This window comes from Janthinobacterium sp. 78 (assembly GCF_003096775.1).
GTDB classification, from domain to species: domain Bacteria; phylum Pseudomonadota; class Gammaproteobacteria; order Burkholderiales; family Burkholderiaceae_D; genus Janthinobacterium; species Janthinobacterium tructae.
This window is the reverse complement of record NZ_QENT01000001.1, coordinates 3,675,364-3,733,034: the sequence shown is the minus strand read 5'-3', so window position 1 is coordinate 3,733,034 and position 57,671 is coordinate 3,675,364. Positions and strand designations below refer to the sequence as shown.

The 57,671-nt window shown below is 64.5% G+C and carries 40 protein-coding genes (2 of these 40 only partly in view); 24 read left to right on the top strand and 16 right to left on the bottom strand.

Going from position 1 to position 57,671, the window contains the following annotated elements:
• Positions 1–12,481 carry the 5' portion of a YDG domain-containing protein gene (locus C8C92_RS16390; protein WP_116744605.1) on the bottom strand. 239 nt of this gene lie to the left of the window's left edge, so 12,481 of the gene's 12,720 nt are visible here — the first part of the coding sequence; the start codon lies at positions 12,479–12,481; its stop codon lies beyond the left edge, outside the window.
• 37 nt (positions 12,482–12,518) lie between these two features.
• Entirely contained in the window at positions 12,519–14,213 is a 1,695-nt protein-coding gene (locus C8C92_RS16385) for a ShlB/FhaC/HecB family hemolysin secretion/activation protein (RefSeq protein ID WP_116744604.1), read from the bottom strand.
• 313 nt (positions 14,214–14,526) lie between these two features.
• Between C8C92_RS16385 and hpaR the strand changes: the two genes are divergently transcribed.
• From hpaR to C8C92_RS16360, 5 genes are all read left to right on the top strand, one after another.
• Entirely contained in the window at positions 14,527–14,982 is a 456-nt protein-coding gene (gene hpaR / locus C8C92_RS16380) for a homoprotocatechuate degradation operon regulator HpaR (RefSeq protein ID WP_243420247.1), read from the top strand.
• 331 nt (positions 14,983–15,313) lie between these two features.
• The gene (locus C8C92_RS16375; protein WP_347708472.1) at positions 15,314–16,480 is read left to right on the top strand and encodes a porin; all 1,167 of its coding nucleotides are present in this window, start codon (positions 15,314–15,316) and stop codon (positions 16,478–16,480) included.
• A gap of 28 nt (positions 16,481–16,508) precedes the next feature.
• Positions 16,509–17,033 carry a sorbitol dehydrogenase family protein gene (locus C8C92_RS16370; protein WP_243420246.1) on the top strand — a complete coding sequence of 175 codons (525 nt, stop codon included), beginning with the start codon at positions 16,509–16,511 and terminating at the stop codon, positions 17,031–17,033.
• Positions 17,034–17,042: 9 nt separating this feature from the next.
• The gene (locus C8C92_RS16365) at positions 17,043–18,653 is read left to right on the top strand and encodes a GMC family oxidoreductase (RefSeq protein WP_099763564.1); all 1,611 of its coding nucleotides are present in this window, start codon (positions 17,043–17,045) and stop codon (positions 18,651–18,653) included.
• Positions 18,650–20,053: a cytochrome c gene (locus C8C92_RS16360; protein ID WP_116744601.1), complete on the top strand. Its 1,404-nt coding sequence runs from the start codon at positions 18,650–18,652 to the stop codon at positions 20,051–20,053. Before C8C92_RS16365 ends, C8C92_RS16360 begins: the two co-directional genes overlap by 4 nt.
• Positions 20,054–20,104: 51 nt before the next feature.
• On the opposite strand, the gene C8C92_RS16355 is transcribed toward C8C92_RS16360, so the two are convergent.
• On the bottom strand, positions 20,105–20,872 hold the full coding sequence (locus C8C92_RS16355) for an SDR family oxidoreductase (protein ID WP_116744600.1): 768 nt from the start codon (positions 20,870–20,872) through the stop codon (positions 20,105–20,107).
• A 123-nt stretch (positions 20,873–20,995) separates the two neighbouring features.
• On the opposite strand from C8C92_RS16355, the gene C8C92_RS16350 reads away from it, so the two are divergent.
• Both C8C92_RS16350 and C8C92_RS16345 read left to right on the top strand, forming a co-directional pair.
• Positions 20,996–21,919, top strand: a complete 924-nt coding sequence (locus C8C92_RS16350; RefSeq protein WP_116744599.1) for a LysR family transcriptional regulator — start codon at positions 20,996–20,998, stop codon at positions 21,917–21,919.
• A gap of 92 nt (positions 21,920–22,011) precedes the next feature.
• Complete coding sequence (locus C8C92_RS16345; protein WP_116744598.1) at positions 22,012–22,686, top strand: DUF4303 domain-containing protein; 675 nt, start codon at positions 22,012–22,014, stop codon at positions 22,684–22,686.
• Between the two features lie 3 nt (positions 22,687–22,689).
• On the opposite strand, the gene C8C92_RS16340 is transcribed toward C8C92_RS16345, so the two are convergent.
• From C8C92_RS16340 to C8C92_RS16305, 8 genes are all read right to left on the bottom strand, one after another.
• On the bottom strand, positions 22,690–23,811 hold the full coding sequence (locus C8C92_RS16340) for a metallophosphoesterase (protein ID WP_116744597.1): 1,122 nt from the start codon (positions 23,809–23,811) through the stop codon (positions 22,690–22,692).
• Between the two features lies 1 nt (position 23,812).
• Positions 23,813–24,631 (bottom strand): transporter substrate-binding domain-containing protein, encoded by an 819-nt coding sequence (locus C8C92_RS16335; protein WP_133250772.1) that lies wholly within the window; start codon positions 24,629–24,631, stop codon positions 23,813–23,815.
• 128 nt (positions 24,632–24,759) lie between these two features.
• A complete protein-coding gene (locus C8C92_RS16330) occupies positions 24,760–26,274 on the bottom strand; it encodes a response regulator (RefSeq protein ID WP_116745991.1) in 1,515 nt (504 codons plus the stop codon).
• A complete protein-coding gene (locus tag C8C92_RS16325; RefSeq protein WP_116744596.1) occupies positions 26,261–28,084 on the bottom strand; it encodes an ATP-binding protein in 1,824 nt (607 codons plus the stop codon). The genes C8C92_RS16330 and C8C92_RS16325 overlap by 14 nt, the downstream gene beginning before the upstream one ends.
• A complete protein-coding gene (locus tag C8C92_RS16320; RefSeq protein ID WP_243420245.1) occupies positions 28,081–29,166 on the bottom strand; it encodes an ATP-binding SpoIIE family protein phosphatase in 1,086 nt (361 codons plus the stop codon). Before C8C92_RS16320 ends, C8C92_RS16325 begins: the two co-directional genes overlap by 4 nt.
• Positions 29,163–29,612 (bottom strand): ATP-binding protein, encoded by a 450-nt coding sequence (locus tag C8C92_RS16315; RefSeq protein ID WP_116745990.1) that lies wholly within the window; start codon positions 29,610–29,612, stop codon positions 29,163–29,165. Before C8C92_RS16315 ends, C8C92_RS16320 begins: the two co-directional genes overlap by 4 nt.
• A complete protein-coding gene (locus C8C92_RS16310) occupies positions 29,609–29,971 on the bottom strand; it encodes an STAS domain-containing protein (protein ID WP_116744594.1) in 363 nt (120 codons plus the stop codon). The genes C8C92_RS16315 and C8C92_RS16310 overlap by 4 nt, the downstream gene beginning before the upstream one ends.
• 7 nt (positions 29,972–29,978) lie before the next feature.
• On the bottom strand, positions 29,979–30,872 hold the full coding sequence (locus C8C92_RS16305) for an STAS domain-containing protein (protein ID WP_243420244.1): 894 nt from the start codon (positions 30,870–30,872) through the stop codon (positions 29,979–29,981).
• A gap of 225 nt (positions 30,873–31,097) precedes the next feature.
• Between C8C92_RS16305 and C8C92_RS16300 the strand changes: the two genes are divergently transcribed.
• The 4 genes from C8C92_RS16300 (at position 31,098) to C8C92_RS16285 (ending at position 34,874) form a co-directional block, all read left to right on the top strand.
• Positions 31,098–31,511 (top strand): hemerythrin domain-containing protein, encoded by a 414-nt coding sequence (locus C8C92_RS16300; RefSeq protein WP_116744592.1) that lies wholly within the window; start codon positions 31,098–31,100, stop codon positions 31,509–31,511.
• A gap of 41 nt (positions 31,512–31,552) precedes the next feature.
• Positions 31,553–32,734, top strand: a complete 1,182-nt coding sequence (gene hmpA, locus C8C92_RS16295) for an NO-inducible flavohemoprotein (RefSeq protein WP_116744591.1) — start codon at positions 31,553–31,555, stop codon at positions 32,732–32,734.
• 149 nt (positions 32,735–32,883) lie between these two features.
• Positions 32,884–33,192, top strand: a complete 309-nt coding sequence (locus C8C92_RS16290) for a DUF485 domain-containing protein (protein WP_099763579.1) — start codon at positions 32,884–32,886, stop codon at positions 33,190–33,192.
• Positions 33,189–34,874 carry a cation acetate symporter gene (locus C8C92_RS16285; RefSeq protein ID WP_243420243.1) on the top strand — a complete coding sequence of 562 codons (1,686 nt, stop codon included), beginning with the start codon at positions 33,189–33,191 and terminating at the stop codon, positions 34,872–34,874. Before C8C92_RS16290 ends, C8C92_RS16285 begins: the two co-directional genes overlap by 4 nt.
• A gap of 64 nt (positions 34,875–34,938) precedes the next feature.
• Here C8C92_RS16285 and C8C92_RS16280 read toward each other — a convergent pair whose 3' ends face one another.
• Complete coding sequence (locus C8C92_RS16280; RefSeq protein ID WP_116744590.1) at positions 34,939–35,394, bottom strand: Rrf2 family transcriptional regulator; 456 nt, start codon at positions 35,392–35,394, stop codon at positions 34,939–34,941.
• Between the two features lie 356 nt (positions 35,395–35,750).
• Here C8C92_RS16280 and ppc point away from each other — a divergent pair, with 356 nt between their 5' ends.
• From ppc to C8C92_RS16225, 11 genes are all read left to right on the top strand, one after another.
• Positions 35,751–38,504 (top strand): phosphoenolpyruvate carboxylase, encoded by a 2,754-nt coding sequence (gene ppc, locus C8C92_RS16275; protein WP_207781014.1) that lies wholly within the window; start codon positions 35,751–35,753, stop codon positions 38,502–38,504.
• Positions 38,505–38,603: 99 nt separating this feature from the next.
• A complete protein-coding gene (gene gap / locus C8C92_RS16270) occupies positions 38,604–39,614 on the top strand; it encodes a type I glyceraldehyde-3-phosphate dehydrogenase (protein ID WP_116744589.1) in 1,011 nt (336 codons plus the stop codon).
• Between the two features lie 86 nt (positions 39,615–39,700).
• Positions 39,701–41,161 (top strand): pyruvate kinase, encoded by a 1,461-nt coding sequence (pyk, locus tag C8C92_RS16265; protein ID WP_180287922.1) that lies wholly within the window; start codon positions 39,701–39,703, stop codon positions 41,159–41,161.
• A 195-nt stretch (positions 41,162–41,356) separates the two neighbouring features.
• Positions 41,357–41,527, top strand: a complete 171-nt coding sequence (locus C8C92_RS27500; RefSeq protein WP_165829463.1) for a hypothetical protein — start codon at positions 41,357–41,359, stop codon at positions 41,525–41,527.
• A 62-nt stretch (positions 41,528–41,589) separates the two neighbouring features.
• Entirely contained in the window at positions 41,590–42,072 is a 483-nt protein-coding gene (locus C8C92_RS16255) for a DUF3617 family protein (protein WP_116745988.1), read from the top strand.
• Positions 42,073–42,207: 135 nt separating this feature from the next.
• Positions 42,208–42,714 carry a sigma-70 family RNA polymerase sigma factor gene (locus C8C92_RS16250; protein ID WP_116744587.1) on the top strand — a complete coding sequence of 169 codons (507 nt, stop codon included), beginning with the start codon at positions 42,208–42,210 and terminating at the stop codon, positions 42,712–42,714.
• On the top strand, positions 42,711–43,676 hold the full coding sequence (locus C8C92_RS16245) for a FecR domain-containing protein (RefSeq protein WP_116744586.1): 966 nt from the start codon (positions 42,711–42,713) through the stop codon (positions 43,674–43,676). Before C8C92_RS16250 ends, C8C92_RS16245 begins: the two co-directional genes overlap by 4 nt.
• 135 nt (positions 43,677–43,811) lie before the next feature.
• Complete coding sequence (locus C8C92_RS16240; RefSeq protein ID WP_243420242.1) at positions 43,812–46,271, top strand: TonB-dependent receptor; 2,460 nt, start codon at positions 43,812–43,814, stop codon at positions 46,269–46,271.
• A 75-nt stretch (positions 46,272–46,346) separates the two neighbouring features.
• Positions 46,347–46,715 (top strand): hypothetical protein, encoded by a 369-nt coding sequence (locus C8C92_RS16235; RefSeq protein WP_116744584.1) that lies wholly within the window; start codon positions 46,347–46,349, stop codon positions 46,713–46,715.
• A gap of 356 nt (positions 46,716–47,071) precedes the next feature.
• Complete coding sequence (locus C8C92_RS16230) at positions 47,072–50,776, top strand: PAS domain S-box protein (RefSeq protein ID WP_116744583.1); 3,705 nt, start codon at positions 47,072–47,074, stop codon at positions 50,774–50,776.
• 13 nt (positions 50,777–50,789) lie between these two features.
• Positions 50,790–51,785, top strand: a complete 996-nt coding sequence (locus tag C8C92_RS16225) for an HD domain-containing phosphohydrolase (RefSeq protein WP_116744582.1) — start codon at positions 50,790–50,792, stop codon at positions 51,783–51,785.
• Positions 51,786–51,797: 12 nt separating this feature from the next.
• Here C8C92_RS16225 and C8C92_RS16220 read toward each other — a convergent pair whose 3' ends face one another.
• The 4 genes from C8C92_RS16220 to C8C92_RS16205 all read right to left on the bottom strand — a co-directional run bounded on the left by C8C92_RS16220 (position 51,798) and on the right by C8C92_RS16205 (position 55,910).
• Positions 51,798–52,439 carry an RES family NAD+ phosphorylase gene (locus tag C8C92_RS16220; RefSeq protein ID WP_116744581.1) on the bottom strand — a complete coding sequence of 214 codons (642 nt, stop codon included), beginning with the start codon at positions 52,437–52,439 and terminating at the stop codon, positions 51,798–51,800.
• A gap of 40 nt (positions 52,440–52,479) precedes the next feature.
• Positions 52,480–53,124: a hypothetical protein gene (locus C8C92_RS27775; protein ID WP_243420241.1), complete on the bottom strand. Its 645-nt coding sequence runs from the start codon at positions 53,122–53,124 to the stop codon at positions 52,480–52,482.
• Positions 53,125–53,248: 124 nt separating this feature from the next.
• Positions 53,249–55,117 (bottom strand): alpha/beta fold hydrolase, encoded by a 1,869-nt coding sequence (locus C8C92_RS16210; RefSeq protein ID WP_165829462.1) that lies wholly within the window; start codon positions 55,115–55,117, stop codon positions 53,249–53,251.
• Positions 55,118–55,133: 16 nt separating this feature from the next.
• Positions 55,134–55,910: a DUF481 domain-containing protein gene (locus tag C8C92_RS16205; protein ID WP_116744579.1), complete on the bottom strand. Its 777-nt coding sequence runs from the start codon at positions 55,908–55,910 to the stop codon at positions 55,134–55,136.
• 255 nt (positions 55,911–56,165) lie between these two features.
• On the opposite strand from C8C92_RS16205, the gene C8C92_RS16200 reads away from it, so the two are divergent.
• Both C8C92_RS16200 and C8C92_RS16195 read left to right on the top strand, forming a co-directional pair.
• The gene (locus tag C8C92_RS16200; protein WP_099763594.1) at positions 56,166–56,852 is read left to right on the top strand and encodes a winged helix-turn-helix domain-containing protein; all 687 of its coding nucleotides are present in this window, start codon (positions 56,166–56,168) and stop codon (positions 56,850–56,852) included.
• Positions 56,842–57,671: the 5' portion of a HAMP domain-containing sensor histidine kinase gene (locus tag C8C92_RS16195; RefSeq protein ID WP_099763595.1), read on the top strand. The gene runs 526 nt beyond the window's last position; only the first 830 of its 1,356 coding nucleotides appear in the window; its start codon is at positions 56,842–56,844; its stop codon lies beyond the right edge, outside the window. The genes C8C92_RS16200 and C8C92_RS16195 overlap by 11 nt, the downstream gene beginning before the upstream one ends.

Here is a 57,671-nt window from a genome sequence, read left to right as displayed (position 1 = left end):
CGATCTGCTTGGGCACCGAGACCGCAATCGCGCCGCTTTGCTGCTGTGACGCCGGACGCACCAGCGCTACCGTGATGCCTGCCGTATCGGCTTTTGCCGGCGGCGTTGCGCTGTTCGCGGCCGGCGTGGCTGCTGGCGCCGTGCTGCTCAAACCGGCTCCCGTTCCCGTTCCCGCTCCGGTGCCTGGCAAGTCGCCGAGCGGCGGCATGCTCAGGCCCGGCGCCACGCGCTGTTCGGCCAGAGGCAGGGCCGGCAGCGGTGGTGGCGTCACCACCACCGGCGGCGGCACTTGCACGGCCGCGTCGGCGATATCGGCGCTCAGGCCCTGCGGCTGGCTCAGGACGTAGTTGCCGGCGTCGCCGCCGGCCAGCGCATAACCGCTGACGCTCACCGGCTTGGCCGTGCCGGCCGTGGCGTCGGCAAAGCTGGCACTGGCCGTGCCGGTCAATGCCACCTCGTCTGCGCCAATCACATTGATGGCGGCCGTGCCATTCAAGGTGGCCGTGGCGTTGCCGTCGAAGGTCTTGTTGTCGGCGCGCACGCCCGTCACGGTGATCGCGGCGGGCGTGATGCTGCCCACCAGTCCCGGCTGCTGGCCGATGACGTAGTTGCTGTCGCTGGCGGCATAGCCGGCCAGGGTAATCGCCTTGCCCGTGCCGACATTTTTGTCGGCGAACTGGCCGGTACCCACACCGCCGACCGTCACCACTTCGCCATCGAAACCCGTGACGGTCGGCGTGCCCGACAAGGCCACGTTGCGCGTGCCGTCATAGGTCTTGGCCGCCGCCAGGCTCAAGCCGCGGACCTGCAGCACGGCCGGTGTGACGCTGGCGCTCAAACCGGTCGGCTGCAGCAGCACATAGTTGCTGTCGCTGGAGGCATAGCCGCTGACCGTGATCGCCTTGCCTGTGCCGGCATTTTTGTCGGCGAACTGGCCGATACCGGTGCCGGTGACATTGACGATGTCGTTGCCCAGGGCCGTGACCACGGCCGTGCCGGTGAGGGCTGCATTGAGCGAGGTGTCATAGCTGCGGTTTTGCGCCGACACGCCCGTCACCTGCAAGGTGGCCTGCGCGATGCTGGCCTTCGTCGTGGCCGTCGTGGCGGCCAGCGTGTAGTTGCCCGCATCGGCGCCACCGGCTGCGATGCCGTTGACGGTGACGACCTTGTTGCTGCCCGCGTTTTTGTCGGCAAAGCTGGCCGAGGTGTTCGACAAGGTCAGCACGTCACCGGCGATACGGTCGTCCTGCAAGGTGACGCCGGCATTGGCCGAGGTGTCGTACACGCGGTCGACGCCGGTGGCGCTGGCGTTCAGCACGCGTGGCGTGATGCTGCTGTTGCTGTTGCCGGCCAGGGTGACGCTGTAGTTGGCGCCGCCATTGCCATCGTTCAAGGCGACCTGGTTCAGGTTGACCGCCTTGTTGCCGTTGCCGGCATTCTTGTCGGCATAGCTGAAGCTGGCGCCGGTGACGGTATCGCCTTCCACCAGCGCCGCCGACAGCGAGGACAAATCGCCGGCGCTGGCGGTATAGGTCAGGGTGCCGTCGTAGACCTTGCTGATCGCGGGAGCATTCAAGGTGATGGTTTTTGGCGTGATCACGCCGCTGCCCGTCGCCAGTGTCGGCAGCAAGTAGTTCGACAGGGCGGTATTGGCGCCAGCCGTATAGTCGGCGCCGGTCAGGCCGAGGCTGACCGTACGGTTACCCGCATTGCGGCTGTCGAAACTGCCCGTCGTCTTGTTGACAAGGACCGACTCGCCGCTGACCAGGCCCGTGAGGGCATAGCTGGCGGCGTCGATTTGCGCGGCGGTACTGCCGTCATAGCTGCGCGTGGTCGCCGTGACGGGGCCGAGCGTCAACTGGGCCGGCGTAATGCTGCCGGTCAGGCCGGCTTGCTGGCCGATCGTGTAGTTGCTGTCGCTGGAGCTGAAGCCGGAGACGCTGATTGCCTTGCCATTGCCCGCGTTTTTATCGGCGAACTGGCCGGTGCCCGCGCCGATCACGGTCACGGTTTCCTTGCCGAAGCCGCTGACCGTTGGCGCACCGGTGACATTGACGCTGGTGCTGCCGTCATAGGTTTTCGACACGCCCAGATCCAGACCGGACAAGGCCAGCACGGCCGGCGTGACGGTGGCGCTCAAACCGGTCGGCTGCAGCAGCACATAGTTGCTGTCGCTGGAGGCATAGCCGCTGACCGTGATCGCCTTGCCTGTGCCGGCATTTTTGTCGGCGAACTGGCCGATACCGGTGCCGGTGATATTGACGATGTCGCTGCCCAGTGCCGTGACCACGGCCGTGCCGGTGAGGGCTGCATTGCGCGAGGTGTCGTAGCTGCGGTTTTGCGCCGACACGCCCGTCACCTGCAAGGTGGCCTGCGCGATGCTGGCCTTCGTCGTGGCCGTCGTGGCGGCCAGCGTGTAGTTGCCCGCATCGGCGCCGCCGGCGGCGATGCCGTTGACGGTGACGACCTTGTTGCTGCCCGCGTTTTTGTCGGCAAAGCTGGCCGAGGTGTTCGACAAGGTCAGCACGTCACCGGCGATACGGTCATCCTGCAAGGTGACGCCGGCATTGGTCGAGGTGTCGTACACGCGGTCGACGCCGGTAGCGCTGGCGTTCAGCACGCGTGGCGTGATGCTGCTGTTGCTGTTGCCGGCCAGGGTGACGCTGTAGTTGGCGCCGCCATTGCCATCGTTCAAAGCGACCTGGTTCAGATTGACCGCCTTGTTGCCGTTGCCGGCGTTCTTGTCGGCATAGCTGAAGCTGGCGCCGGTGACGGTATCGCCTTCCACCAGCGCCGCCGACAGCGAGGACAAGTCGCCGGCGCTGGCGGTATAGGCCAGGGTGCCGTCATACACCTTGCTGATCGTGGGCGCATTCAATGTGATGGCTTTCGGCGTGATCGCGCCGCTGCCCGTCGCCAGGGTCGGCAGCAAGTAGTTCGACAGGAGCGTGTTGGCGCCAGCCGTATAGTCGGCGCCGGCCAGGCCGATGCTGACAGTACGGTTGCCCGCATTGCGGCTGTCGAAACTGCCCGCCGTCTTGTTGACAAGGACCGACTCGCCGCTGGCCAAGCCCGTGAGGGCATAGCTGGCGGCGTCGATTTGCGCGGCGGTACTGCCGTCATAGCTGCGCGTGGTCGCGGTGACGGGGCCGAGCGTCAACTGGGCCGGCGTAATGCTGCCGGTCAGGCCGGCCTGCTGGCCGATCGTGTAGTTGCTGTCGCTGGAGCTGAAGCCGGAGACGCTGATTGCCTTGCCATTGCCCGCGTTTTTATCGGCGAACTGGCCGGTGCCCGCGCCGATCACGGTCACGGTTTCCTTGCCGAAGCCGCTGACCGTTGGCGCACCGGTGACATTGACGCTGGTGCTGCCGTCATAGGTTTTCGACACGCCCAGATCCAGACCGGACAAGGCCAGCACGGCCGGCGTGACGGTGGCGCTCAAACCGGTCGGCTGCAGCAGCACATAGTTGCTGTCGCTGGAGGCATAGCCGCTGACCGTGATCGCCTTGCCTGTTCCGGCATTTTTGTCGGCGAACTGGCCGATGCCGGTGCCGGTGACATTGACGATATCGCTGCCCAGTGCCGTGACCACGGCCGTGCCGGTGAGGGCTGCATTCAGAGAGGTGTCATAGCTGCGGTTTTGCGCCGACACGCCCGTCACCTGCAAGGTGGCCTGCGCGATGCTGGCCGTCGTCGTGGCCGTCGTGGCGGCCAGCGTGTAGTTGCCCGCATCGGCGCCACCGGCGGCGATGCCGTTGACGGTGACGACCTTGTTGCTGCCCGCGTTTTTGTCGGCAAAGCTGGCCGAGGTGTTCGACAAGGTCAGCACGTCACCGGCGATACGGTCGTCCTGCAAGGTGACGCCGGCATTGGTCGAGGTGTCGTACACGCGGTCGACGCCGGTGGCGCTGGCGTTCAGCACGCGTGGCGTGATGCTGCTGTTGCTGTTGCCGGCCAGGGTGACGCTGTAGTTGGCGCCGCCATTGCCATCGCTGAGCGTGGCGGCGCCAAAATTGACGGTCTTGTTGCCATTGCCTGCGTTCTTGTCGGCATAGCTGAAGCTGGCGCCGGTGACGGTATCGCCTTCTACCAGCGCCGCCGACAGCGAGGACAAATCGCCGGCGCTGGCGGTATAGGCCAGGGTACCGTCGTAGACCTTGCTGATCGCGGGAGCATTCAAGGTGATGGCTTTTGGCGTGATCACGCCGCTGCCCGTCGCCAGGGTCGGCAGCAAGTAGTTCGACAGGGCGGTATTGGCGCCAGCCGTATAGTCGGCGCCGGTCAGGCCGAGGCTGACAGTACGGTTACCCGCATTGCGGTTGTCGAAACTGCCCGCCGTCTTGTTGACAAGGACCGACTCGCCGCTGGCCAAGCCCGTGAGGGCATAGCTGGCGGCGTCGATTTGCGCAGCGGTGCTGCCGTCATAGCTGCGCGTGGTCGCGGTGACGGGGCCGAGCGTCAGCTGGGCAGGCGTAATGCTGCCGGTCAGGCCGGCCTGCTGGCCGATCGTGTAGTTGCTGTCGCTGGAGGTGAAGCCGGAGACGCTGATTGCCTTGCCATTGCCCGCGTTTTTATCGGCGAACTGGCCGGTGCCCGCGCCGATCACGGTCACGCTTTCCTTGCCAAAACCGCTGACCGTTGGCGCACCGGTGACATTGACGCTGCTGCTGCCGTCATAGGTTTTCGACACGCCCAGATCCAGGCCGGACAAGGCCAGCACGGCCGGTGTGACGCTGGCGCTCAAGCCGGCCGGCTGCAGCAGCACATAGTTGCTGTCGCTGGAGGCATAGCCGCTGACCGTGATCGCCTTGCCTGTGCCGGCATTTTTGTCGGCGAACTGGCCGATGCCGGTGCCGGTGACATTGACGATGTCGCTGCCCAGGGCCGTGACCACGGCCGTGCCGGTGAGGGCTGCATTGCGCGAGGTGTCATAGCTGCGGTTTTGCGCCGACACGCCCGTCACCTGCAAGGTGGCCTGCGCGATGCTGGCCTTCGTCGTGGCCGTCGTGGCGGCCAGCGTGTAGTTGCCCGCATCGGCGCCGCCGGCGGCGATGCCGTTGACGGTGACGACCTTGTTGCTGCCCGCGTTTTTGTCGGCAAAGCTGGCTGAGGTGTTCGACAAGGTCAGCACGTCACCGGCGATACGGTCGTCCTGCAAGGTGACGCCGGCATTGGTCGAGGTGTCGTACACGCGGTCGACGCCGGTGGCGCTGGCGTTCAGCACGCGTGGCGTGATGCTGCTGTTGCTGTTGCCGGCCAGGGTGACGCTGTAGTTGGCGCCGCCATTGCCGTCGCTGAGCGTGGCGGCGCCAAAATTGACGGCTTTGTTGCCGTTGCCTGCGTTCTTGTCGGCATAGCTGAAGCTGGCGCCGGTGACGGTATCGCCTTCCACCAGCGCCGCCGACAGCGAGGACAAATCGCCGGCGCTGGCGGTATAGGCCAGGGTGCGGTCATACACCTTGCTGATCGCGGGAGCATTCAAGGTGATGGCTTTCGGCGCGATGACGGCGGTTCCCGCAGCGCTGGTCGGCAGCACGTAGTTGCCCAGCAGTGTGCTGGAACCGGCCGTGAAGTCGCCCCCGGGCAGGGTGGCGCTGACCGTGCGCGTGCCCGCGTTGCGGCTGTCGTAGCTGCCATTGAGCGTGCCGACATTGATGGTTTCACCGGCGACCACGCCGTCCAGTGCAACATTGCCGCCCGTCAGGCTGGCGCTGGTCGTGCCATCGTAGCTGCGGCCCAGCGCGCCCGTCAGGCTGGCACTGAGCGACTTGGCGGAAATGCTGGCGCCGCCGCTGGCCGAAACCGGCAGGCTGTAGTTCGACAGCGTGGTGCCCGAGCCGGCGGTGAAATCGCCGGCCGACAGGCTGGCCGTCACGCTGTTGGCGGTGGCCACATTGACGCTGTTGTAGACGCCGGCCGTTTGCGTGACACTGGCCGACTGCGCGCCGACAAAGCCCGACAGGCTGAAGTTGCCGGCACCCAGCAGGGCGCCGCTGCCGCCGTCATAGGTCTTGCCGATGGTTCCCGTCAAGCTGGCGCTCAGGGCTTTCGGCGTGATGCTGGCGCTGCCGGTGGCCATCGTCGGCAGGATATAGTTGGCCAGCGAGGTGCCGCCGCCAGCCGAGAAATCGGCGCCGGACAAGCTGGCGCTGACGCTGTTCGCGCCCAGCACATCGGCCGAGTTGTACAGGCCCGCCGCCTGGCTGATGCTGGCCGACTGGCCGCCGACCAGGCCCACCAGCTGATAATTGGCGCCGTTCAGCACGGCCGCCGTATCGCCATCGTAGGCCTTGCTCACACCGGTGAGGGTGGCGGTCAGCGCCTTGGCCGTGATGCTGCCAGTGCCGGTGGCCGATACCGGCAAGATATAGTTGCTGGCAAAGGTAGCCGCGCCGGCGCTGAAGTCGCCGGCGGCCAGGGTGGCGCTGACGCTGCTGGCGCTGATGTCGCTCGCGTTGAACAGGCCGCTGGTATTGGTAATGCTGAACGATTCCGAACCGACCAGGCCGCTCAATACATAGTTGCCGCTTGCCAAAGTGGCGGCATTGCTGGCGTCATACACCTTGCTCACGCCAGTCAGGCTGGCCGTCAGGGCCTTGGCCGCCACCGTGATGGTGCGTGGCGTGTTGCTGTCCACCGCCACCGCATAGCCGTTGTTGCCGGTCGCGCCCGACAGGTCGACCGTGATGGCGTACGGGCCGCCCGCGACGCCGGCATTGGCCGCCGCGCCGGCGGACGTTGCGGTGATGATGCCCGACAGCGCGGTGGCCACCGTGTCGCCCAGATAGGCGCCAGCCACCGCCGCTTGCGCGCCGGTCAGGCTGACCACGCGGTCGGCCAGGGTGGTGCCGGTACTCAGGTCTTCGCCATACGTCTTGCTGACGTTTTGCGTGCCGACGGTGATGGTGGGCTGGTAGGCGAACACATAGCGGTTGCCTGTTTGCGTGACCGGAGTGCCGGTATAGCTGGCGTTCCAGATGGCCGTATTCTGGCTGTCCAGGCCCCCATACGTGCTGCCGCCCGGCGCATTGGCGTACACCAGCCAGCGCGCAGCGGGGTCGCTCATGGCGATACTGCCGGCGCCATTGCCGGAATTGTTGTTGAAATTGCCCTTGGCGGCCAGGGTCACCGCCGTACCGGCGCCGCTGGCGCTCAGGACCGCGCCCGCGTTCAGCGTGACGTCGGCGCCGATGCCGCGATAACCGAGGTCGAAGCCGCAGCAATTGGCTGCCAGGTTCGGCAGGTCGCCCACCGTGCCGGCGCCATTGCCCTGATTGATCAGTTTGATGGTGGCGCCGGTGATGCTGTTGACGCTGATGGAGCCGGCCATATGGTTGGTCTTGTCGCTGCCATCGGCCATCAGCAGCGACACGTTGCCGGTGCCGGCGTCGATCTTCGCCGCCACGCCCTGCTTGTCGATGCCCATGCTGACGGTGGCGATGCCGGCGTCGCGGTAGGCGTCCTTGACGCCGTTGGCCAGGCTGTCGTTGGCGGTCAGGTTCAGATCGCGGTTGCCCGTGATGATGTCGCCCAGTACCGTAATGCTGCGCCCGGCCTGCATGGTCAGCGCGCCGCCGGCCACGCCGCCGCTGGCGTCGATGCCGCTTTTCACAAAGATGTCGTTATTCGCCTGCAAGGTCACGCTGGTGCCCGTTTTCAGCACGCCAGCGATATAGTCGGGGGTCATGGCCTGGGTTGCACCCTGTGCATCGCCGAACTGGGTCTCGCCCGGCAGCGTCATGGCGCCCGGTGTGGGCATGGTCGGCGTGAGCAGCACCACATGGCCATTGTCGCCGGTGAAAGTCACCGCCGCGCCGCCGCCGGACGTGAGCGAAATATTTGGACTATAGCCCAGGCCACCCCAGAAACGGCCATTCGGATTGCCCACCGCGGCGTTGTTGCTGCCGACCACGCCGATCAGGGGCACGCTGCCATCGCTGATGTAATTGACCGCGCCGCCGCCGCAATTCCAGTCCGGCGAGATGATGAAATAGCCGTTATTGGCGTAATCGGCGCTGTTGAGCGCATAGTAATTGGCTGGCGCCAGCCCGGTGCCGACGTAGTCGTTGGCATGGCTGCCGACCAGCGCATTGGCGGCAGACATGATGTTCTGATTGCCTTGCGCGGCATAGTCGTTCAGGCGGCCGGTGTTGCCGTCAACCCAGCTGACGGCACCGGCGTTGGCCACGCCATTCACGTCGAGGGTCGGGTTGGCCAGCAGGTAATTGCCGTTCGATAGCGCAACGTAATAACTGCCTAGGTAGTCGCTGGCCTTTTCGCCGACCAGGCTGTTGGCGCGGGTGATGTCGCCCTTGACGCCGGTGGCGCCATTGCCCCATGTCACGGCCCCGGCGTATTGCTTGGTGTCATTGGTCCAGTTGTAAGTGAGCGCGACGTAGTTGCCGGTAAACCGTTGCCTGCCGTTGACGGCGTCGTAGTTGTACAGGAAGTCGACGGTGCCTCCGACGTTGTCGCCGGCATGGCTGCCGACCAGGCTGTTGGCGCCGGAGACGATATTGTGGTTGCCTTGCGCCGCATAGTCCGACAGGCGCCCGCTGCTGCCGTCGATCCAGGTCAGGGCGCCGGCGCCGGTGGCGGCGCCATTGTCCCAGTACTGGTTCTGGATCAGGTAGTTACCGTTGACGGGCAGGGCGGTCAGCCCCCAGTTTTTCACGTCATCGGTTTTCAGGCCCAGCACGCTGTTGCTGTCCGCGATGGCGCCGGTCAGCGCGGCCGTGCCGCTGCCCCAGGTGACCGCGCCGGCATCGACGATGCTGCCATTGTTCCACTTCGCGCTGGTGACGACATAATTACCCGAATACGTGGGATTGCTCACGCTGTCGTAACCGTTCTCGAGCAGCTTGATGCCGTAGGCATTGTTGGCGGCCAGGCCCACCATATCGTCCTGTACGCTGCCGACCAGGCTGTTGCTGGCAGAAACCATGCCCACCGTGGGCGTACCAGCGCCGTCGCTCCAGCTGACCGCACCAGCGCGCAGGGCGGCGCCGTTGCGCCAGTAGTTGCTGATTGTGACATAGTTGCCGTTGGACAGGGCCGTGACGCCGTTCGAGATCGAATCGTAATGCGTGACGGTCTGGTTGCCGGCATTGGTGATCACATCGTTCGGGCCCATGAAGCCGCCGATGAAGTCCGCAGTGTTGCTGCCCAGCAGGCTATTGGTGGCGGTAATGGTATGGCCGGCATCGACGGTGGCGCCGGTGCTGCCGTTGTTCCAGGTGACGGCGCCGCGTGTGCCGTTGAACATCGGGCTGGCCACCACGTAATTGCCGTTGCTCAGCAAAGTGATGCTGCTCGATTCGTTCAGGAAGGCATTGCTGTTGTTTGCTTGATAGTAATTATACTGATAACTGCCGATGCGGTCGTTGGCATAGGTGCCGACCAGGCTGTTGCCGGTGCCCACCGCGCCCACGGTCGGCGTGCTGCCGCTCGACCACGTCACGGCGCCGGCCTTGGTGTTGCTGCCATTGGCCCAGTAGGGGCTCAGCACGACAAAGTTGCCATTGCCTTTCAATTCCATGATGCCGCTGGAACCGACCAGGTCGTTCGCTTGCGTGCCGACCAGGCTGGTGCTCGCCGAGACGTCGCCGCTCTGGTCGGCCTTGGCCTTGCCGGTGGTGCCATCGACCAGCGTGGCGGCGCCCTTGCCGCTGCTCCAGTTCGGACTGATGACGACATAGTCATTATTGGCCAGCAGGGCGATGGCTTTGCTGCCGACGCTGTCGCCGGCGTTGGCGCCCACCACGCCGTTGGTGGCCACGGTGATGGTCTTGACATCGGTGCTGAACGGCACCCAGGTGGCCGCACCGCGCCCGCCATTCCAGCTGGGACTGCTGATCACGAATGCACTGTTCGACGGCAACAGGGTCAGGCCGCCGCTGGACAGGTTGTCGCCGGCACTGCCGACCAGGCTGTTGCTGGACGCTACCAGGCCGGTGATGGGGGTGACGCCGTCGAACGAGGTCAGCGCGCCCGAGGAATTTTTCCAGTCCGAGCCGTAGACCACGAATTGCGAACCGGTCAGCACCGTCAGGTATTTGCCGACCTTGTCGGTGCCGGTGCCGGCGCCGGTGGAATCGAAGCGGGTGCTGTCGCCGATCAGGCTGTTGGCAGAACCGACCACGCCCTTGATGCCGGTGGTGCCGGAGGCGAACGTGACGGCGCCCACGCCCTTGTTCCAGTTGGTATTGGCCAGGACGTAATTATTATTGGCGAGCACCGTCACGCTGGAACCGACCAGGTCGCCGCTTTTGTAGGGCTTGTAACCGTCGGCCGGCACCACGGTCATGCCGGTGCTGCCGACCAGGCTGTTGGCAGAGCTGACAATGCCGGAGACACCGGTGCTGCCATCGCCGAAGGTGAGCGCACCGCGGTTGTTGTTCCAGCTGGCCGTGCCGACCAGGTAGTTGCCATTGTTCAGTACCGTGATCGCGTAACCACCGACGTTGTCGGAAGTGTCCAGGTTCATGGTGCTTTTATGGGTGCCGTTGTTGCCGACCAGGCTGTTGCTCGATGAGACCGCCACGGCGCCCGCGCCCCAGCCCGTGGTGCCGTTACCCCAGGTGACAGCGCCCTTGCCGCCGTTCCACAAGTTGCTGGAAACGACATAATTGCCGTTGGTCAGGGACGTCACGCCCATGCTGCCGACCTTGTCGCCGGCGTGGGTGCCATACAGGGTCGAGATCAGCGCCTGGTCGCTCTGGCGGAACAGGTAGGCCGCACCCGAGTCGGTCGCGCCGAGGTTGTCGTTGGGATTGGTGACGACGATGTAGCCGGTGCGCGTGACGGTGCTGCCCGAGGTGGTGGTCAGCGCTTTCGTGACAGCGCCGAAGCTGCCGCCGGCGGTCGGATGCGGATCGAGCAGCTCCAGCTGGCCCGACAGGTCGTTGCTGATGTAGATGTCTTTCGGATCGAGCAGCAGGGTGCCCGACTTGCCCTTCGGTGCGTGGGCATTGGCCGTGCCGCCGAAATACAGGGTTTGCTTGCCCGATACTTCCAGAATGCCGCCATCGCCCCCAGCTGCGCCGGCGCGTGCGCTGACATTGCCAGCGAACACGGTTTTTTCATCGGACCAGACCACCACCTTGCCGCCGTCGCCGTTGCCGGTGGCGTTGGCGTTCAGCGTGACGCCGGCACCGACCGAGGTTTTTGCCGCATTGCGTACGCTGGCATTGCCGCCCTGGTAGTCGCCGCCGACCAGAATCGTGCCCCCCTTGCTGGCGCCCGTGGCGCTGACTTTCGCGCCCATCAGCGACACATCGTGAGCCGTGATGACGACCTTGCCGCCTTGCTCGCCGTCGGCGCTGTAGCTGCCCGAGGTGTACACCTTGCCGGCGCCGCCATCGATGCTGATGCTGCCGCCGCCCTGGGCCGAAATCACGGCGCTGGTGGTTTCCACCAGGCCATTGGCCAGCTTGCTGACGATGGCGCCGCCGCCATCGGCGCGCACGGTGCCGCTGCTGGCCATGCGGTCGCCGCTGATGGCCACCTTGCCGCCTGCGCCCGAGGCATCGAGGCTGCCGCTGTTGTCGACCAGGCCCGAACTGTCGAGCACGATCTTGCCACCGCGCGAGGCCAAGCCTGTCGCCACCACGCTGCCCGTATTGCGCACCACGCCGCCCTGCAATTCATTGGCGGCCTGGGCCGACATGATGATCATGCCGCCCGGCGCCTGCACCGCCGAGCCGTTCTCCACCAGCGCGGCAATCGCCGAGGGCGACACCAGCACGCCGGCCAGGGTGCGGCTGTCGCTGAACTGCAGGGAAATCTGCTCGCCGGCGGCCAGCGCCACCGTGCCCGCCTGGGCGATGACGATGCCGTTGTTGCGCACCTGCGGCGCCAGCAGGGCGATATAGCCACCCAGGGCGGCATTCAGGCTGCCATCGTTGACGACGCTGCCGGTGGCGCCATTGCGCGCGAAGGCATTGCTGCCGGCCATGAAGTCGGCCGTGGCGATGGTGTGCGTGGTGGCCACCAGGCCGCCCACATTGACGGACGAGGTAGGGCTGAAATACACGCCATTCGGGTTGCTCAGGAATACCTGGCCATTGGCCGTGATGCGGCCAAAGATCTGGCTGGCCTGGCTGTCCTGCACCCGGTTCAGCGTCACCGAACCACTGTTCGGCTGCTGGAAATTGACCTGTGCCTGCGACCCCACATTGAAGGTCTGCCAGTCGATCGCGCCGCGCTGGGTGGCCTGGTTGATCGTCATCTGGCTGCCGCCCTGGGTGATCGTTGCCGCGCCACCGACCACCTGGCCGCCGGTCGGCAATTGGCTGGCGCCCGGCGGCCCGGCCCAGGCGAAGGGCGCCAGGCCCAGCCCCGCAAACAGCGCGGCCATGAAGGCGCCACGCCCGCTGCTCTTGCCGCGTCCGCGCGCGTTTTCCGCGACGGCGACCCAGGCGCCCTGTTTTTCACTCCAGATCAGGCGATAGAAGCGGTTGATGGTGGCGTGTCCGTTCATGTGGATTCTCTCTAATTATTGTAATAGGGCGACAGGGTCAGAAAGGCAGCGAAGCTTGCAGCCAGAAGCGGCTCTTGCGCAGCGTGCCGTCCTGGTCGCTGCCGTTGATGTTTGGATTCGGATTGTTGCCGATGCGGCGTGCCCAGGCGGCCCGCAGGTTCAGGCGGAAGTCGCTGACCCAGTTCACGGCCAGGCCCGCGCCTTTCAGGTTGTAGCTGTTGACGCTGGCCGCGCCATTGATGGCGTTGTCGTGGTTGACTTTGACGTGGCCCCAGTCATAGAAACCGGTCAGGCCGAAGCCGGCCGGCAGGCGCCAGCGCAGTTCCAGGTTGAGCAACTGGCCATCGCTGCCGCCCGCTTCGCTGGCTGGATAGGCGCGCACGCCGTAGTTGCCGCCAAGGTAAAACTTTTCAGAGGAATCGAGGTTCCGGTTCGCTTGCTGGCCGGACAGCGCAGCAAACAGCGACCAGCTCTCAGTCAGCGACTGCTGGCGGCTCAGGTAGTAACGCAGCTTGGTGAAATTGCCGGCCGCGCGCGTCGTGGCGGCGTCCGCCAGCTGATTGGGCGAACCGTCCAGGTCCAGCTTGCCGTGCAGCAGGCTGAGACTGGCCGCATTCGCGCCGCCGCCGCCCAGGCTGTCGAACAGATTGCCCGACAGGCCGGCCGAGAAGCCGCGGATCGTGTAATTGCTGCTGGTGGCGCCGTTTGCCTCGTTGTCGAAACGCTTGTCGTCATAATTGAGTTGCAGATACAGATTGCGCAGGCGCGAGCGCAGCAGCGGGTAGCTGGCGTCGACGCCCACAGTGTTCGAGCTGCCCTTGGCGTGCAAGGCGGCAAATTCGTCGGCCGTCAGGCGGTACGACAGATGCGAGCCGCTCACGCCCGCACGCCAGCCGGCGCTGCCCAGCGGCAGGCTGTAAGCGAGGCGCACATAGTCGCTGCCTTCGGTATGGATCAGGTTGCTGATCAACTGGTCGCCGATGCGCAAGGGGCTGTTGAGGGCCAGGTTGAGGCTGGCGCGGGTGGTGCCGGTGGAGCGGTTGCCCGTGTTATCGACGGCGGCGTCGCCTGCCAGCCACGCTTCGTCGGCCAGCTTGACCACCAGCTCGGTTTCGCTTTCCTGCTGGCCGGCGGCCAGATTGCCGCTGGCGCTGATGCCAGGCAAGTCGTCAATGATCAGCAAGGCGCGGTCGAGCGCATCGGCGTTGAGTGGCGCGCCGACAGGCTGGGCGCTGGTAACATACGGCGTGATGCGCGCCAGCGGCATGCGGGTGGTGGCCTGGTCGCCCGGGTTGACGCGCACGCCGCCAAACACGGCTTCCACGATCTGGATGGTGACGGTGCCACCATCGATTTCCTGGCGCGGCAGGTAGGCGCGCACGATCCAGCCGGCCTGGCGATAGGCCGCCGCCACGGCCAGCGCTGCGTTTTGCAGGTCCTGAAACGATAGTGGCCGCTCCAGGTAGGGCGCCACCGCCTGGGCCAGTACGGCTTCGCTCAGCAAGGTATTGCCCTGGAAACGGAATTGCCTGACGGTGACGGACAGGCCCTGCACATCCTGCATCGGTGGCGGCGCCGGCATGAGTTCCTGCGGCGACTTTTTCGGCAGGACAGGGGCGCGGCCCCTTTCCATCTGCTGTAACAGCGAGCCGGCGTCGGGCGTATTTTGTGCATAGGCCAGGTTAATTGAAGCAAGCAATAAACTGAGCAATAGCGGTTTAGGTGTGGGCATGTTTTTCACAGTCAGGATGCAGCCCTTTTCCGGGCCTGGGATTAGTTTTCCAGATGAAATAATTTTAATGCGAGGCAATTTAAATTACTATTTGTTGCATCAAATAATGTGCACCAGAGCAACATTAAATTGCATTAAAAATAATAATATATTTGTAAAATGCAATATAGATATATTATATTTAATGATAATATAATTTTAAGTTTTCTTTTTTTGCAGGATTCAAACTGGCCGGAAATATCGATTTGCTATCGCATGGGGGACGGCGCACCGTATAATCGGCGGGCATTCATCTATCCTCATGGAGTTCCATTTGCACTTGCCGATCCGCTATCCGAATATGCCGCAGTTGCTGCTCAAGGCCCGCGACAGCCTGCTCCAGCATTTCCGCCCCATCCTGAATCACTTCGGCGTGACGGAGCAGCAGTGGCGCATCATGCGCGCGCTCAACGAAAGCCCCACGCTGGAACCGCGCGAGCTGTGTAATATCTGCCAGATTTCCAGTCCCAGCATGAGCGGCATCCTGGCGCGCATGGAAGAAATCGGCTTGATCGGGCGCAGCAAGTTCGAAGGCGACCAGCGCCGCCGCAAGGTGCACCTGTCGGAAGCGGGCGCCAGTTTGCTGCTGCAGATGGGTAAACTCATCGACCTGCAGTATGCCCACCTGGAAACGGCCTACGGCAAGCAAGTGTTCGAAGACATGCGCCGCACCCTGGAAGCTTTTATTGCTCTCGAAACCCTGCCGGTGGCGCCCGCCATCCTGCGCTGAACCCCAAACCTCTCCTTGCCTGAGCATTCATCGGGCGCGTGTTTTTCAACACGCGCCGCCGCTGCTTTTCTCATGCCTGTTTCGCATTTCCCCGCATCCTGCCGGGCTTGCGTCCGCGCGCCTGCCAGTTTTGCTATAAGACTACGCCCTACAGTCAATTACTTACATGTGAGTAAATAAGCGTATAATTTGCCCTACTTGATCCAGATCAAGAACAACAGCGGATTCCCGTTCGCTGGATGGGGCGGCAACGCGGCGCCACAGCCGGTATTGCGCCATCGCGGCGGCAATGCTTGTCTGGCGTACAACAAAACAGGAAAGTCAGGAAAAAATGAACACACCATGCATGCGCGCTGCGGCGCTGGCCGTCTCCACGCTCATCGGCGCAAACGTTTGCGCCCAAAGCAATGTCACCATTTACGGCGTGGTCGATGCGGCGACCGCCTACGCGAGCAACCAGGGCGGCAAGTCGAACACTTACATGCGCAGCGGCAACTTGTCCGCCAGCAAGATCGGTTTCCAGGGCGTGGAAGACCTGGGCGGTGACCTGAAGGCGCTGTTCTTGCTGGAAAACGGCTTTGAAAGCGATACGGGCGCGCAAAGTTCGGCCAGCTCCCTGTTCAACCGCCAGGCCTACGTGGGCCTGCAATCGAACGCCTACGGCACCCTGACGGCCGGCCGGCAGTACACGCCGTACTACCTGCTGGTGGGTTCGCTGGCGTCGAGCAACGTCTTGACGGGCGCTACCGGCGCTCACCCGGGCGATATCGACGGCCTCGATACGACCGTGCGCATCAGCAATTCCGTCACCTACAGCATGCCCGCATGGCGCGGCCTGCAGGCGAGCGCGCAATACGGTTTTGGTGAAGCGGCCGACGGAAATGCCGCGGGCAGCAGCTTCAGCGCCGCCGTCAAGTACAGCACCTCGCCGGCCGAATTCGCGCTCGGCTATCTGAAACTGAAAAATGGACAGCATGGCGCCGGCTGGAGCGACAACGCATCTGGCAGCTTCGGCATCTCGGCCATCAACCAGGGCTACGCCTCGGCCGAAAGCATCGCATTCATCGCCGCCAGCGCGCGCTACACCATGGGCAAGTGGATGGTGGGCGCCAATGCCAGCAATGTGCAATACCAGGCTGGCAGCCGCTCGGCCTTCCGCGACACGGCCATCTTCAACACGGCCGGCCTGATATCGCGCTACCAGCTGACGCCGCAGTGGTTCCTGTCCGCCGGCTACAGCGATACTTTCGCCAGCCGTGCCAACGGCGTGTCGGACCGCGCGCGCTACCGCCAGCTGTCGTTCGAACAGAATTATGCGCTGTCCAAGCGCACGGCCATCTACCTGATCGAAGCGCGCCAGCTGGCGCGCGGCCAGACCCTGGGCCAGGGCGGCGCCATCATCGATGCCGTCGCCTCGGTCGGCGATTCGCAAAACGGCACGCCATCGTCGAACGGCGGGCAGACGGTGGTGATGGCCGGTCTCAAGCATTCTTTCTGAACGGTTGCTGAACTCACGGGAGCTTCAATTGGACGCTACACACAATAAGGAGGGCCGCGGCCCTCTCAATCCCGGCCGCCGCATGGTGCTGGCCGGCTTGCTGTCGGCTTCGGCCGCGGCGCTGATTCCCTGGGCGCTGGCCGAACCGGTCGCCAGTGCCGAGCAGGGCGCCTTCCTCGGCGTGTCGGCCATGCTGGTCGGGCGCCAGGTGCTCGACCCCGTGCTGGCCAGGCGCCTGTATGACGCGCTGGTGGCGCAGGACGCCGCCTTTCCCGCCAAGGTGCGCGCGCTGCTGAAGCTGATCAATGCGCAGGGTCTGCAGGCGGCCGGCTTGCAGGAAGCGCTCGACGCGCTCGACCAGGCGCAGTCGCCGCTGGCGGCCTTGCCGCGTCAGATCGCCAGCGCCTGGTACCTGGGCATCGTCGGCACGGGCGAGGCGGCCGTCTGCGTCGCCTACGAGCAGGCGCTGAACGCGGCCGTCGTGGCCGACGTGCTCAAGCCCCCCACGTATTCCTACGGCGCCTACGGCAGCTGGGCCAGAAAACCAATTTAAGGAGCCATCATGGCTGAAGAACTCTCCGCCGATTACCTCGTCATCGGCTCCGGCATCATCGGCTCCCTGGCCGCGCGCAAGCTGGCGCTGGCGGGCGCCTCGGTGCTGATCCTGGAAGCGGGCCCGCGCGTGTCGCGCGGCGAAATCGTCGCCCGTTTCCGCAACACGACGCGCCGCAGCGACTGGATGTCGCCGTATCCGTCGGTGGCCACGGCGCCGCACCCGATCTACCAGCCGAAGGATAACGGCCATCTGGTGCAGGCCGGCCCGTATCCGTATCCGGCCGAATACATCCGCCAGTTCGGCGGCACCTCGTGGCACTGGGCCGCGCAGGCGTGGCGTAATGTGCCGAACGACTTCCGCATCCATACCCTGTATGGCGTGGGCGTCGACTGGCCGATCAGCTATGAAGACCTGGAACCGTTTTACCAGGAAGCGGAAGACATCATGGGCGTCTCGGGTGCCGACAATACGGGTTCGCCGCGCAAGCAGGCCTTCCCGATGGATCCGGTGACGGAGCCGTACGCCATGCGCCGCATCCGCGAGCGCCTCGACCCCGCGTACAAAGTGGTGGGCAATACGGTGGCGCGCAACAGCGTCAGCTACGATGGCCGTCCGGCCTGCTGCGGCAACAACAGCTGCCAGCCGATCTGCCCCATCGACGCGCAATATCACGGCGGCATCGCCGCGCAGCAGGCGGAAGACGCGGGCGTCAAGATCGTCTGCAATGCCAACGTCTACAAGCTGGAACACGACGCGCAGGGCCGCATCACGGCCGCGCTGTATTACGACGTCGACAAGAACAGCCACCGGGTCACGGCCAGGACCTTCATCCTGGCGGCGAACGGCATCGAAAGCCCCCGTTTGCTGCTCGTTTCCGCCTCGGACAAATACCCGAATGGCCTGGCCAACAGCAGCGACATGGTGGGCCGCAACCTGATGGACCACCCGAGCACCTCGATCACCTTCGACGCCGATGAAGACCTGTGGCTGGGCCGGGGCCCGCAAAGCCCCAACTCCATCAACACTATGCGCGACGGCGACTTCCGCAGCCAGCATTCGCCATACCGTCTGGACTTCACGAACATTTCGAGAGTCGACGGGGCCTCGAAGGAATTGATCGGCAAGGGCGTCTTTGGCGCCGAATTCGAACAGCAGCTGCGTTTCCGCTCGGCGCGCGAAATGAGCCTGAAAAACGTGCTGGAAGTGCTGCCGAACCCGGAAAACCGCATTGCCCTCAGCAGCGAAAAGGATGCCATGGGCATCCCCAAGCCGCAGGCGCATTATGCGATCGACGAGTACACCAAGCGCGGCCACGAGCGCTCGAAGCAGGATTTCGAGCACATCGCCAAGCTGATGGGCGGCACCAATCTGCGCCACAGCAAGGAAGGCGTGTTCGCCAACAACCAGCACATCTGCGGCACCTTGTCGATGGGTTCCGATCCGGCCAAGGCCGTGTGCGACCAGTGGGGCCGCACCTTCGACCACGCCAACCTGTTCTTGTGCAGCACCGGCGTGCTGCCTACGTCCGGCACCTGCAATTCGACGGAAAACGGTCTGGCGGTGGCTTTGCGCACCGTCAAGCATATCCTTGACGAACAACAGGGAGGAACAGCATGATGGCGACCTTCCGGCTGGCGGCCGGCGCCGCTTTGTTATCCCTCATGGCCTTGCCGGTGCTGGCGGCGCAAGCTCCTGGCGCAGACGTGCAGGCGATCGAACGTGGCCGCTACCTGGCCACGGCGGGAGACTGCATCGCCTGCCATAGCGTGCCGGGCGGCAAACCGATGGCGGGCGGGCTGGCCCTGGCCACGCCATTGGGCGCCATCGTTGCCACCAACATCACGCCATCGACAACGCATGGCATCGGCAACTACACGCTGGCGCAGTTCTCCGACGCCGTGCGCCACGGCGTGCGGGCCGACGGCGCGCACCTGTACCCGGCCATGCCCTACACGGCCTACGCCAAGGTGACGGATGACGACACGGCCTCCCTGTACGCCTACTTCATGCATGGCGTGGCGGCGGTCGATACGGCGCCGGCGCAAAAGACGGACTTGCCGTTCCCGTTCAACATCCGCATGTCGATGGCGCTCTGGAATTGGCTCTTCCTCGACAAAAAGCCATTCGTGGCCGATGCGGCCAAGAGCATGGAGTGGAACCGCGGCGCCTATCTGGCGCAAGGCCTGGCCCACTGCACCACGTGCCACACGCCGCGCAATGCGCTGATGGCCGAGCAACTGTCGAAGGAGCTGGGCGGCGCGGACCTGGGTACCTGGTACGCGCCGAACATCACCTCGGACGTCAACAGCGGCATCGGCAGCTGGAGCCAGCAGGAGCTGGCCGGCTACCTGCGCACGGGCCGCGCGGCCAACAAGGCGCAGGCGGCCGGACCGATGGCCGAAGCCATCGACCATAGCCTGAAGCACCTGAGCGATGCGGACTTGAACGCCATCGCGCATTACATCATGAGCGTGCCCGCCATCCGCGACAAGGCGGACGTGAAACCGGTGACGCAATGGGGCAAGGCTGGCGACGAGTTGAATGCCATCCGTGGCGTGCCGCTGCCGCAAAACCTGAACCAGATGTCGGGTGCGCAGCTGTACGATGCGCAGTGCGCCAGCTGCCACCAGGCCAGGGGCGAGGGCAGTTTTGACGGCAGCTTGCCGCCGCTGTTCCATAACTCGGTGACGGGCCGCAGCAACAGCAACAACCTGGTGATGGCGATACTCGATGGGGTGGAGCGGCAGGACGGCAAGGGTAATCATACTGCGGGACATCTGATGCCCGCCTTCCGCCAGACCCTGTCGGACGAGCAGATCGTCACCCTCGGCAATTACGTGCAGACGATGTACGGCAATCCCGCTGTCAAGGTGACGGCGGAGCAGGTGACGACCTTGCGCAATGGCGGCGCGCCGTCCAACCTGATCGGCCTGGCCCGCGCGGCCATCATCGTCGGCGTGCTGGTGCTGCTGGCACTGCTGCTGTGGTGGCGGGGACGGCGGCGCAAGGCGGTGTAAGCCCTGAAGCGGAGGCTGGGGTCTGACCCAAAGGGTCTGACCCCTTTTTTTTTACGCCGCAAAACCACCGTCGATCTTCAGCCCGGCGCCCGTGACGAATGCCGCTTCCGCGCTGGCCAGGTAGGCGACCATGCCGGCGATTTCATCGGCCGTGCCGTGGCGGGGTAGGGCCATCAGGCCGTGCATCAGGTCGGCGAAGTCGCCGGTCGGCGGGTTCATGTCGGTGGCGACTGGGCCAGGTTCCACATTGTTGATGGTGATGCCGCGCGGCCCCAGGTCGCGCGACAGGCCTTGCGTCAGGCCGATCAGCGCCGATTTGCTCATGGCGTAGGCGGCCGCGCCGCCGAACGGCATGCGGTGCGCATTCGTGCTGCCGATATTGATGATGCGCCCGCCCGTCTGCATGTGCGCCACGGCCGCCTTGATGGCGACGAACACGGCGCGCACGTTGACGTTCAAGGTCTTGTCGAAGTCTGCCAGCGAAAAATCGTCGATGGCGCCGGGCAGGAACACACCCGCGTTGTTGACGAGGATATCGATATGGCCAAACTGCGCCGCCACCTTGTCGATGGCCGCCGTCAGGGCTGCGGCGTCGGCCGCATCGGCCTGCACGCCCAGCGCCTTGCCGCCGGCTGTTTCCACCGTGGCGGCCAGCGCCTGCGCTTCGGCGGCGGAGCTTTTATACGTGAAGACGACATTGGCGCCCTGGCTGGCCAGGCGGCGCACGATGGCCGCGCCGATGCCGCGCGAGCCGCCCGTCACAAACGCGATCTTGTTTTGCAGTGGTAAAGAGGTGTTGCTGGTGGCTTGGGTTTGCATGATGGGCTTTCTGTGTGAGGAGTCGAGGAAACCAGTATCTGCTTTCCATTGCCAGCGCGCTAGCCATGAATCGCTACAATCACTTTCAACCATCAGTATCAAATGAGGGGGTAAAATAGGCGCATGGACGCCCTCAATCACTTGCAATCGTTTGTGCTGTCTGCCGAACTGGGCAGCTTTTCGGCGGCTGCGCGCCGTCTGGGGCTGACGCCGGCGGCCGTCAGCAAGAACGTGGCGCGGCTGGAAGCGAGCCTGGGATTGCGCTTGTTCCAGCGCAGCACGCGGCGATTGACCCTGACGGAAGGGGGCGAGCGTTTCCTGCAGCAGATAGGCGGCGCCCTGTCCACCCTGCGTGAAGCGATCGCCGGCGTGGCCGAAGAGGGCGGCCAGCCGGCCGGCATATTGAAAATCAGCATGGCGCCGTCGTTCGGGCGCAGCTACGTGGTGCCCCTGCTGGGCGACTTCATCGCCCGCTACCCGGGCGTGGTCCCCGACTGCCATTTCGACAACCGGCAAGTGGACTTGATCGGCGAAGGATTCGATGTCGCCATCGGCGGCGGCATCGAGCTGACGCCGGGCGTGGTGGCGCGCGAACTGGGCCACGTCCACGTCGTCGCCACGGCGTCGCCCGCCTTCATGCAAGGTAAAACCATGCCCATGCACCCGTCGGATCTGGCGCACTTCGACGGCGTGGCACGCCGCTCGGCCGGCAGCGGCAGATTGCGCAGCTGGATACTGCGTGACGGGCAGGGCGGCGAAGGCGTGGCCGAATCCCGCCCGCGCGCCATCTTCGACGACCCGGACGCGATGGCGCAGGCGGCCGTCATGGGAGTCGGCGTAGCGCTGCTGCCCATGCCGCACGCGCTGACCCACTTGCGCAGCGGAGCCTTGATTCGCTTGCTGCCCGGCTGGCATGCCGATTCCGGTCCCTTGTCCGTGTACTATGCCAGCAAGAAGCTGCTGCCCGCGAAGACGCGCGTTTTCGTCGATTTTTTGCTGGAGCAATTCCGCCAGCGCGATTTCGCCGCGCAGATACGGCCCGATTAAACTATGAAAAATTCCCATGCATAGCACACAGCCTGTTTTACACCTTTGACGGCGATCAACCAGCCCACTTCCGGGAAGCGCGCGTGTTCGGCATGACCGTGTGGACGGCCGCCGGCGCGGCCATGACCTGGGGCGAGGATACTCGCAAGGACTACGCCAGCGAGGCCGAAGCGCACGCCACCTACCTGGCCCATTGCCGCGCCGCCCTGGCCGATGGCCATACCTTGGCGCGCGAGAGCGACATCGACCCGGCCGTCTTTGATTTTGCGCTGCTGCAAACGCTGCTGGCCGACGCCGCGCGCCGAGCGTTTGACTGTGTACGGCGTGCGCATCCGGACCAGCATATCGACTCTTTCGCGCTGGTGAGCGACGACAGCGCCATGACGATAGGCTGCATGGCGAATAGCCGCGAAGCGCTGGCCGCCTCGGAATATGGCGAAGAAATGCTGTGGAACCCGGCCGAATGGGCGTTTGACGACGGCGGCGCGTATTTCGACAGCGCCTACCGTTTGCTGCTACAGGCGCACCGCGAGCTGCCGTTCGACGTCGATTTCGACACCTTCCGCAGCGGCGTGTTCGACGCCTGCATCGCGGCGCTGGCGCAGCTCGATGCTGAAGGTGTCTTTGGCTCCGGTGCGCAGCGCGAGGAGTTCGTGCTGCTGTTCGAGGTGAGCGACAGCGAGCCCGTGGAAGGCGCCATGGCGCGCCTGAATCCACCGGCCGTGGTGGCGCGGTTCGAGGCGTGGATGGCCAGCTGGGCCAACTAAGGCCTACGCCGCCACCAGCCTGAGTCGCGTAATCTCCGCCGGCGCGCCGATGCGTTTCGGCGGGCCCCAGTACCCGGTGCCGCGGTTCACATAAATCCACAATCGGCCGCGCCGGTGCAGGCCGGCCACATACGGCTGCTGCAGCGGCACGAACAGATTCCATGGCCAGAATTGTCCCCCGTGCGTGTGGCCCGATAATTGCAGGTCGTAGCCGGCCGCTTCGGCCTCGGGCGCGCTGCGCGGCTGGTGCGCCAGCAGGATGCGGGGGATATCGGCCGGTGCGCCGGCGATGGCCGCTTGCGGGTCGCTTTTCTGCGCCGGATCGAAGGCGGCCGCGTTGAAATCGGTGACGCCGGCCAGTGCCAGGCGCGCGCCGTCGTGTTCCAGCACCGCATGTTCGTTCATCAGCACGCGCAAGCCCAGGCGGCGAAATTCCGCCACCCAGGGCGCGGCGCCCGAATAGTATTCGTGGTTGCCAGTGACGAGGAAGACGCCGTGGCGCGCGCGCAGCTCGCCCAGTGGCGCCGTGTGGCTGCCCAGTTGCGCCACCGTGCCATCGACCACGTCGCCCGTGATGGCGATGAGGTCCGCCTGCAGGCCGTTGGCGCGCGCCACGATGGCTTCCACGTAGGCGCGCTGGATGGTGGCGCCCACGTGGATGTCGCTCAGTTGCACGATGCTAAAACCGTGTAGGGCGGCCGGCAGGCCGGCGATCGGCACGTCGACTTCGCGCACGCGCGCCACACGGCGGGCGTTGATGAAGCCGACGACGCTGGCCAGCAGCGCCAGGGCCAGGGCCGCCACGGCGGACGCTTGCGCGTGCGGGCGGGTGGCGGGAATCAGCATCAGCAGCTCGCGCAGCACGGTGAGCACGAACAGCGAGGAAAAAAAGCCCATGCACAGCGAACCGGCCCAGCTCAAACGGTCGGCCAGGCGCGCATCGCCCGTGACGGCGCGCGCGAAGATGGTCATCGGCATCAGCATGGTCGATGCCAGCAAGACGGCGCCACCCAGCAGCCAGCCGGCCACGCCGATGGGAAGCGCAGGCAGCAGCAGCCAGCCCAGCAGGGCGTGCAGGGCGCCCAGGATCATGGTGATGCGCAGCAGCGGCGTGCGGGTTGTCATGTCAAGGTTCCAGAAGTGGGGCGCCCAGATAGGCGGAAGTGATGCGCGTGAAACTGCCATCCTGGCGCATGCGCCGGAATACGCGGTCGAAGGCGGCGGCCAGCGCGGGCGAGCCTGTATTCTTGCGAAACACGATATAGGTGTCGAAGCGGGCCAGTGGCGGCGCCACGCGGACGATGCCTTGCAGTTTCAACTGTTTGACCGTGTACTGGCCGACGACGCCGTCCGCCAGCACGGCATCGATGCGGCGCAGCGCCAGTTTCTGGAAGTTGGCGGCATCCGTCGGTACGTCGGCGATGCTCCAGCGGCCCTGCGCCACGCCGGCGGCGATGGCTTCGGGCAGGCGAAATCCACCGCGCACGCCGATCACTTTGCCAGCCAGGTCGTCCAGCTTGCCCACGGCCGGCAGCGTGTCGGCCTGCCGCACGAACAGCGCGTACTCGGTCGGCTGCAGCGGTACCTTGCCAAATTCCAGGTACTGCTCGCGTGCCGGCGTGCGGCTCATGGCGAAGGCGCAATCGACCGTGCCCTGCGGCCTGGCCAGCTCACTTTCGAGCCGGCGCCATGGCATGGCGCGAAATTCAATGGCGATGCCCAGGCGGGCTGCCGCCTCGCGCAGCACATCGACGTTCAATCCCTCGATGCGGCCTTGATTCTGCATGAAGTAGGGTGCGAAGAGGTCGTCATGGCAAACCAGCCTGCCTGGTAATCCTGCTTCGGTGCTTGCCGCCACGGCCTTGCTGGCCGGCATTGCCAGCAAGGCCGTGGCGGCAAAGGCGGCCAGCCAGGCACGGGGGCGCAGCCATGTGGAAAAAGGCACAGCAGCGCCATTACCTATCGTTTTTTGCTGCAATTGTTCATCCCGGTTGGCCCGAAACAGTCGCGTTTCGCACTGCCGATTATAGTCGACGCGTTATGTAAATGACCAATTGCGCAGCCAGTCCAGCGTCATGATGCGATATGCAGCCCCAGCATGGCCAGCTTGCCGAAATCGACGGGCTTGGCGAAGTGCTCGTTGAAGCCGGCTTGCAGGGCCGCCTGGCGGTCGTGTTCCTGGCCATAGCCGGTCAGCGCGACGAGCAGGAATTGCTGCGGGATCGGCAACTGGCGCAATTGGACGGCCACCTCGTAGCCGCTCATGTCGGGCAGGCCGATGTCGAGAAAGATGATGTCGGGCTTGAATTCCACGGTGCGCTCGGTCGCTTGCGCGCCCGTGTAGGCGGTGCGCACCGTGTGGCCGTACATTTCCAGCAGTTCGGCCAGGGTGTCGGCCGCATCGCAGTTGTCGTCGACGACGAGGATGCGCTGGCTGGCGCCACTGGCCGCCTGCGGCGCCGGCGCGGCCGGCAGCGGCACGTTGGCGTCGAGCGGCAAGATGACTTCGAAGGTGCTGCCCAGTCCTACGCCGGGGCTGCTCACGCTGACCTGGCCGCCGTGCAAGGTCACCAGCTTGCGTACCAGCGACAGGCCGATGCCCAGGCCATCCTGCACCCGGTCGGGCGCGTGGCCGCTTTGCTCGAACAGGCCGAAGATGCTGTCGATGCTGGCGGCGGCGATGCCGATGCCGTTGTCGCAGAGGCGTATGCGCACGTTGTCACCTTCGCGCACGGCGGAAATGGCGATGCGTCCGCCCGGCGCCGTGAACTTGGCCGCGTTCAGCAGCAGGTTGGCGACGATCTGCGACAGGCGCACGGCGTCGCCGCAGACCCACAGTTCTTCCTGCGGCAGGTGCACATCGAGTGCATGGCCGCGCGTCTCGACGCTGTGCGAACTCGTTTCCAACGCGCTGCGCATGACGCTGGCCAGGCTCACGCTTTCCCATTGCAGCGAGATCTTGCCCTGTGAAATGCGCGACACGTCGAGCAGGTCGTCCACCAGGCGTACCAGGTGGTCCGTGTGGCGGGCGATGGTGCGGCGCGCATTGTCCTGCACGGCCGGCACGACGGGGTCGAGCTTGCACAGCAAGGCCAGCGCCGTGCGGATGGGGCCCAGCGGGTTGCGCAGTTCGTGCGCCAGGGTGGCCAGGAATTCATCCTTGCGGCGGTCCACGTCGCGCAGTGCGCGCTCGACCCGTCCCAGGCGCAGCAGCGCCTTGACGTTGGCGATCAGTTCATCTGCCTCGATCGGTTCGACCAGGTAATTGTCGGCGCCGCCGTCGAGGGCGCGGATCTTGTCGGCCGTGCCGATGCACGAGGCCGACGTCTGCAGCACCAGGATGGTGTTCGTTTCGGCGCCGCCCTTCAACTGGCGGCACACTTCCAGGCCGTTGATGTCGGGCAGCTTGACGTCGAGCAGGATCAGGTTGGGGCGGTCCTGGCGGGCGCGCAGCAGCGCGTCGCCGCCGTTCGACGCTTCGATGACCTTGAAGCCGGCGCGTTGGAGGATGCGCGACTTGGCGTAGCGGGCGCCGTCGCTGTCATCGACGTTGAGGATCAGAGCATCGCTATTGTTATCCGGTAGCATGCGCATTGTCCCAGGTGGTTGTGCCTTGCGGCGGAACCGGCTCTTGCCGGTGGTGTGGATTGCCGATCAGCGCGCGCAGGGTCGCCAGCAATTGCTGGCGCGACAGCGGCTTGACGTAGTAGGCGTCGGCGCCCAGGGCCAGTCCCTTGCGCACGTCGTCGATCTCGGTGGCGACGATGACGGGCACCTGGCGCCGCAGCGGGTCGTTTTTCAGCTCGGCCAGCCAGTGCCAGGCCGTTTCGCCGTGCAGCAGGATGTCGAGGATGACGGCGGCGGGGCGCTGCTGTTCCCAGCGTTCCTGCGCCTCGCGCACGCTGCGCGCGGGAACGACGCGAAACTCGCTGCCGGCCAAAAATTTTTCATACAGCAGACGGATGGGCGGGTTGTCTTCCACCACCAGCACGCCGATGCGCTGGTCGTTGCCGTTGTCGTTGGCCGGCGCGCTCGGCGGCAGGCTGCCTTCGGGCGCATGGTAGCTGGTGGGCAGGATGACGGAAAACAGTGACCCCTGGCCCAGCGTGCTTTCGACGGCCACCGTGCCATTGAGCAAGGTGGCCAGGTTGCGGCACAGGGGCAGGCCCAGGCCCGTGCCCTTGACCTTGCGCTGCAGGTGGTTTTCCACCTGGCTGAATTCCTCGAAGATCAGCTGCACGTCTTCGGCGGCGATGCCCAGGCCCGTGTCGGAGACGGAAAAGCGGATGGCATCCTGCTGCGGCAAGGGCGTGGCGCTGACGACGATGGCGCCGGCCTCGGTGAACTTGAGGGCGTTGGCGATGAAGTTGCGCAGGATTTGCGACAGCTTGCCTTCATCCGTATGGATCTGCAGCGCCGGATCGGGGTCGATGAAGGTCAAGCTCAGCGACTCGGATACCAGCAGCGGGCGCAGCATGCCGCGCAGGGCGCTGAACAGGTCGGCCACCTGGAAACTGTTGGCGTGCACGTCGACCTTGCCCGCCTCGATCTTGGCCAGGTCCAGCAAGTCGTTCACCAGGTCGCTCAGGCTGACGGCGCTTTGCAAGATGAACAGCACCTGCTTTTCCTGCTCCTGCGACAGTTCGCCATCGATGCGGTCGAGCAGCAGCTTGGACAAGGCGCGGATGGAGCTGAGCGGCGTGCGGAATTCATGGCTCATGTTCGACAGGAAGCGCGATTTCATCTGGTCGGCGCGGCGCAGGTGGTCGGCTTTTTCATCGAGTTCCGCGAACAGCGCCACCACGCCCCGGTTGGTGTCTTCCAGTTCGCGCGTCAGTTGCAGTAAATCGTCCTGGCGCGTCTTCAGTTCGGCCAGGGTGGCGAGCAGTTCGCGGTTCTGCTGCTGCACTTCGGACAGCGTGATATCCGAGGGCAGCGCCTGCAGGCTGCCCGACAGCGCGCCGATCATGCTGCCGTCGAGCAGGGGTGCGTCGCGCGGGAACAGTTTTTGTAGCGTGATGTGCGTGCCAGAGCCTGGCGCGCTGTGGATATGGCAGCGGTCCATCAGGCGCTGCGCGCCCAGGATGCCCAGGCCCATGCCCGTGGGCGAGCGGTAGCTGCCGGCCAATATTTTGTCGAGCTGCGCGATGCCGGGGCCCTGGTCTTCGATGCGGATGCTGAGTAGCTGCGGCGCCGTCTGGCCATCGATGGCGAAGTGCACCTTGCCGCTGCCCGCGTAGTTGTAGACGTTGCGCGCCAGCTCCGATACGGCCGTGGCGATGCGCACCTGGTCCTGCACGCCGAAGCCGCACAGGGCGGCGATCTGGCGCGCGCGCTGGCGTGCGCCCACCACATCGAGTTCGCTGCCGATATGCGCCGTCAATATGCGTTGTGTCATGGCGTGTCGTTCCTTTCCGCACCGGCATGCCGGTGCTCCTCATGTTCGCGCAGCACGACCACCGTGACGTCGTCGCGTCCGCGCGCAAAATCGCGGTACAGCACGGCGGCAACCAGGCTGGGGTGGCATTGCGCCAGGCCAGGATAGCGTTCCAGGTCCCAGCGTGTGTGCAGGCCGTCGCTATGCATGATCAAGGTCGTGCCCGGTTGCCACGCATGGCAGAATTCCTGCACCTTGCGCAGATTGCTGCCGACGATGCCGTTATGCGACAGCAGATGCCGGCGCTGCTGCGCGTCGAAGGCGCAGGCGGCGATATTGCCCACGCCCGCATAGCGCAGTTCGCGCCGCGCGCTGTCGATGTGCGCCACCGCCAGGGCCGCGCCGCGCGTGGTGCGCAGGGCGCCGTGGGCCAGTGCGATGAAGGGGGCGGGCAGGGGCGGCAGTCCCGGCGTGGCGTGTTCCAGCAGCGCGCTGGCGCATTCCGAGGCGCGCGCCGCCAGCGGACCGTGGCCCAGGCCATCGGCCACCAGCAAGCTCAGTTCATGGCCTTCGCAGACCACGTTCCAGGCGTCGCCGCACACCTGTTCCGAGGCCAGCGGCAGGCACACGGCGCCGATGCGCCAGTTCGGATGGGCGGGAACGGCGCTGCTGGCGTTTGGCCCCCACACCACCGCCATCAGCAGCGTGCCCTTGCCGGGCGCCGTGTACAGGTCGAATTCCTGGCTCAGGCGGCGTATCGCGCCCAGGCCCACGCCGTAGGTGCCCGTGGTGGAATGGCCATCGGCCATGTGCTGGCGCACATTGCCCATGCCGGGGCCGTTGTCGATGGCCAGCACTTCGATGCCGCTGGTGCCGCCGCGCAGCACCTTGCGCAGCAGGATTTCGCCGCGCTGCGCGTGCTTGACGATGTTGGTGGCCGCTTCGCTGATGATGATGGCCAACTGGCCCGTGCGCACGTCGTCGAAACCGATGCGGCGCGCCAGTTCATTGCCGGCGCGGCGGGCCGCGGCGATCTCGCTCGGTTCGCCGATGGGAAAACTTCTTTGCCTGAGAATGTCAGGCTGAGGTTCCAGGTGGTTCAAAACAGCTTCCATTTCGCGATGGTGACGGTGGTGCCCGCGCCGGGCGCCGTGTCGATGTGAAAGGCGTCGGCCAGGCGCTTGGCGCCGCCCAGCCCCAGTCCCAGTCCGCCGCCGCTGGTATAGCCATCGGTCAGCGCCAGGGCAATATCGTCGATGCCCGGTCCCGCGTCGACAAAGCGCAATTCCAGTCCCTGGCGCGCGCCATCGCAGACGCGCGCGATGCGCGCTTCGCCGCCGCCGCCGTAGCGCAGGGTGTTGCGCGCCAGTTCGCTCGCCGCCGTGATGATCTTGGTCTGTTCGATCAGGCCAAAACCCATGGCGACCATGCTGTCGCGCACCTGCTTGCGCAGCCGCACGACGTCTTCGTCGCTGTGCAGGGGCAGGATCTGCTGCACTTGCTGCACCCCCGCCTGTGCCTGCGCGCCCAGCACGGCGCCCCCCGTCATGCGCATGCGCCGCCCTGTTCCAGCAGCTTGATGCCCCGTTCCACGTTCAGCGCCGTGCTCACGCCTTCCAGGGTCAGGCCCAGTTCCACCAGCGTGATGGCGACGGCCGGCTGCATGCCGACCACCACCGTGCGTGCATCGAGGATTTTCGCCATCGCCGCCGTGTTGCTGATCATGCGGCCGATGAAGGAGTCGACGATGTCGAGCGCGGAAATGTCGATCAGCACGCCCGTGGCGCGGTCCGTCACGATGCGCGTGGTCAGGTCGTCCTGCAAGGTCATCGCCAGGCGGTCATGCATGTCCACCTGGATCGTCACCAGCAGCAGCCGGCCCATGCGTAAAATGGAGATTCTTTCCATAGGCGCCTCAGTGTTGCTGCTGCTGGTAAGTGATGCTGGAACCCGTGCGTTTCAGGGCCACGACGAAGGCGTCGGCCAGGGTGGCCTTGGTCATCACGTCTTCCAGGTTGACGCCCAGGTGCACGATGGTTTGCGCGATCTGCGGGCGGATGCCGCTGATGATGCAGTCGGCGCCCATCAGGCGCGCGGCGGCGATGGTTTTCAGCAGGTGCTGCGCCACCAGCGTGTCGACCGTGGGCACGCCCGTGATGTCGATGATGGCGATCAGCGCGCCCGTGTCGACGATCTTTTGCAGCAGGCTTTCCATCACCACTTGCGTGCGGGCGCTGTCGAGGGTGCCGATCAGGGGCAGGGCCAGCACGTTTTGCCACAGCTGCACCACGGGCGTGGACAGTTCCAGCAACTCCTGCTGCTGGCGCAGAATCACCTGTTCGCGCGCCTTCTGGTAGATGGCGATGGTCAGCAGGCCCAGTTCGTCGAACAATTTGCTGGTGCTGATGATGGCGTCGCCCAGCTGCTCCGGCTGCGCCGCGATTTGCTTGCGCAGGTAGGCGAACAGCGGCTCCTTCAGGGCGAACATGAAGCTGGCCGTGTCGATCGGCGAATAGCCCTGGCGCACGCGCGACTGCGATATGTCAGCGATCAGCTGGCGCGTATCGTCCCAGGCGCCACCTTCGATGTCGAATGCGTCGCCGCTGTCCAGGGCGCCCGCCAGCAGCGGCAGCAATTGCGCTGCCTGCTGGCGCAGCTCGTTTTCGGCGATCTTGTCGCGCCGCACCAGGCGGGCGACCAGGCCGGCCATCCAGCCGTCCAGCAGTGCCGTGTGGTGCTCGTTGATGATGGCGGCCAGTTGCTGCGCCTGGGCCGTGCCCGTCTTGACCGTGTCCGTCTTCATTTTCATGCTCATCCTTGGCTGAGTGGAGGGTGCGGCACGGCCGCAAACGGCCCCGCACTGTGATGAATAAATTATAGGCAGGCGTGGCTCTGGCTTGTGTTCTGTGCCGCACATAGTGGCGCATGTCGATGTACATTCCTGCTGGAAATATTCGCATCATAAAGATGTATGTGATTTGCATGTTTAAGCGAATTCCGCTACACTGGCAACACTCAACAAGAGAAACACGCCATGAATATCGACAAATTCAAACAGCAGCACCTGGCCATCCTGGCCTCCATCGATGCCCTGCGCCAGCTGGCGCGCGGCGGTGTGGCCGCGCAGGCGCAGGCCATTGCCGAACAGATCATCGCCATGAGCGGCTTGATCAAGCTGCACCTGGCCGTCGAGCAGCGCTACCTGTATCCGGCCGCGCAGAGTTGCGGCGTGGCCAGGGTGGCCCAGCTGGGCCGCCAGTACGAAAACGAGATGCACGGCATCGCCGGCGCCTACCTCGATTTTGCCGGCCGCTGGAATACGCCCGTGCGCCTGGCGGCCGAGCCGGATGCCTTCCGCAGCGAAGCCAATACCGTGCTGCACGCGCTGTTCCAGCGCATGCGGCGCGAAGATCACGAGCTGTATCCAGCCGTTGAAACGCTGGCCTGAGACCGCTTACCCACATATACACAGATACACAGGAGTTTTACATGCTGACCCAAGAACAACGCGCCATCATCACGGCCACCGTCCCCATCCTCGAACAGGGCGGCGAAGCGCTGACGCGCCACTTCTACAAGAATCTGTTCCGCGACCATCCCGAAGTGCTGCCGTACTTTAACCAGGCGCACCAGCACAGCGGCGACCAGCAGCGCGCGCTGGCGAATGGCGTGCTGATGTATGCCAAACATATCGACCAGCTGGCAGCGCTGGGCGACCTGGTGGCCACCATCGTCAACAAGCACGTGGCCTTGCAGATCCGCGCCGAGCACTATCCGCTGGTGGGCGCCAGCCTGCTGCAAGCGATCCGCGAAGTGCTGGGTGACGAAGTCGCCAGCGACGCCGTCATCGATGCCTGGGGCGCGGCCTACGGCCAGCTGGCCGACATCCTGGCCGGCGAAGAAGGGCGTATCTACAAGGCGCAGGCTGCCGCGCCGGGCGGCTGGAGCGGCGCGCGCGACTTTTTAGTGCGCAGCAAGACGGTGGAAAGCGGCGAGATCACGTCCTTCCTGATGGCGCCCGCCGATGGGCAGCCCGTGCTCGACTTTGCGCCAGGCCAGTATATCGGCGTGCTGGCCAGCGTCGATGGCGTGCCCATGCGCCGCCAGTACTCGCTGTCGGCCGCCAGCAATGGCCAGACCTACCGCATCAGTGTCAAGCGCGAAGCGGGCGGCAAGGTGTCGAATTTCTTCCACGACCACGTGCAGGCGGGCAACACCGTACAGCTGACGCCGCCATCGGGCGACTTCGTGCTGACGGAGAGCGACAAGCCGCTGGTGCTGATCAGTGGCGGCGTGGGCATCACGCCGACCCTGGCCATGCTGACGGCGGCCCTGCGCGGCAAGCGTCCCGTGCATTTCATCCACGCGGCGCGCAACCAGGGCGTGCATGCGTTCCGCGCGCAGATCGACGCACTGGCCGCGCAGCACCCGCAGTTGCAGCGCTATTACTGCTACGCGGAACATGACGGTGAGCAAGGCGCACCGGACGCCGTCGGCTTGCTGAGTAAACAGACGCTGAATCACTGGCTGCCAGCTTCGCGCGACGTCGACGCCTACTTCCTGGGGCCGCAGCCGTTCATGCGGGCCGTCAAGCAATATCTGCGCGAGCTGGGCGTGCCGGAACGGCAGACGCATCATGAATTCTTCGGACCGGCAGCCGCGCTGAACTGACCTTGTCTGCCTTGTGTTGCTCCTGTGTTGCTCCTTGTGTTGCTTCTGCGAGAAAAACCGCTGCCGTAAGGGGCGGGTAAGCCTCGCGCTGTACTGTGAACCCAAGCTCGCATAAAAGAGCAGGCTTTTACATAACAGGAGGCAACACCATGCATGACGATCTGGTTCAAAAAATCAAGGGCGACCCCAATTATCATCGGCTGGTCAGGGTGCGTTCCAGCTTCGGCTGGGCGCTGACGGGCCTGATGATGCTGGTGTACTACGGCTACATTCTGCTCATCGCCTTCAACAAGGAATTCCTTGCCACTAAAACGGGCACCGGCGTGATGACCTGGGGCATGCCAATTGGCTTGTTCGTCATCGTGTTTACCGTGGTGATCACCGGCATTTATGTGCGCCGCGCCAACAAGCAATTCGACGAGCTGACCAGCGCCATCCAGGCACGGGTGCAAGCATGAGCCGCGCCCCATCGATGCAACGCACATTTTCCTGCCTGGCAGCCCTGACCTTGCTGGCAAGCGCCAGCAACAGCGTGCTGGCGGCCGGCGCCGACCTGGGCCAGGCAGTCAAGCAACCGACCAACTGGACGGCGATCATCATGTTCGCCGCCTTCGTCATTTTTACCTTGTTCGTCACCAAATGGGCGGCCGCGAAGACCAAGTCGGCCTCCGATTTCTACACGGCCGGCGGCGGCATCACGGGCTTCCAGAATGGCCTGGCCATTGCGGGCGACTATATGTCGGCGGCATCGTTCCTCGGTATTTCCGCCGCCGTCTTCCTCAACGGCTATGACGGCCTGATCTATGCCATCGGCTTTCTCGTCGGCTGGCCCATCATCACCTTCCTGATGGCCGAGCGCTTGCGCAACCTGGGCCGCTACACCTTTGCCGATGTGGCCGCCTACCGCTTCAAGCAGGCGCCGATCCGCATTTTCTCGGCCTCCGGCACCCTCGTCGTCGTGGCCTTTTACCTGATCGCGCAGATGGTGGGCGCGGGCCAGCTGATCAAGCTGCTGTTCGGCCTGGAATACTGGATCGCCGTCGTCCTGGTCGGTACATTGATGATGATTTACGTGCTGTTTGGCGGCATGACAGCCACCACCTGGGTGCAGATCATCAAGGCCGTCATGCTGCTGGGCGGCGCCACCTTCATGGCCGTGGCCGTGCTGGCGCAATTCAACTTCAGCCCGGAAGCGCTGTTCGCCAAGTCGGTGGACGTGCACGCCGCCAAGGAAGCCATCATGGGTCCCGGTTCCTTCATCAAGGACCCGATCTCGGCCATCTCCTTCGGTATGGCGCTGATGTTCGGTACGGCCGGCTTGCCGCACATCCTGATGCGTTTCTTCACGGTGCCGAGCGCCAAGGAAGCGCGCAAATCCGTGTTCTGGGCCACCACCTGGATCGCCTACTTCTACATCCTGACCTTCATCATCGGTTTTGGCGCCATCGTGTTGGTAAGCACCAATCCCGAGTTCAAGGATGCTGCCGGCAAGCTGCTGGGCGGTAACAACATGGCGGCCGTGCATCTGGCCAAGGCTGTGGGCGGTAATGTGTTCCTGGGCTTCATGTCGGCGGTCGCGTTTGCCACCATCCTGGCCGTCGTGGCGGGTTTGACCCTGTCGGGCGCGTCGGCCGTGTCGCACGATCTGTATGCCACCGTCATCAAGAAGGGCAAGGCCACGGGCGCCAACGAATTGAAAGTGTCGCGCGTGACCACCATCGTGCTGGGTATTATCGCCGTCGTGCTGGGTATTGCCTTCGAGAAGCAGAACATCGCCTTCATGGTCTCGCTGGCCTTCGCCATCGCCGCCTCGGCCAACTTCCCCGTGCTGTTCATGTCGGTGCTGTGGAAAGACTGCACCACGCGGGGCGCCACCATCGGCGGCTTCCTGGGCTTGACCACGGCCGTCGCGCTGACGGTGGTGTCGAAGTCCGTGTGGGTCGACGTGCTCGGTCATCCGGCGGCGCTGTTCCCGTACGCCTCGCCGGCGCTGTTCTCGATGACGGCAGGCTTTGTCGGCATCTGGCTGTTCTCGGTGCTCGACAAGAGCCCGCGCGCGCGCATCGACCGTGCCGGCTACGAAGCGCAGCAGATGCGTTCGGAAACGGGCATCGGCGCGGCAGGCGCCAGCGCACATTGATGTTTTAGATAGTTACTGCAGGAAACAATGCCCGGCTTGCCGGGCATTGTTGTTTCTGGCGCGCTTACTTCGCCACGCGCAGGGGAATCACGCTCGCCGCCAGCGCCGGCACGCCCGGCGTCGCTTCGAGTATCGATGCCAGGGTCACCGTGTCGAGCACGGCCAGGAAGGCGGCTGTGGCCTGGCCCAGCTTGGATTTCAGCAGGCAATCGGGCGTCAGCGGGCAGGTATTGTTTTCCTGGTTAAAACATTCCGCCATGAAAAAATCGTTTTCCGTCTCGCGCACGACCGTGCCGATATTGATCTCGGCCGGGTCGCGCGCCAGGCGCAGGCCACCATTCCTCCCACGCACCGTTTCCACGATGCCTGACAGGCCCAGCTGGTGCACCACCTTCATCAGGTGATTCTTCGAAATCGCATGCAGGTCGGCGATGTCCTGGATGGTCACGAGGCGGTCGCGGTGCACGCCCAGATACATCAGGGTGCGCAGGGTGTAGTCGGTATAAGCAGTCAGTCGCATGGGATATCGTTCATAAAGATGTGGATTACATCCTTGTTTCAAGCCGCCAGCATACAGGAGAGTGCCCGGCCATCGCCACCGGCATGTGACTTGCACCGTGACTTTTCAGCCTGGAAAGACAAATTTGGTTGCCTTTCGCTTAAATGCGTAGTAAATTTTCATATTGTTGCCCTGCTAAACAGCTCGCAAGCCCTTTAAGGCCCTTTCGACGTGGATTTTATTGATGAAAATCAAGAGGATGGTGAGACAGTAAGGTAAATTTACTACAAAATGGATGATGGGCGTTTCCCGGGTCGGGAAGCGCGTACTACGCAATCTGTGCGGTGCCGCCGTGGCCGCCCCAGGAAATGAATACCATGCAAATGAATGAAGTGAAAGACGAGCTGCTGAGCAGCGATATCCGCCAGCTGGGCCGTCTGCTGGGCGACGCCATCCGCAACCACCTGGGCGACCCCGCCTTCGAGCGCATCGAACATGTGCGCCAGCTGGCCATCCGTTTCCGCCGCGACAATGACGAAGCGGCGCGCGCGCAGCTGTCGGACGCGCTGCAAGCGCTGTCGCAGGAAGAAACCACCCAATTGACGCGCGCCTTCAGCTATTTCTCGCTGCTGGCCAACATTGCAGAAGATCAACACCACATCCGCCGCACGCGCGCCCACTTGATCGCCGGCTCGCCGCCGCGCCAGGGTAGCCTCAGCCATGCCGTCGGCAACGTGTTTGACGCGGGCAAGGCCGATGCGCTGGAAACGTTCTTTGAAGATGCGTTTGTCAGCCCCGTGTTCACGGCGCATCCGACGGAAGTGCAGCGCAAGAGCATCCAGAATTGCCAGATGGCCATCGCGCGCCTGTTGAGCGAGCGCGACCGCGTGCAAATGACGCCGGAAGAGGCGGAGCAAAACGAAGAAGCGCTGGGCCGTGGCATCGTCACCCTGTGGCAGACGCGTTTGCTGCGCACCAGCAAACTGTCCGTCATGGATGAAGTGGCCAATGGCCTGTCGTTCTACGACCACACGATCTTGCGCGAATTGCCGAAATTGTATTCCTCGCTGGAAACCATGCTGGCCCAGCGCGATGCCCGCTGGGAAGATGCGGAATTGCCCAATTTCATGAAGGTCGGCAGCTGGATAGGCGGCGACCGCGACGGCAACCCATTCGTCACGGCCGACATCCTGCGCAGCACCCTGCAGACGCAGGCCGACAAGGTGCTCGACTTTTATCTGGGAGAATTGCGCAAGCTCGCCTCGCAGCTGTCGCTGGCGCAAATCTTGAACGCCTGCAGCGAGCCGCTGCGCGCGCTGGCAGAGCGCTCGGCCGATGCCTCGCCGCACCGCGTTGATGAGCCGTACCGCCGCGCCCTGCATGGTATCCATGCGCGCCTGGAAGCGACGCGCGTCGCCTTGTGCGGCAAGGGCAAGCCAGCCGAAGGCGTGCAACCCTACGCTGCCGCGTTTGATCTGCTGGCCGACCTGGACGTGGTCCAGCATTCGCTCGTCAGCAATGGCTTGCGCGCGCTGGCGCGTGGCCGGCTGCGCCAGTTGCGCCGCGCCGTCAAGGTCTTCGGCTTTTCGCTGGCGCCGCTGGACTTGCGCCAGAATTCCGACGTGCACGAGCGCGTCGTGGGCGAACTGTTTGCCGGCGCCCAGCCGGGCCTGGTCTACCTGGACCTCGATGAAGAGCAGCGCATCGCCGTGCTGCTGGCCGAGCTGGAGTCTCCACGCCTGCTGACGTCGCCGTATGCGCAGTATTCGGAAGAAACGACGTCCGAACTCGACATCTTCCGCGCCGTGCGCGAGGCCCACGTCAAATATGGCCGCGAATCAGTACCGAACTGCATCATCTCGAAGGCGGCCAGCGTCTCGGACTTGCTGGAAGTGGCCTTGCTGCTGAAAGAAGTGGGTTTGCTGCGCCAGGATAGCCGCGAAGTGGACGTCAACATCATTCCCCTGTTCGAAACCATAGCCGACTTGCGCGCCGGCCCCGCCATCATGGCACGCGCCTTCGGTTTGCCGTTTTACCGGGGCTTGCTGGCGTCGCGCGCGGACCAGCAGGAAGTCATGCTCGGCTATTCGGACAGCAACAAGGACGGCGGCTTCTTGACCTCGGGCTGGGAACTCTACAAGGCCGAGATCGAACTGGTGACGGTCTTCAAGCAATACCAGATCAAGCTGCGTCTGTTCCACGGCCGCGGCGGTTCCGTCGGACGTGGCGGCGGCCCCAGCTACGAAGCCATCCTGGCCCAGCCAGCCGGCGCCGTGCAGGGACAGATCCGCCTGACGGAGCAGGGCGAAGTCATCACGGCCAAGTATGCGAACCCGGAAGTGGGTCGCCGCAACCTGGAAGTGCTGGTGGCCGCCACCATCCAGTCGACCCTGCTGCCGCAGGCGCAGCTGCAACCGAAGGCTTCGGCCGGCGCGGGCCATCTGGCCGCCATGGAAGAATTGTCTGGCACGGCCCTGAACGCTTACCGCGACCTGGTGTACGGCACGGACGGCTTCGAACAGTACTTCTGGGAATCGACGGTGATTGCGGAAATTGCCGCGCTGAACATCGGCAGCCGTCCCGCCTCGCGCAAGAAATCGACCTCGATCGAGGATTTGCGCGCGATTCCCTGGGTCTTGAGTTGGGCGCAATGCCGCTTGATGTTGCCGGGCTGGTTCGGTTTCGGTTCCGCCGTGCAAGCCTACCTGGCCGCCCATCCGGCCGATGGCGCCGACGTGCTGCGCGGCATGTACACGGATTGGCCCTTCTTCACGTCCTTGCTGTCGAACATGGATATGGTCCTGGCCAAGAGCGATATCGCCATTGCTGGCAAGTATGCGGAACTGGTCAAGGACAAGGCCTTGCGCGAGGCTATCTTTACGCGCATCCGCGCCGAATACGCGGCCACGCTGGACGCCTTGAAACTGATCACGGGCCAGGCAGAGTTGCAGCAAGCCAATCCGCTGATGCAGCGTTCGATACGCAACCGTTTCCCGTATATCGACCCGCTCAACCACGTGCAGGTGGAGCTGTTGAAACGCTTCCGCGAAGGCAAGCAGGATGCGGCGGCGCGCACGGGCATTCATTTGTCGATTAACGGGATTGCGGCGGGGTTGCGGAATAGTGGTTGATTCTTTTTAACCCAATGGCAAATGCTGGGGTCGGACCTTAAGGTCCGACCCCGGTTTTGGCACCTGGGTTGGTTTCAAGTAAAACATCAAGGAGACAGCATGACCATCAAAGTTGCCATCAATGGCTATGGCCGCATCGGCCGCAATGTCTTGCGCGCGTTCTATGAAGGCGGCAAGCAGCAGGATATCGAGATCGTCGCCATCAACGACCTGGGCGATGCCAAGTCGAATGCGCATTTGACGCGCTACGACACGGTGCACGGCAAGTTTCCCGGCGTCGTCACCATCGATGGCGAGAATATGCTCGTCAACGGCGACCGCATCCGCGTCTTCGCGCAGCGCGACCCGGCCCTGATCCCGTGGGGCGAACTCGGTGTCGACGTCGTGCTCGAATGCACGGGTTTCTTCACCACCAAGGAAAAAGCCTCGGCCCACCTGAAGGGCGGGGCAAAGAAAGTCATCATTTCCGCGCCGGGCGGCAAGGATGTGGACGCCACTATCGTGTTTGGCGTCAACCAGCATGTGCTGAAGGCATCGGATACGGTCATCTCGAATGCTTCGTGCACGACGAATTGCCTCGCGCCACTGGTCAAACCGCTTAACGACGCCATCGGCATCGAATCGGGCCTGATGACCACCGTGCACGCCTACACGAACGACCAGGTACTGTCCGACGTGATGCATGAAGACTTGCGCCGCGCCCGCTCGGCCACGCATTCGATGATCCCCACCAAGACGGGTGCGGCGGCCGCCGTCGGCCTGGTCTTGCCTGAATTGAACGGCAAGCTCGATGGTTTCGCCATCCGCGTGCCGACGATCAACGTTTCCCTGGTTGACCTGTCTTTCATCGCCAAGCGCGATACCACGGTCGAAGAAGTCAACGCCTTGCTGAAAACGGCGTCGGAAGGCGCGCTGAAGGGTATTTTGACGTACCAGACGGAGCCGCTCGTTTCCATCGATTTCAACCACAACCCGGCCTCGTCGAACTTCGATTCGACCCTGACCAAGGTGTCGGGTCGCCTCGTGAAAGTGTCGTCGTGGTATGACAACGAATGGGGCTTCTCGAACCGCATGCTCGACACCACGGTCGCCCTGATGGCGGCCAAGTAACAAGAACCACCGCTGATCCAGCGCACCAGGACGGCCGGCCCACAAGGCTGGCCCTTGTAGCAACTCATTATAGAAAGCAGCACACCATGACCATGCAAGTACAGCAACGCGCCACCAAGATCGTTTCCACCATCGGCCCCGCTTCGAACGATATCGATACCCTGGTCCGCATGTTCAAGGCCGGCGTCGACGTCGTGCGCCTGAACTTTTCGCATGGCAAGGCGCAAGACCATATCGACCGCGCCCGCATGGTGCGCGAAGCGGCGGCCCTGTGCGGCCGCGAAGTGGCCATCATGGCCGACTTGCAAGGCCCGAAGATTCGCGTCGGCAAGTTCGAAGAAGGCAAGATTTTCCTGGAAAACGGCATGAAGTTCATCCTTGACGCGAAATGGGGCGAAAACGGTGAACTGGGCAACATCGAACGCTGCGGCCTCGACTACAAGGAATTGCCGCGCGACTTGCGCACCGCCGACGTGCTGCTGCTGAACGACGGCCTCATCGTGCTGACGGTCGACAAAGTCGTCGGCAGCGAAATCCACACGACCGTGAAAATCGGCGGCGAACTGTCGAATAACAAGGGCATCAACCGCCAGGGCGGCGGCCTGTCCGCGCCGGCGCTGACGGCGAAAGACATGGAAGACGTCAAGACGGCGATGAGTTTCCAGGCTGATTACGTGGCCGTATCGTTCCCGAAAAACGCCACCGACATGGTCATGGCGCGCCAGCTGGCCAATATCGCCGGTGAAGCATGGGACCACAAGCCGATGATGATCGCCAAGATTGAACGGGCGGAAGCCATTCCCGCGCTGCAAGAGATTCTCGACGCTTCCGACGGCATCATGGTGGCGCGTGGCGACCTGGCGGTCGAAGTGGGCAATGCGGCCGTGCCGGCCCTGCAAAAGCGCATGATCAAGATGGCGCGCGCGTCGAATAAACTGGCCATTACAGCCACGCAGATGATGGAATCGATGATCGTCAACGCCGTGCCGACGCGCGCGGAAGTGTCCGACGTGGCCAATGCCGTGCTCGATGGCACGGACGCCGTCATGACGTCGGCGGAAACGGCCTCGGGCCGCTACCCGATCGAGACGGTGGAAGCGATGGCCGCCATCTGCCTGGACGCGGAAAAATGGGATACCTGCAAGCTGGACGCCGATTTCCTCAACGCCACGTTCTCGCGCATCGACCAGTCGATCGCCTATGGCGCCCTGTTTACGGCCCATCACCTGCGCGTGAAAGCCATCGCCACCCTGACGGAATCGGGTTCCACGGCCTTGTGGATGAGCCGTTGCAACATCGACATCCCCATCGTCGCGCTGACCCCGAGCGTGGGCACGCGCCGCAAGCTGGCTCTGTACCGCAACGTCAGCACCCTGGAATTGACCTCCGGCACGGACCGCGACAAGGTCTTGCAGCAAGCGGAAGACTTGCTGCTGGAACATAAGGTCGTGACCAAGGGCGACACGGTCGTACTGACCTGGGGCGAGCCGATGGGCAAAGTGGGTGGCACGAATGCGCTGAAAATCATGAAGATCGGCCAGCACTGACCGTATTTCTGGCCACATTACTGGTCACATTGCTGGCCTCATCACTGGCCGACAGCCGCCTGCAGCCTTAAGAATGGCTGAAAGAGGGCTGTTGGCCACGCACTGCAATGGCAGACGCCCAATCTGCCATTGCGGTGGCCGCATTTCCGTGTCAGCATGGTTTCCCTGCCTGCCAAGGCGCATCCGGAGTACATGATGACCGAATACCTGCCTGCCTTGATTTGGTCGCTGTCGGCCTTCGCCTGCCTCTTCATTGCCAAACGCCGCTCCTTACGAATAACGGCCATCCGTGCTGTCCTGGTGGTGTTTCTGGGGCCGTTAGCCATTCCCTTCGTGCTGGCCGCCAGGCCCAGGATGCACGGCTAAGCGTGTGGCCTGTAGGCATTCCTCTTTGCTATATTCAAGTTTTTAGCTGAAAGAGTATGCCCATGAAGCGCAGCGCGACCTTGTTCCTGATGACTATTCTTCCCATGTGCGCAGCCACGTTCGCTTCGGCGGCCGAGCCGGCGCAGCGCCTGCAGCGTGCCACTGGGCTGTGGAAGGTGACGCCCGCCACTTCGCCATTTTCTTGGGAAATCTGCGTCGACCACGCGCGCGACCGCCTGATCGACGACGACCTGTGGTCCGATTTCGAGCAGGAATGCCAGATCGCGTCGCAAAGCCGCCAGGGCGACAGCTATATATTCCAGTCCAGCTGTCCTGGCGCCAAGCTCGCGGGCAGTTTCAAGGGCGACCTGGCCAAGGCGTATACGCTGACCGCCGATACCACGATGGAACTGAACGGCAAGACCGAGGTGCAGCGCACGGAACTGGCGGCCGTGCACCAGGGAGCCTGTCCGGCGGGGTTGGCGCCGGGCGCAAAGAAAATGCGCGGCGGCATGGTGATGAAGAGCTTATATCTGGACCGCTAGAAGAGCGCAGCTACACTGAAACAACAGTTTCCAGCGATGGGCGGGCGCCGGCATTGACGCCAACGGCAATGATTTGTGATAATGAGAATTATTATCAATTAGCCGCGCCTTGCCTTGCGCGTATCGGAGTCCCCAGTGAACATTGCGCAGTCCAGCGAGTCGATAGCCGGCATTTACAGCCACCACCACGGCTGGCTGATGCGCTGGCTGCGCGCCAAGCTGCAGTGCGCCGACCATGCGGCCGACCTGGCGCAGGACACTTTCCTGCGCCTGCTGACGGCGCCGCCGGAAGGCCGGCAGACCTTGCGCGAACCGCGCGCCTACCTGACCACCGTGGCGCAGCGCTTGCTGATCGACCATTACCGGCGCCTGTCGCTGGAGCAGGCGTGGCTGGAAACCCTGGCGCAGCAGCCCGATCTGCTGATGCAGTCTCCTGAAGAGCGCTTGCTGGTACTGGAGGCCTTGCAGCGCATCGATGCCATGCTCGACGGCTTGCCGCCGCTGGTACGCAACGCCTTCCTGCTGGCGCATGTCGATGGCCTCGCTTACGGGGAAATCGCGCGGCGCCTGGCCGTGAGCGAGCGCAGCATCAAGCGCTACATGGTGCAGGCGTTCGAACGCTGCATCCTGCTGATCCTGTGAGCGCCATCGATCCGCGCGCCGCCCGCGCGGCGGCGCAATGGCTGGTGCGCCTGCACGCAGGCGCCTTGAGTCCGGATGAGCAGCTAGCGTTCCAGTCCTGGCGCGCCAGCGATCCCGCGCATGCAGCGGCCTGGCAGCGAGCCGAGCTGGTGTGCGGCACCCTGGCCAGCGTGCCGCCCGCGCTGCGCCAGACGGCCGACGCAGCGCCGCCGTCGCCGCAGCGGCGTGCCGTGCTCTACGGTCTGGCCGGGCTGATCGCGGCCGGGCCGGCGCTGTGGCTGGCCAGCCGGTCGGCGCCATGGCAGGGTTGGCGCGCCGGCATTCGCACGGCCAGGGGCGAAATCCGCCACATGACCTTGCCGGATGGCACGCAACTGGTGCTCAATACGGAAACGGCCATCGACGTGCGCTTTGACGACGCGGCGCGGCTGGTCGTGCTGCATGCCGGAGAAATCCACGTCGCCACCGCGCATGACAGGGCGGTGCCCGCGCGCCCGTTCCTCGTGCGCAGCAGCAATGGCGCCGTGCGCGCGCTGGGGACGCGCTTCAGCGTGCGCCAGGGCGCCAGCGTGCTGGCGCCGCGCACGCAGGTGGCTGTCAGCGAAGGCGCCGTCGAGATCCGACCGGCGCAAGCGCCCGAGGCCTTGCGCAGGGTCAATGCGGGCCGGCAAGGTAGTTTCGATGCGCGTGCCGTTTCCTCGCTGTCGCCGCTGACGCCGCACGCTGCCGGCTGGCTGCAGGGCGTGCTGATCGCCGAGCGCATGCCGCTGGGCGAGGTGCTGGCCCAGGTGGCGCGCTATCGCGACGGCGTGCTGCGCTGCGATCCGGCGCTGGCCGCCATGCCCGTGGACGGCATTTTCCAGCTGAACGACCCGGACAACATCCTGCTCTTGCTGCAACATTCCTTGCCGATCCGGCTGGTGCGCCGCACGCGCTACTGGATCAGTGTCGAGGCGGCTTGAGATCAAGCGCCACTATTTACATTTTTCCTGTCCCTTTTTGCGGATTGCTTCGTCATACAAGGTAGAGAACGAACAATCCGAACCATCGAAAGGGTCCACATGGCTTTGCAGCACCGCAGTTTGACAACAGCACGCATGACGCTCCATCCCATCACCGGCGCCGTGCGCGCCGCGCTGGTCCTGCTCCTCGCCGTGGGCGCGGCCGGCACCGGTTTGCCACAGGCAGCACTGGCGGCCGAGTCCAGCCCGGCCGCCAGCCCGCGCGATTACAGCATTCCCGCCGGCAGCCTGCGCGATGCGCTGTCCACGTTTGCCATCGCCGCCGGGATCAACCTGTCCATGCAGGGCGTAGTGCTCGACGGCCTGGCGACGCCGGGCTTGCAGGGCCGCCATGGCGTCTCCGCCGGCCTGCAAAAACTGCTGCAGGGCAGCGGACTCGAAGTGCTTGCAAATGGCAATGGCAATTACCTGTTGCGTAAAATCAGTAGCAGTACGGCCGATGGCGGTCTGGACAGCATGCCCGCCGTGGTCGTCAGCGCCGAGGCAGACCGTGGCACGGAAGGCACGGGGCTGTATACATCGCGGAATATGTCGACGGCCACGGGCTTGAACCTGTCGCAGCGCCACACGCCGCAAACGGTCAGCGTGATTTCGCGCCAGCAAATGGAAGATTTCGATTTGACCACCTTGCAGGACGTGGCGCGCGCCACGCCCGGCCTGTATGGCAAGACGCAGGGCGTGTCCGACCAGGAAACCACGTATTTCGCGCGCGGTTTTGCCTTGAGCCACGTGAATGTCGATGGCTTGCCGCTCGATGTCACGGGTTTCAATGAGCGCAACGTCTCGGCCGACATGCTGATGTACGACCGCGTGGAAGTGGTGCGCGGCGCCACCGGGCTGATGGAAGGGGCGGGCGCGCCGTCGGGCAGCATCAACATGATACGCAAGCGCCCCACGGCCACGCCCTTGCTCAATGCGTCCGCTCACCTGGGCAGCTGGAAGGACCGGCAAATGACGGTCGATGCCAGCAATGCCCTGAACGACTCGGGCAGCCTGCGCGGGCGCGTGGCGGCCAGCTGGCGCGACAGCGACAGCTTTGTCGACGTGGTCAACAATACCAATGGCACCGTGTATGCGATCATCGAGGCGGATCTGACGCCGTCGACCACGGCCGGCATCGGCTTCTCGCGCCAGCACAGCCGCACCGACGGCGTGTTCGTCGGCTTGCCGACCTTGCCCGACGGCCGCCACATGGACTTGCCCCGCTCGACTTTCCTGAACAATGCCGACTCGTTCCAGAAACGCGACAACAACGTCGTCTTCGCCGACCTGGAAACCAAGCTGGAGCAGGGCTGGCGCAGCCGCTTTGCCATCACGCACATCGATGCCTCGTCGAGCACGCGCAATACCACCAACAGCCGTGTCGCTGGCGAAACGTATTTGCTGGAACAGTCGGAAACGGGCTGGAAGTACAACACGCAACAAGTGGTGGCCGACTGGCGCTTGAGCGGCCCCGTCACCTGGTTCGGCCGCCAGCATGACGTCATCGTCGGCGCCAGCTACCGCCATGACGATTCGGACGCGGGCCAGAGCTGGGAAGGCGCGGAAAAGCGCGTGTTCGATCTGCGCCAGTGGAATCCGCGCGCTTACCGAATGAACGGCGCGCCGTTCGAGCCGTACAACTGGGGCCGCAAGACGGACGAGAAAGGCATTTATGCGGCCGGCAACTTCAGCCTGGCCGATCCGCTGCGCCTGGTGCTGGGCGGGCGCTTCGGCTGGTATGCGCAGGATGTCACGGGCTGGTATGCCAGCAAGCCGACGTGGCGCCGCGACCTGACGGAAAACGCGAAGTTTACGCCGTACGCGGGTCTGGTCTACGACCTGGACGCGCACCATTCCGTGTATGCGAGCGGCACGCAAATCTTCCAGCCGCAAAGCGTGCTCGATGTACAGGGCAATAGCTTGCCGCCGTTGAGCGGCACCAACCTGGAAGCGGGCGTCAAGGGAGAATATTTCGGCGGCAGGCTCAATGCCAGCGGCGCCCTGTTCCGCATCAAGCAGAATAACCGCGCCATGGCCGATGAAGTCAATTGCCCCACGGGTGGCGCCATCTATTGCGCCCGCGCGGCCGGGCAGGTCAAAAGCGAAGGCGTCGACTTGCAGTTGTCGGGCTCGCCTCTGCCGGGCTGGCAGATCGCGGGCGGCTACACCTATGTGCTGGCCAAGTACACGAAAGACAGCGTGGCGGCGAATATCGGCCAGCGCATCGCCACCGATGAGCCGAAGCAATTGTTCAAGCTGTACACGACGGTGCAGCTGAGCGGCAGCCTGGCAAAATGGAACCTCGGCGCCTCCGTCTACGCCCAGGACAAGATCGACCGCCGCGACACGGCTTACCTGACGCAGCAGGGCGGCTACGCCATCGTCGGCCTGACGGCCGGCTACCGCCTCAGCGAGCAGGTACAGCTGCGCGTGAGTGTCGACAACGTGCTCGATCGTCGCTACTACCAGGGCCTTGGCTATGCCTGGTCGGGCGGGCTGGAACGCTACGGCGCGCCGCGCAGCGTGCTGCTGTCCCTGAACTACAAGCTGTAGCCGCTGCGCCAGCGGAGCGCGCCCGTGCGGGCGCCTCTGCTACACTGCCGCCGTCTTCACTTTCACACTGTTCCCATGTCCGCCACGCCAGTCCTGACGCCCCTGAAAAGCGCTTTCCAGCAATCGCGCAACGAGAATAACATCGAGCTGATCCTGCCCGAACTGCTGGCCGCGCAATTGCACGTCGTCATCGGCGGACAAAGCGAGCAGATCGACCTGTTCCTCGTGCCGTCGCCGAACCCGGAGCGCCAGTGCGTGACGGTGGCGGAAGACCCGGCTTTCCTGGCCGGCATCGCGTTTCCCAAGGTTCCCGTCACGGGGGCGCAGCTGATTGCGTCGATTCCGCCCGAGATCGAGATCGTTATCCTGCATGGCGATGGCGCCAACTACCTGACGCGCGAGCAATTGGCGTGGTTCCGCAGCATGCTGGCATCGAACGCCTGAGCGGCGGGCCGCTGTCGCACCAGGGCTGCAGAACATTGCCTTTCTTGCCATCACATTGTTGAAGTCCTATGAATATGTTCGCAAAGCAACTATACTCATGGCTCTTTAAAAAATCATCGTCACGCTGGCGGCCAGCTATCCGCGCCAGAGTTCGTACGTATTTCGCTTGTTCTCTCTGAACGGGCACCTTTCCCCCGCGCGGCAGGCGCGGGCGTGATGACCGAGCCTTGCCCTGGTCGATTGCTGCCGTTGTCATTTTCGCTGTGTTGCCGCTTTGCTAAAAGGCCTGGCACCGGCGCGCGGTGCGCTGTCATGTTTTGCGACGTCACGTTTCACTCTATGTAGTTCACGACAGTATGCTCAGTTCCATCTTTGCCTTTTCGACCGATACCGTGCCGTATATCTACGGCACGCATGATGCCTGGCTGGTGCTGTTTTCCATCGGCATCGCCATCTTTGCCTCGTTCATGGCCCTGCAGATCGCCGGCATGGCGCGCAGCAGCGAGCGCGGCTTCCAGCGCCAGACGGCCATCATCACGGGCGCCATCGCGCTCGGTGGCGGCATCTGGTCGATGCACTTCATCGGCATGCTGGCTTTCGACATCTGCACGCGCGTGTCCTTCGAACCGGGGCTGACCCTGCTGTCGATGCTGCCTGGCGTGGCCGCGTCATGGGTGGCGCTGAACCTGCTGGCGCGTCCGCGCATCAGCTGGCGCCAGCTGGTGGTGGGCGGCGTGCTGGTGGGCGTGGGCATCGGCTCCATGCATTACAGCGGCATGGCCGCCATGCAAACGTCGCTGACCCTGCACTACGAGCCGTGGCTGTTTGCGCTGTCGCTGCTGGTGGCCGTCACCATGGCCATGCTGGCGCTGTGGATACGCTTCGGCCTGAGCGCCATGTGCCAGCGCCTCAGTGCGCTGACGGCGCTGCTGGTCAGCAGTGTCGTGATGGGCCTGGCCATTTCCGGCATGCATTACACGGGCATGCTGGCGGCGCGCTTTTCCGGCACGCCCACGGCAGGCGAGAACACGATTGTGGTGCAAGCCTCGTTCGTGGCCCTGGCCGTGGCCCTGATCACCGTCACCCTGACCGTCTTCGTGGTCGCCGCGAACGGCTTGCTGCGCTACCGCCAGTTGCTGCGCCATGCCAGCGCCGGCGAGTCGCGCCTGCGCGCCATCGTCGACACGGCCGCCGATGGCCTGATCACCATCGATGGCCAGGGCAAGGTGCGTTCCTTCAATCCCGCCGCGCAAAACCTGTTTGGCTGGTCCGAAGCACAAATCGTGGGGCGCGACGCCAGCGTGCTGCTGCAAGCAGCCGATGCGGCCGCGTACGAAGGCTATTTGCGCGACTACCTGGAAACGGGCGCCTCGCGCATCCTCGACAGCGGACGCGAACTCGATGGCCGCCACAAGGATGGCGCCGTGCTGCCCATGCGCGTGGCCATCGGCAAGATCGACACGCCGGGCCAGCCCCTGTTCGTGGCGTTTGTCACGGACATGCGCTCGTCGCGCAGCATGGAGCAGGCGCTGAAGGACAGCGAGCGCCAGTACCGCACCCTGATCCGCAATATCCCCGGCGTGTCCTTCCACTGCAGCTTCGCGCCCGAATGGAAGATGATTTTCATCAGCGATGCCGTCTTCAACCTGACAGGCTGGATGCCGCAGGACTTCATCGAAGGGCGGGTCAGGCTGTTCGAACTCGTGCATCCGGACGACCGCCAGCGCGTCAACGACACCTGCGTGCAGGCGGCCGGCGAGAAGCGCGATTTCGAGAACGTCTACCGCCTGATCCACCGCGACGGGCGCGAGCGCTGGGTGCGCGAAAGCAGCGGCCCCGTGCTTGACAACGACGGCGTGGTGCGCTGGATCGACGGCGTCATCCTCGACATCACGGAAAGCGAATTGCGCAACGCCGAATACGAAGGCAAGGTGACGGCCATCTCACGCGCGATGGCCGTCATCGAGTTCGACCTGCAGGGGCGCATCCTGGCGGTCAACCAGAACTTCCTCGACCTGCTCGGCTACCAGCTCGATGACGTGCTGGGTCTGCACCACAGCATCTTCTGCGAACCGGCGTACGTCACTTCGCCCGACTACATCGCATTCTGGCAGCAGCTGGCGCAGGGCGAATTCAATACGGGCGAGTACAAGCGCATCGACAAGGATGGCCGGGAAGTGTGGATACAGGCCTCGTACAACCCGATCTTCAACACGGATGGCAAGCCGTTCAAGGTGGTCAAGCTGGCCACCGACGTGAGCGAGCGGCGCGCCATGCAGGAAAACCTGCGCGCGGCAAAAGACCGCGCCGAGCTGGCCGCCGAATCGAAAACCAGCTTCCTGGCCAACATGAGCCATGAAATCCGCACGCCGATGAATGCCATCATCGGCTTCACGGAAGTGCTGCTGGGTACCGCCCTGGACAGCCTGCAGCGCCGCCACCTGGGCACGGTGCGCCAGTCCGCCCGTTCGCTGCTTGAGCTGCTCAACGACATCCTCGACACGGCCAAGCTGGAAAAAGGCGCCACCGAGCTGGAACTGGTGGACTTTTCGCTGCCGGACCTGGTCGACCACGTGGCGGCCTCCCTGCGCATCACGGCGCAGGCGCGCGACCTGGTGCTGCATGTGGACATCGATCCGGGCATGGGCCAGTTCTTCCTGGGCGACGCGCGCCGGCTGCAGCAGGTGCTGACGAATTTGATCGGCAACGCCGTCAAGTTCACGGAAGTGGGCCACGTGCGCGTGGCCGTCGCCATGCAGGGCGAGCAGGTGCATATCGCCGTGCACGACACGGGCATCGGCATCCCCGCCGACCGCCTGGACAAAATCTTCGCGCCGTTTACGCAAGCCGATTCTTCCATGAGCCGCCGCTTCGGCGGCACGGGCCTGGGCACGACGATTTCGCTGCAGCTGGTCGAACTGATGGGTGGCACCATCACGGTGGAAAGCACCCTGGGCGTGGGCAGCGTGTTCCATGTATTGCTGCCGCTGGCGCCGGGCAAGGCCGTGGCGCGCCGCAGCGAACAACCCGTGGTGGCCTTGCCGCCGCTGCGCATCCTGGTGGCCGACGACGTGCCGCAGAACGTGGAGCTGCTGCTGATCAGTCTGGGCGCGGCCGGCCACCAGGTGATCGCCGCCAGCGATGGCGAGAGCGCCGTGCGGGAGTTCAGCCGTGGCAGCTTCGACATCGTCCTGATGGACGTGCAGATGCCGCGCATGGATGGCCTGGAAGCGACGCGCCTGATCCGCGTGCACGAGCGCGAACAGGGCCTCAAGGCGACGCCCATCATCGCCCTGACGGCCAGCGTGCTGGAACAGGACCGGCGCGCCGCGCAGACGGCGGGCATGAACGGTTTTGCCTCGAAGCCGCTGGAAATGCACAAGCTGACGGCGGAAATCGCCCGCCTGCTCGATATCGCCGTGGCCATGCCGCCGCCGGCGGCCGGCTCGGCGGCGCGTGCGGCCGCAGGCCAGGTGGACTGGCAGCGCGGCATCGCCCTGTGGGGTGGCCGCGAGACCTTGCAGCGGGCCATCGCGCGTTTCGTACAGGCCAATGGCGATTGCGCCGCCATGCTGGCGGCGGAGCTGGAACGTGGCGATGGCAGCGTGGCGGGCCATTTGCTGCACCGTATCAAGGGCGCTGCGGGCAACCTGTGCCTGGTGCAGGTCGAAAGCCTGCTGGGACGCATCGAGCAAGCCATCGCGCGCCAGTTGGCGGCCACCGAATTGCTGGTACAGCTGGCCGCCGCCTTCATGGCGCTCGCCGGCGAGCTGGAGCTGGACGAAGGGGCGCCGGTCGATGCTGCGCCGGCCGCCAGCGCGCCGCTCGATGCATCCGCCGCAGGTGCCTTGCTGCGGCAAGCCATCGCCAGCCTGGAAGGCGGACAGCTGGACGATGCCCTGATGGCGCGGATCGCCGCCATGCTGGCGCCGCACGGCCAGCAGCAGCGCCTGCAGGCGCTGGCCAGCGCCATCGACGATTTTGAATTTGCGCGCGCCGCAGACGTGCTGCGCCAGCTGCTGGCGTGGCTGGAAGCTCCCGCGCCGGCGGACCTTTCCTGATATTGGGCCAACGATGACCTTACACGAAGACAAACCGATCCTGCTGCTGGTGGACGACGAAGCGACGAATCTGCAGGTGCTGCGGCAAATTTTGCAGGATGATTACCGCCTGCTGTATGCGAAGGATGGCGAGAAGGCGCTGGAACTGGCGCAAAACAATCCCGTCGAACTGATCCTGCTCGACATCATGATGCCCGCCATGACGGGCTATGAAGTGTGCCGCCAGCTCAAAGCCATGCCGGTCACCGCGTCCATCCCCGTCATTTTTGTGACGGCCCTGTGCGACGTGAAGGACGAGGCGGACGGCTTTGACGCCGGCGCCGTCGACTACATCACCAAGCCCGTCAGCCCGCCCATCGTGCGCGCCCGCGTGCGCACGCATTTGTCGCTGGTCGACGCCGAGGAACTGCGCCGCTCGCGCCTGCAGGTGATCCAGACCCTGGGCCAGGCGGCCGAATACAAGGATAACGAGACGGGCATGCACGTCATCCGCATGAGCTATTACGCGCGCCAGCTGGCGCTGGCGGCCGGCTACAGCGCGGGCAGGGCGGAAGATTTATTGAATGCCGCCCCCATGCACGACGTGGGCAAGATCGGCATCCCCGACGCCATCTTGCAAAAGCCGGGCAAGCTCGATGCGGACGAATGGAGCGTCATGCGCCGCCACGCGGAAATCGGCGCGGCCATCATCGGCGAGCACGCGGGCGGCCTGCTGAAAATGGCGCGCATCATCGCCCTGACGCACCACGAGAAATGGGATGGCAGCGGCTATCCGCAAGGCTTGCAAGGCGAAGAAATCCCCCACGAAGGCCGCATCGTCGCCATCGCCGACGTCTTCGACGCGCTCACCAGCGAGCGCCCCTACAAGCGCGCCTGGACGGTCGAAGAAGCCATCGCCACCATGCAGCGCGACAGCGGCACGCACTTCGATCCGACCCTGCTGGCGCTGTTCATCGAACAGCTGCCAGCCATGCTGGAGATCAAGGACAAGTGGCGCGAGCCGGTATAGGGGAGTATCAGGTCAGGGTGGGTCCACGCGCAGGTGATCGCACAGGAAGCGTAAGTATGCCTCCGTGTCGCCGAATGGCAGTTGTGAGCACGCCATGCTTGTGCCCAATGCCGCCATATGGCGCGAGGATATCGCATAGGCCAGTTTGCCGGGCTGACGGCGCGACGGGTACATGAAGCCGTGAATCGGACTATTTTCCTGCGCGATGATCTGGTCCAGCTGCCAGCCCAGCCATTGGCACCAGCCGTGATCGGGGCTGCGCAGTTGATCATAAATACCCAGCCGGCTGGCGGCCAGCCCTGTCAGGTCGAGCAAGTTCAGAGGGGCGGCGAATGACAAGGTGGCGATCAGCGCTTGTTGCGCGCCATGCGCAATATAAAAGGTGCCCGGGCGCGTGACGTCGTTTTGGCAAAGCTGGGCTTCCCAGGCAGCCGTGCAGGTATCTTCTGCGATATATACCCAGTGATAGGGGAAGCCGTTGGCGTTGGCCAGTTCGGCAGGCGGACCGAAGCGATACGTGCGTTCGACCTTCGCCGGCCAGATGGATGCCGCGTTCCACGCTGCGCGTACCAGGGGCTGGTCTGCTTGATGGGTGGCAAGATTGCGCAATAATTCAGCGCGCAGCGATGTCAGTGCCGGCAGGCGCGTAGCCATGTGCGGCGGGACGGGGGACGTTGCATGTCCGTGTTGCATGTTAACCTACGATGTCAGCCATTCCCCTATGCTGCCACTTCGCCGCCGCCAGCACCTTGCGCAATCTCTCGTTTGCAGGCAAATCCAGCAGCGCCTGCTGGCTGGGGTGCACCTCGGCCCGCGTTTCAAACGATTTGCCTGCAAGCATTTCTGCCGGGGACAATTCGTTGAATTCATCGGCACGGCTGACCCAGAAGGCATGGATTTCACTACTCGGCTGGTCGGCAAGAATGGCGAGCACCGGCGCAATCAGTTCCGGCACCGGCTGGACAAATTGCCAGGCCGGAAACTCCTTGCCGATGCTGCGCCCCTTGGGCGTCACGCAATAAAACCGCTTGCTTTCCACTGCGCGATACAGGGACGCCTGCGACAGTTCAACCCATCCTTGTCCAATGACATCGGATACCTTGAGTTTTGACACGGGAAGCTGCAGCGGTATGCTTGACGGCGCGGCGCCCAGTGAGGCGCGCGCCTGATGGAGTGCGCGCGTGGCCACGTCGATCAGGCGCTGGCGCTCGGGCCCTTGCGCCAGTATGTCGAGCTGTGCGGTCACGAGCTGCGAGAATTGTTCTACCACCCGCAGGTCGCTATCGGTTAATGCCTGACGGTCGGGCGCCAGAGTATCGTGATGCAGATGCGCTGTCATGATGATTCCTTTACAGGTGCGTGGTAAAGAACATCATATACAAGATTCTCATGTTTCGCAACTTTATCATGCGGCGCAACTTTCTTATCCAGCGTTCAGCCATGCGGGGAGCATGCCAAGTGCCTTAAGGCAAAGTGTCCGGCAGACGCAGAATGCGCCGTATCTCCAGAATCGCCTGCGGGCTTTCCTGCACGCTGTGCCACGACGGAATGACTTTTTCCGACAGGGCGCCGTCGAGGTGGGCGCTGGCGTAGGGCACCACGCCGTCGCTCGATTCCGCCAGCGGCAGGTCCGGCGTGTCGTTGCCCATGATGGAGTAGTAGCGCACTTTCGGGCTGATCGGCAGGTCTGCCACCAGGCGCACGAACGGGTCCTTGTCGCTGAGGTTATCGATGCTGTTGGGGATGCGCAGCGGCTCGCTGCTGCCCGTGTCGAGCTGCGCCAGGCTGCCGGCCGCGTCCGACAGCTGCTCGAGCATATTGATGGGCAGGGTGACGAGGTTGGCGATCCAGCGCGCCACCTTGTGGTTGGCGAACGAGGTGCCGCGGTGCGGCGCGGCGATGAAGATGGCGCGGTTGACCTGCGGCATGGCCGTGAAATTGAGGTAGGGCGCCAGGCCGGCGCGTACTTTTTCCGCCTTCTTGCCCGTCAAATGGTATTCGTCCGTGATGGCGTCGAGCAGGGTGTTGCTGGCGTCCGACACCATCAGGCGCGCCAGCACGCCGCCCATGCTGTGGCCGATCAAGACCATGTCGTTCGCAGCAATCGCCCTGGCCGAAGGGTCGAAATGCGCCAGCGTGGCGGCCAGCGCCTGGCGGATGGCCACGTTGTTGGCCGCCAGCGGCGCATTGCTCGGGTAGTACACCTGCCAGATCTGGTAGCGGCGCCGCAGCTGCTCGTCGCCCATCAGTTCATTCGCCACATTGATCCACGCTTCGGGACTGCTGGCCAGGCCGTGCAGCATGACGATGGTGCGCTTGTTCGGGTCGTACGGCTGCATCAGGTGCACCTGCGGGCGCGAAATGCCGTCGGCGCGGCCGAACAGGGTGCGCAGCGCCTGCACGCCGAAGCCGGAACGGGCCAGCCACAGGCCATAGCCGGCCGTGAAGTTGGCCGCCACCGGCAATTCCTGGCCCGCCATGCGCGTCGAGTCGCTGCGCGTCGGGTCGACCAGCATCACCATCAACTGCTGCGTGGCCAGCACTTCCTGCAGGCTGTTGCCGTTGAAGCGGATCAGCGCCGTGACGACGGGGAAGCGGGTTTCCTGGTAGGGCACATACTCGCCTTGCGATGCGCCTGGCCTGGGCATGACGGCGACCAGGTCGGCGCCGAAGCCGTCGCGCCGGTACACATTGCGCAGGCCGGAAAACGACAGCGAGGTGGCCGGCAGCAGTTCGTCGGGCAGGGTGCCGTCTTCGGGCAGGCGCAGGGCCGACAATTCGCTGTCGATCTGCCAGCCGGCGACGCGGATCACATGGCCGTCAGGGCGGTATTCGCCACGGTGGCGGAACAGGTTGCCGACGGCCTTTTGCACGGCATAGTTATAGTAGTCGCGGATTTGCGTCTGGCGCTCCTCGAAGGCGCGCTGGCCCGGCGTGCGCGTCGTGTAGAACAGGTAGGCGTAGGCGTAGCGGGCCGATTCGAGCCAGGCGGCCAGCAATTCGGCACTGGGGTGGCCGCCTTGCTTTTCTTCCGCCAGGGCGCTTTCCAGCCACAATTCGGAGAGCGTCGCCAGGCGCTGCTCGTCGCTGAGCAGCTCGGAGCGGGCCAGGTCGGCGCGGCAGCTGCCCGTATTGGCTTCGCAGGCGGCGATGTCGCTGCCGATAATGCGCAGCACTTCGCTGGCCGCGGCGCTGAGTTTGCCCGTGGTGAGGATGTCGCCGCGCCGCTGCTGCAGGTAGTCGGCCGGGGAGATCGCGCTGACGGTGACGGCGGCGCAGCCGCTCAGCAGCGCCGCAGCGCACAGCAGGGCGCCCAGGCGCAGTCGCCGCATCAGCGTGGCCGGCATCTCAGAACGAATAGACCAGGGTCAGCGAGGTTTGCGTATCCGTGTTCTTCTTGTCGTCCGGTACGCGCGTGTCGTTACGGGCGCTGAAGGCGGCCTTCATCTGCATGGTGCCGTTGATCTTCGTGCTGAGGGACGTTTCGGCGATCGAGTGGGTGTTCGAGGTACCGCGTTCGACGCTGAGCGTCTGTGAAAACATCGCCGACTGGCTGATCTTCCACTTCATGGCAGCCGCGCCGCGCACCGTCAGGCCGTGCTCCGATTCGCCCGTGTCGTTGGTGCCGCTGAAATAGCCAGGACCGAATTCCACGTCGACGCTCTTGTCGCTCGACTGGTACCAGCGCGAGCCATGACCGACGGCCAGGGTCGAGTACTTGGTATAGGCGCCAAACTTGTCGTTCACGTGCGAGGCCAGCACGAAGAGTTTTTCATGGTCGGCCATCAGCTTGTAGGCGGCCTTGGCGGAAGCGGAAAAGCGTTCGGCCGAGCGTTCGCGCACCTTCTGTCCATCGTCATCGGTGATTTCATCTTCCTTGAAGTAGCCGCTGAAGATGTACTGGTTGCTCCAGTCATCGAGTTCCTGGCGCGCGTCGATCTTGCCCGTCACCGAGGTGCCGACCGTATTGCCCGAGGTGGTGATGGCGCCCAATTCGGCGGAGGTGCTCCAGCTGCCGATGGGAATTTCATCGAACAGCATGGTTTGTTTTACGTCTGCGGCGGCGGCGCTGCCGCAGGTGACGGCCATGGCCAGCGCCAGTGCGAGAGAGTGGGTCGATTTCATGGCTGTATTTGTCTGTGGCGCGCGCCTGGCGTGCCTGATGTTCGTTAGTGGCGGTGGTGTCGATGCAGGCCGCAGCAATCGGGGCGGCGCCGATAAAATCATGCGTACGTGCGCGCGCGGGCGCGGCCAAACATTGTCGAGGCTGTATTGTACCCGACCCCGTCATCGTTTGCCGCACGCGACGGGGCTGGCAAGTGGCGCGCGCCTGGCGTATGCTGCGCCTGTTTGCTGCCTGATCTTTACAAGGAATCTCCCGTGCGCTGCCTGGTCATCGAAGACGAAGCCGAAACTTCCCGCTATATCTGTGCCGGCCTGCGCGAGGCGGGCCACGACGTCACCGCCTGCGACAATGGCATCGACGGCATGCGCCTGGCCTGCGGCGAAGACTGGGATGCGCTGGTGCTCGACCGCCTGCTGCCCGGCGAAATCGACGGCCTGGCCATCGTCGCGCGCCTGCGCGGCATGGGACGCAACACGCCCGTGCTGGTGCTGTCGGCCCTGTCCAGCGTCGACGAGCGCGTGCGCGGCTTGCGCAGCGGCGGCGACGATTACCTGTCAAAGCCGTTCGCCATCGCCGAACTGCTGGCGCGCATCGAGGCGCTGCTGCGGCGCGCCGCGCCCGTGCCCGAATCGACGCAGCTGCAGGTGGCCGACCTGGTGCTCGACATGCGCACCATGCGCGTGACGCGCGCCAACCGGCACATCGCCCTGCAGCCGCGCGAATTTCGCCTGCTGGAATACCTGATGCGCCACCAGGGCCAGTCCGTCACGCGCGCCATGCTGCTCGAAGCCGTGTGGGACTACCATTTCGACCCGCAGACGAACGTCATCGATGTGCAGGTGAGCCGCTTGCGCACCAAGGTGGACAAGGAGTTTTCGCCGCCGCTGATCCACACGGTGCGCGGCGTCGGCTACACCTTGGGCGTACTCGATGGTGCGTAACTGGCACCGCTCCATTGCCGCCCGCCTGGCGCTCGGCTATGGCGTGCTGGTGGTCGTGTCGATCAGCATCGTCTGCGCCGTCTTCTATTTCGGCACCATCGGCGTGCTCGATCGCAGCGTGGACCGCAAGCTGACCCTGCTCTCGGAGCGTCTCGCCGCGCTGTACCAGCAGGCGGGCAGCAGCCACACGACGGCGGAAATCGCCCATCTGCTCACCGACCGCACCGACAGCGACACGGAGATTTTTTTACTGGTGGACGCCGATGGGCGCCGTGTGGCGGGCAATCTGTCATCCTGGCCCGACACGGCCAGTCCCGTGGGCCGCTTGCTGCACCGCGACGTCACGCGCGAAGGGCGCAGGGTGCCCGCGCGCATGCTGATCCGCGAGCTGGCGGGCGGCGCGCGCCTGTTCGTCGGACGCGACATGGAAGAGGGCAAGTCGATCCGCACGCTGGTGCTGCGCTCGCTGGCCTATGGCGGCGGGGTGGCCATCTTGCTGGTGGTGGCGGGCGCCTGGCTGTTCCGCCGCCAGCTTGAGGCGCGCATCGGGCAAATCCGCCGCACGGCGGGGGAAATCGAGGCAGGCGACCTGAGCCGGCGCATTCCCGTCGCCAGCGAAGATGAATTCGGCTTGCTGAGCCGCGACATCAACCGCATGCTCGACCGCATCGAACACCTGATGGAAGGCGTGCGCCACGTCTCGAACGCCATTGCGCACGACTTGCGCACGCCGCTGGGCCGCATCCGCAACAAGCTCGATGGCGCCTTGCGCCAGCAGCAGAGCGTGGCCGGCTACGCGAGTGCGGCGCAGGCGGCCAT

Excerpts from the sequence above, each read along its gene's own strand:
- C8C92_RS16385 (WP_116744604.1), bottom strand. The coding sequence starts at position 14,213 with ATGCCCACACCTAAACCGCTATTGCTCAGTTTATTGCTTGCTTCAATT.
- C8C92_RS16375 (WP_347708472.1), top strand. The coding sequence starts at position 15,314 with ATGAACACACCATGCATGCGCGCTGCGGCGCTGGCCGTCTCCACGCTC.
- C8C92_RS16365 (WP_099763564.1), top strand. The coding sequence starts at position 17,043 with ATGGCTGAAGAACTCTCCGCCGATTACCTCGTCATCGGCTCCGGCATC.
- C8C92_RS16360 (WP_116744601.1), top strand. The coding sequence starts at position 18,650 with ATGATGGCGACCTTCCGGCTGGCGGCCGGCGCCGCTTTGTTATCCCTC.
- C8C92_RS16355 (WP_116744600.1), bottom strand. The coding sequence starts at position 20,872 with ATGCAAACCCAAGCCACCAGCAACACCTCTTTACCACTGCAAAACAAG.
- C8C92_RS16350 (WP_116744599.1), top strand. The coding sequence starts at position 20,996 with ATGGACGCCCTCAATCACTTGCAATCGTTTGTGCTGTCTGCCGAACTG.
- C8C92_RS16345 (WP_116744598.1), top strand. The coding sequence starts at position 22,012 with ATGACCGTGTGGACGGCCGCCGGCGCGGCCATGACCTGGGGCGAGGAT.
- C8C92_RS16340 (WP_116744597.1), bottom strand. The coding sequence starts at position 23,811 with ATGACAACCCGCACGCCGCTGCTGCGCATCACCATGATCCTGGGCGCC.
- C8C92_RS16330 (WP_116745991.1), bottom strand. The coding sequence starts at position 26,274 with ATGCTACCGGATAACAATAGCGATGCTCTGATCCTCAACGTCGATGAC.
- C8C92_RS16325 (WP_116744596.1), bottom strand. The coding sequence starts at position 28,084 with ATGACACAACGCATATTGACGGCGCATATCGGCAGCGAACTCGATGTG.
- C8C92_RS16315 (WP_116745990.1), bottom strand. The coding sequence starts at position 29,612 with ATGACGGGGGGCGCCGTGCTGGGCGCGCAGGCACAGGCGGGGGTGCAG.
- C8C92_RS16310 (WP_116744594.1), bottom strand. The coding sequence starts at position 29,971 with ATGGAAAGAATCTCCATTTTACGCATGGGCCGGCTGCTGCTGGTGACG.
- C8C92_RS16305 (WP_243420244.1), bottom strand. The coding sequence starts at position 30,872 with ATGAAAATGAAGACGGACACGGTCAAGACGGGCACGGCCCAGGCGCAG.
- C8C92_RS16300 (WP_116744592.1), top strand. The coding sequence starts at position 31,098 with ATGAATATCGACAAATTCAAACAGCAGCACCTGGCCATCCTGGCCTCC.
- hmpA (WP_116744591.1), top strand. The coding sequence starts at position 31,553 with ATGCTGACCCAAGAACAACGCGCCATCATCACGGCCACCGTCCCCATC.
- C8C92_RS16290 (WP_099763579.1), top strand. The coding sequence starts at position 32,884 with ATGCATGACGATCTGGTTCAAAAAATCAAGGGCGACCCCAATTATCAT.
- C8C92_RS16285 (WP_243420243.1), top strand. The coding sequence starts at position 33,189 with ATGAGCCGCGCCCCATCGATGCAACGCACATTTTCCTGCCTGGCAGCC.
- C8C92_RS16280 (WP_116744590.1), bottom strand. The coding sequence starts at position 35,394 with ATGCGACTGACTGCTTATACCGACTACACCCTGCGCACCCTGATGTAT.
- ppc (WP_207781014.1), top strand. The coding sequence starts at position 35,751 with ATGCAAATGAATGAAGTGAAAGACGAGCTGCTGAGCAGCGATATCCGC.
- gap (WP_116744589.1), top strand. The coding sequence starts at position 38,604 with ATGACCATCAAAGTTGCCATCAATGGCTATGGCCGCATCGGCCGCAAT.
- pyk (WP_180287922.1), top strand. The coding sequence starts at position 39,701 with ATGACCATGCAAGTACAGCAACGCGCCACCAAGATCGTTTCCACCATC.
- C8C92_RS27500 (WP_165829463.1), top strand. The coding sequence starts at position 41,357 with ATGACCGAATACCTGCCTGCCTTGATTTGGTCGCTGTCGGCCTTCGCC.
- C8C92_RS16255 (WP_116745988.1), top strand. The coding sequence starts at position 41,590 with ATGAAGCGCAGCGCGACCTTGTTCCTGATGACTATTCTTCCCATGTGC.
- C8C92_RS16240 (WP_243420242.1), top strand. The coding sequence starts at position 43,812 with ATGACGCTCCATCCCATCACCGGCGCCGTGCGCGCCGCGCTGGTCCTG.
- C8C92_RS16235 (WP_116744584.1), top strand. The coding sequence starts at position 46,347 with ATGTCCGCCACGCCAGTCCTGACGCCCCTGAAAAGCGCTTTCCAGCAA.
- C8C92_RS16230 (WP_116744583.1), top strand. The coding sequence starts at position 47,072 with ATGCTCAGTTCCATCTTTGCCTTTTCGACCGATACCGTGCCGTATATC.
- C8C92_RS16225 (WP_116744582.1), top strand. The coding sequence starts at position 50,790 with ATGACCTTACACGAAGACAAACCGATCCTGCTGCTGGTGGACGACGAA.
- C8C92_RS16220 (WP_116744581.1), bottom strand. The coding sequence starts at position 52,439 with ATGGCTACGCGCCTGCCGGCACTGACATCGCTGCGCGCTGAATTATTG.
- C8C92_RS27775 (WP_243420241.1), bottom strand. The coding sequence starts at position 53,124 with ATGACAGCGCATCTGCATCACGATACTCTGGCGCCCGACCGTCAGGCA.
- C8C92_RS16210 (WP_165829462.1), bottom strand. The coding sequence starts at position 55,117 with ATGCGGCGACTGCGCCTGGGCGCCCTGCTGTGCGCTGCGGCGCTGCTG.
- C8C92_RS16205 (WP_116744579.1), bottom strand. The coding sequence starts at position 55,910 with ATGAAATCGACCCACTCTCTCGCACTGGCGCTGGCCATGGCCGTCACC.